Source organism: Clostridium sp. chh4-2 (assembly GCF_002899675.1).
In the GTDB taxonomy this organism is placed as follows: Bacteria; Bacillota; Clostridia; order Lachnospirales; family Lachnospiraceae; genus CHH4-2.
This window is the reverse complement of sequence record NZ_PKUU01000003.1, coordinates 288,357-345,244: the sequence shown is the minus strand read 5'-3', so window position 1 is coordinate 345,244 and position 56,888 is coordinate 288,357. Positions and strand designations below refer to the sequence as shown.

The 56,888-nt window shown below is 45.1% G+C and carries 46 protein-coding genes and 1 riboswitch (1 of these 47 only partly in view); of the genes, 10 read left to right on the top strand and 36 right to left on the bottom strand.

The window, feature by feature from the left end; translation table 11 throughout:
* Positions 1 to 761: 761 nt before the first annotated feature.
* The 5 genes from C0033_RS04965 to C0033_RS04945 form a co-directional block, all read right to left on the bottom strand.
* Positions 762 to 2,153, bottom strand: coding sequence for a sulfatase (locus C0033_RS04965; protein ID WP_103226758.1), 1,392 nt, complete (start codon positions 2,151 to 2,153; stop codon positions 762 to 764).
* Positions 2,153 to 3,331 (bottom strand): glycoside hydrolase family 88 protein, encoded by a 1,179-nt coding sequence (locus C0033_RS04960; RefSeq protein ID WP_103226757.1) that lies wholly within the window; start codon positions 3,329 to 3,331, stop codon positions 2,153 to 2,155. Before C0033_RS04960 ends, C0033_RS04965 begins: the two co-directional genes overlap by 1 nt.
* A 20-nt stretch (positions 3,332 to 3,351) precedes the next feature.
* Positions 3,352 to 4,179 carry a carbohydrate ABC transporter permease gene (locus tag C0033_RS04955; protein ID WP_103226756.1) on the bottom strand — a complete coding sequence of 276 codons (828 nt, stop codon included), beginning with the start codon at positions 4,177 to 4,179 and terminating at the stop codon, positions 3,352 to 3,354.
* Positions 4,180 to 4,200: 21 nt separating this feature from the next.
* Entirely contained in the window at positions 4,201 to 5,121 is a 921-nt protein-coding gene (locus C0033_RS04950) for a sugar ABC transporter permease (RefSeq protein ID WP_103226755.1), read from the bottom strand.
* 173 nt (positions 5,122 to 5,294) lie between these two features.
* Positions 5,295 to 6,662 carry a sugar ABC transporter substrate-binding protein gene (locus C0033_RS04945; protein WP_103226754.1) on the bottom strand — a complete coding sequence of 456 codons (1,368 nt, stop codon included), beginning with the start codon at positions 6,660 to 6,662 and terminating at the stop codon, positions 5,295 to 5,297.
* A gap of 248 nt (positions 6,663 to 6,910) precedes the next feature.
* On the opposite strand from C0033_RS04945, the gene C0033_RS04940 reads away from it, so the two are divergent.
* Together C0033_RS04940 and C0033_RS04935 are read left to right on the top strand one after the other, a co-directional pair.
* A complete protein-coding gene (locus tag C0033_RS04940) occupies positions 6,911 to 8,710 on the top strand; it encodes a histidine kinase (protein WP_103226781.1) in 1,800 nt (599 codons plus the stop codon).
* Positions 8,711 to 8,756: 46 nt separating this feature from the next.
* Positions 8,757 to 10,367 (top strand): AraC family transcriptional regulator, encoded by a 1,611-nt coding sequence (locus C0033_RS04935; RefSeq protein ID WP_103226753.1) that lies wholly within the window; start codon positions 8,757 to 8,759, stop codon positions 10,365 to 10,367.
* Between the two features lie 16 nt (positions 10,368 to 10,383).
* Here the strand turns inward: C0033_RS04935 and C0033_RS04930 are convergent, their stop codons facing one another.
* The 4 genes from C0033_RS04930 to C0033_RS04915 all read right to left on the bottom strand — a co-directional run bounded on the left by C0033_RS04930 (position 10,384) and on the right by C0033_RS04915 (position 16,441).
* Positions 10,384 to 11,835: a tetratricopeptide repeat protein gene (locus C0033_RS04930; RefSeq protein ID WP_146043733.1), complete on the bottom strand. Its 1,452-nt coding sequence runs from the start codon at positions 11,833 to 11,835 to the stop codon at positions 10,384 to 10,386.
* A 10-nt stretch (positions 11,836 to 11,845) separates the two neighbouring features.
* Positions 11,846 to 13,339 carry an IMP dehydrogenase gene (locus C0033_RS04925; RefSeq protein WP_103226751.1) on the bottom strand — a complete coding sequence of 498 codons (1,494 nt, stop codon included), beginning with the start codon at positions 13,337 to 13,339 and terminating at the stop codon, positions 11,846 to 11,848.
* 1,076 nt (positions 13,340 to 14,415) lie between these two features.
* The gene (locus C0033_RS04920; RefSeq protein ID WP_103226750.1) at positions 14,416 to 15,510 is read right to left on the bottom strand and encodes an aminoglycoside phosphotransferase family protein; all 1,095 of its coding nucleotides are present in this window, start codon (positions 15,508 to 15,510) and stop codon (positions 14,416 to 14,418) included.
* Position 15,511: 1 nt separating this feature from the next.
* Complete coding sequence (locus C0033_RS04915) at positions 15,512 to 16,441, bottom strand: sugar phosphate nucleotidyltransferase (RefSeq protein ID WP_103226749.1); 930 nt, start codon at positions 16,439 to 16,441, stop codon at positions 15,512 to 15,514.
* 187 nt (positions 16,442 to 16,628) lie between these two features.
* Between C0033_RS04915 and C0033_RS04910 the strand changes: the two genes are divergently transcribed.
* Positions 16,629 to 17,447, top strand: a complete 819-nt coding sequence (locus C0033_RS04910) for a PocR ligand-binding domain-containing protein (protein WP_103226748.1) — start codon at positions 16,629 to 16,631, stop codon at positions 17,445 to 17,447.
* Between the two features lie 750 nt (positions 17,448 to 18,197).
* On the opposite strand, the gene C0033_RS27375 is transcribed toward C0033_RS04910, so the two are convergent.
* From C0033_RS27375 to C0033_RS04865, 9 genes are all read right to left on the bottom strand, one after another.
* On the bottom strand, positions 18,198 to 19,058 hold the full coding sequence (locus C0033_RS27375; protein ID WP_242984415.1) for a hypothetical protein: 861 nt from the start codon (positions 19,056 to 19,058) through the stop codon (positions 18,198 to 18,200).
* 324 nt (positions 19,059 to 19,382) lie between these two features.
* The gene (locus C0033_RS04900; RefSeq protein ID WP_103226747.1) at positions 19,383 to 20,435 is read right to left on the bottom strand and encodes an SIS domain-containing protein; all 1,053 of its coding nucleotides are present in this window, start codon (positions 20,433 to 20,435) and stop codon (positions 19,383 to 19,385) included.
* A 29-nt stretch (positions 20,436 to 20,464) separates the two neighbouring features.
* Positions 20,465 to 21,319 carry a class II fructose-bisphosphate aldolase gene (locus C0033_RS04895; protein WP_103226746.1) on the bottom strand — a complete coding sequence of 285 codons (855 nt, stop codon included), beginning with the start codon at positions 21,317 to 21,319 and terminating at the stop codon, positions 20,465 to 20,467.
* A gap of 16 nt (positions 21,320 to 21,335) precedes the next feature.
* Entirely contained in the window at positions 21,336 to 22,175 is an 840-nt protein-coding gene (locus C0033_RS04890; protein ID WP_103226745.1) for a carbohydrate ABC transporter permease, read from the bottom strand.
* A 14-nt stretch (positions 22,176 to 22,189) separates the two neighbouring features.
* Entirely contained in the window at positions 22,190 to 23,113 is a 924-nt protein-coding gene (locus C0033_RS04885) for a sugar ABC transporter permease (RefSeq protein WP_103226744.1), read from the bottom strand.
* A gap of 38 nt (positions 23,114 to 23,151) precedes the next feature.
* Entirely contained in the window at positions 23,152 to 24,573 is a 1,422-nt protein-coding gene (locus C0033_RS04880) for a sulfatase-like hydrolase/transferase (RefSeq protein WP_103226743.1), read from the bottom strand.
* Between the two features lie 41 nt (positions 24,574 to 24,614).
* The gene (locus C0033_RS04875; RefSeq protein ID WP_103226742.1) at positions 24,615 to 25,967 is read right to left on the bottom strand and encodes an extracellular solute-binding protein; all 1,353 of its coding nucleotides are present in this window, start codon (positions 25,965 to 25,967) and stop codon (positions 24,615 to 24,617) included.
* Positions 25,968 to 26,282: 315 nt separating this feature from the next.
* A complete protein-coding gene (locus C0033_RS04870; RefSeq protein WP_103226741.1) occupies positions 26,283 to 27,293 on the bottom strand; it encodes a LacI family DNA-binding transcriptional regulator in 1,011 nt (336 codons plus the stop codon).
* 300 nt (positions 27,294 to 27,593) lie between these two features.
* A complete protein-coding gene (locus C0033_RS04865; protein WP_103226740.1) occupies positions 27,594 to 28,940 on the bottom strand; it encodes a fucose isomerase in 1,347 nt (448 codons plus the stop codon).
* Between the two features lie 258 nt (positions 28,941 to 29,198).
* Between C0033_RS04865 and C0033_RS04860 the strand changes: the two genes are divergently transcribed.
* Positions 29,199 to 30,221: an acyltransferase family protein gene (locus C0033_RS04860; RefSeq protein ID WP_180994572.1), complete on the top strand. Its 1,023-nt coding sequence runs from the start codon at positions 29,199 to 29,201 to the stop codon at positions 30,219 to 30,221.
* A 153-nt stretch (positions 30,222 to 30,374) separates the two neighbouring features.
* Here the strand turns inward: C0033_RS04860 and C0033_RS04855 are convergent, their stop codons facing one another.
* Positions 30,375 to 31,385, bottom strand: a complete 1,011-nt coding sequence (locus C0033_RS04855) for a hypothetical protein (RefSeq protein WP_103226738.1) — start codon at positions 31,383 to 31,385, stop codon at positions 30,375 to 30,377.
* A 263-nt stretch (positions 31,386 to 31,648) separates the two neighbouring features.
* Here C0033_RS04855 and C0033_RS04850 point away from each other — a divergent pair, with 263 nt between their 5' ends.
* The gene (locus tag C0033_RS04850) at positions 31,649 to 32,566 is read left to right on the top strand and encodes a hypothetical protein (protein ID WP_103226737.1); all 918 of its coding nucleotides are present in this window, start codon (positions 31,649 to 31,651) and stop codon (positions 32,564 to 32,566) included.
* 82 nt (positions 32,567 to 32,648) lie between these two features.
* Here C0033_RS04850 and nhaC read toward each other — a convergent pair whose 3' ends face one another.
* On the bottom strand, positions 32,649 to 34,124 hold the full coding sequence (gene nhaC / locus C0033_RS04845; RefSeq protein WP_103226736.1) for a Na+/H+ antiporter NhaC: 1,476 nt from the start codon (positions 34,122 to 34,124) through the stop codon (positions 32,649 to 32,651).
* A gap of 121 nt (positions 34,125 to 34,245) precedes the next feature.
* A riboswitch (cyclic di-AMP (ydaO/yuaA leader) is annotated at positions 34,246 to 34,411 on the bottom strand.
* Between the two features lie 261 nt (positions 34,412 to 34,672).
* Positions 34,673 to 35,503 carry a class I SAM-dependent methyltransferase gene (locus C0033_RS04840; RefSeq protein ID WP_103226735.1) on the bottom strand — a complete coding sequence of 277 codons (831 nt, stop codon included), beginning with the start codon at positions 35,501 to 35,503 and terminating at the stop codon, positions 34,673 to 34,675.
* A gap of 406 nt (positions 35,504 to 35,909) precedes the next feature.
* Here C0033_RS04840 and C0033_RS04835 point away from each other — a divergent pair, with 406 nt between their 5' ends.
* The 4 genes from C0033_RS04835 to C0033_RS04820 all read left to right on the top strand — a co-directional run bounded on the left by C0033_RS04835 (position 35,910) and on the right by C0033_RS04820 (position 37,372).
* Positions 35,910 to 36,119: a hypothetical protein gene (locus C0033_RS04835; RefSeq protein ID WP_103226734.1), complete on the top strand. Its 210-nt coding sequence runs from the start codon at positions 35,910 to 35,912 to the stop codon at positions 36,117 to 36,119.
* A 128-nt stretch (positions 36,120 to 36,247) separates the two neighbouring features.
* A complete protein-coding gene (locus C0033_RS04830) occupies positions 36,248 to 36,436 on the top strand; it encodes a spore coat associated protein CotJA (RefSeq protein WP_103226733.1) in 189 nt (62 codons plus the stop codon).
* Positions 36,429 to 36,758: a spore coat protein CotJB gene (locus C0033_RS04825; RefSeq protein WP_103226732.1), complete on the top strand. Its 330-nt coding sequence runs from the start codon at positions 36,429 to 36,431 to the stop codon at positions 36,756 to 36,758. Before C0033_RS04830 ends, C0033_RS04825 begins: the two co-directional genes overlap by 8 nt.
* A 2-nt stretch (positions 36,759 to 36,760) precedes the next feature.
* Complete coding sequence (locus tag C0033_RS04820) at positions 36,761 to 37,372, top strand: manganese catalase family protein (RefSeq protein WP_103226731.1); 612 nt, start codon at positions 36,761 to 36,763, stop codon at positions 37,370 to 37,372.
* A gap of 98 nt (positions 37,373 to 37,470) precedes the next feature.
* Here C0033_RS04820 and hcp read toward each other — a convergent pair whose 3' ends face one another.
* Complete coding sequence (gene hcp / locus C0033_RS04815; RefSeq protein WP_180994571.1) at positions 37,471 to 39,042, bottom strand: hydroxylamine reductase; 1,572 nt, start codon at positions 39,040 to 39,042, stop codon at positions 37,471 to 37,473.
* 92 nt (positions 39,043 to 39,134) lie between these two features.
* On the opposite strand from hcp, the gene C0033_RS04810 reads away from it, so the two are divergent.
* Positions 39,135 to 39,806, top strand: a complete 672-nt coding sequence (locus tag C0033_RS04810) for a Crp/Fnr family transcriptional regulator (protein ID WP_103226730.1) — start codon at positions 39,135 to 39,137, stop codon at positions 39,804 to 39,806.
* Between the two features lie 22 nt (positions 39,807 to 39,828).
* Here C0033_RS04810 and uidA read toward each other — a convergent pair whose 3' ends face one another.
* The 14 genes from uidA to C0033_RS04740 all read right to left on the bottom strand — a co-directional run.
* Positions 39,829 to 41,646: a beta-glucuronidase gene (gene uidA / locus C0033_RS04805; RefSeq protein WP_207656854.1), complete on the bottom strand. Its 1,818-nt coding sequence runs from the start codon at positions 41,644 to 41,646 to the stop codon at positions 39,829 to 39,831.
* 170 nt (positions 41,647 to 41,816) lie between these two features.
* Complete coding sequence (locus tag C0033_RS04800; protein ID WP_103226729.1) at positions 41,817 to 42,164, bottom strand: PqqD family protein; 348 nt, start codon at positions 42,162 to 42,164, stop codon at positions 41,817 to 41,819.
* Between the two features lie 6 nt (positions 42,165 to 42,170).
* Positions 42,171 to 44,087 carry an oligopeptide transporter, OPT family gene (locus C0033_RS04795; RefSeq protein ID WP_103226728.1) on the bottom strand — a complete coding sequence of 639 codons (1,917 nt, stop codon included), beginning with the start codon at positions 44,085 to 44,087 and terminating at the stop codon, positions 42,171 to 42,173.
* Positions 44,088 to 44,201: 114 nt separating this feature from the next.
* Positions 44,202 to 44,807 (bottom strand): sugar O-acetyltransferase, encoded by a 606-nt coding sequence (locus C0033_RS04790; RefSeq protein ID WP_103226727.1) that lies wholly within the window; start codon positions 44,805 to 44,807, stop codon positions 44,202 to 44,204.
* A gap of 32 nt (positions 44,808 to 44,839) precedes the next feature.
* Positions 44,840 to 45,595: a uridine phosphorylase gene (udp, locus tag C0033_RS04785; RefSeq protein WP_103226726.1), complete on the bottom strand. Its 756-nt coding sequence runs from the start codon at positions 45,593 to 45,595 to the stop codon at positions 44,840 to 44,842.
* A 44-nt stretch (positions 45,596 to 45,639) separates the two neighbouring features.
* Positions 45,640 to 49,029, bottom strand: a complete 3,390-nt coding sequence (locus tag C0033_RS04780) for an SbcC/MukB-like Walker B domain-containing protein (RefSeq protein WP_103226725.1) — start codon at positions 49,027 to 49,029, stop codon at positions 45,640 to 45,642.
* Positions 49,010 to 49,645 carry a DUF4194 domain-containing protein gene (locus C0033_RS04775; protein WP_103226724.1) on the bottom strand — a complete coding sequence of 212 codons (636 nt, stop codon included), beginning with the start codon at positions 49,643 to 49,645 and terminating at the stop codon, positions 49,010 to 49,012. Before C0033_RS04775 ends, C0033_RS04780 begins: the two co-directional genes overlap by 20 nt.
* A gap of 8 nt (positions 49,646 to 49,653) precedes the next feature.
* The gene (locus C0033_RS04770) at positions 49,654 to 51,006 is read right to left on the bottom strand and encodes a Wadjet anti-phage system protein JetA family protein (RefSeq protein WP_103226723.1); all 1,353 of its coding nucleotides are present in this window, start codon (positions 51,004 to 51,006) and stop codon (positions 49,654 to 49,656) included.
* A gap of 340 nt (positions 51,007 to 51,346) precedes the next feature.
* Positions 51,347 to 51,868: a LytTR family DNA-binding domain-containing protein gene (locus C0033_RS04765; RefSeq protein ID WP_103226722.1), complete on the bottom strand. Its 522-nt coding sequence runs from the start codon at positions 51,866 to 51,868 to the stop codon at positions 51,347 to 51,349.
* A 117-nt stretch (positions 51,869 to 51,985) separates the two neighbouring features.
* Positions 51,986 to 53,137, bottom strand: a complete 1,152-nt coding sequence (nagA, locus tag C0033_RS04760) for an N-acetylglucosamine-6-phosphate deacetylase (protein WP_103226721.1) — start codon at positions 53,135 to 53,137, stop codon at positions 51,986 to 51,988.
* A 24-nt stretch (positions 53,138 to 53,161) separates the two neighbouring features.
* Positions 53,162 to 53,956: a sulfite exporter TauE/SafE family protein gene (locus C0033_RS04755; protein WP_103226720.1), complete on the bottom strand. Its 795-nt coding sequence runs from the start codon at positions 53,954 to 53,956 to the stop codon at positions 53,162 to 53,164.
* Between the two features lie 183 nt (positions 53,957 to 54,139).
* Positions 54,140 to 54,808 carry a response regulator transcription factor gene (locus tag C0033_RS04750; RefSeq protein WP_103226719.1) on the bottom strand — a complete coding sequence of 223 codons (669 nt, stop codon included), beginning with the start codon at positions 54,806 to 54,808 and terminating at the stop codon, positions 54,140 to 54,142.
* Between the two features lie 51 nt (positions 54,809 to 54,859).
* The gene (locus tag C0033_RS04745) at positions 54,860 to 56,368 is read right to left on the bottom strand and encodes a sensor histidine kinase (RefSeq protein ID WP_103226718.1); all 1,509 of its coding nucleotides are present in this window, start codon (positions 56,366 to 56,368) and stop codon (positions 54,860 to 54,862) included.
* A gap of 508 nt (positions 56,369 to 56,876) precedes the next feature.
* Positions 56,877 to 56,888, bottom strand: the final stretch of a protein-coding gene (locus tag C0033_RS04740) for a CocE/NonD family hydrolase (protein WP_103226717.1). It continues 1,812 nt past the right edge of the window; only the last 12 of its 1,824 coding nucleotides appear in the window; its start codon lies beyond the right edge, outside the window — the gene reads right to left on this strand; its stop codon occupies positions 56,877 to 56,879.

Sequence of the window (56,888 nt, the reverse complement as noted above, 5' to 3'; positions counted from 1 at the left end):
AGTTTTTAAAGCGCCGCTGAGCAGCGAAGTCATAAAGAGTTCACTGCGAATGGCGCTGGCCTGCCTCGTTCTGTCCTTACGGGCCTTAGTAGTTCTTAGGGGCGAATCCCGAATCCCATCTGTCCGTATCTTGCTTCCCCGGCCCGGTTCCCTCCTCTGATCGTTTCCTTCCGGCTCCGCCTCCTGGTTCTGTGCTGGTTTTCGCTAGCCTGGTTAAAAACAATGTTATTGTATTGGTATTTATATAGAAGCCAATTTACATGGAACGCCACAGAATTTTCAGAAAAGCCTTCGGGTTTTTACTTTAAACGTCAAGGCATTTCACGAAAAGACCTCACCCTTTACATTAAAACGTGAAGTCATTTCTGAAAAAGCCTTCACGTTTGATGTAAAAAATACTCTCATATCCAAAATCTTTTTTATCCTCAGCTAGCCAAGTAACAGCCGGAAAGAAGGGGAAACCTGGGCGGGCGGCGGTAATAGAGAAAGACAGGGGATCGTGTGCAGCCCCTTAGTGATACTTGGTCGGCAAGAGCGGAAAAAGGCAGACAAATACTGAAATTCCGAATCAGTATTTGAGGCGCCCTTGAGCGATGAAGTCATAAAGAGTTCACCGCGAATGGCGCCGCGCTGCCTTTTTCCGCTCTTGGCGGCCTAGTATCACTTAGGGGCGTAACCCGAATCCCCTGTCTTTCTCTATTACCGCCGCCCGCCCAGGTTTCCCCTTCTTTCCGGCGTTTCTTAGTTAACTAAATAAAGATTTAACTCTCGCTGATAAGTAAAAATGGGTCTTGGGTTAGATTTAGGTAATTTTTTAATTTTTTTCTGAATTCCAGTATTAGTTTCTCCTCCGAATCCGGTTCGATCATCCGGGGATTCAGCTGGTATTTGTCGTTGGCGTCGTCGTAGAGATATTCTTTTGTTTCTTCTCCAGGCGCATATCCGTTGCTCACCACATAGGTGTAGCGGTGGGTCTTTATGCCGCGCCATCCGTAAGCTTTATGGGTGAGGCCGCATTTTTCAAAGGCTGCTACCATCTCGGCTCCGCCAGGATAGGAACATAGGAACATATCTTCGGGCGCATTTTCATCGGCGGCGAACATTCCTTTTTTGTGGCTGTAGCCCTGGCAGGTTTCCGGGACCGGAAGGTTAAGAAGGTCTAAAAGGGTTGGCATGTGGTCAGGGCTGGCGAAAAGTTCGCCGTTTTCCCCTGGTGTAATCCTGCCTTTTTGTCTCATCATGAGAGGAATATGAACGGATTCTTCATACCATATATTCTTGCTCATCAGGCCGTGGGACCCCAGCATCTCTCCATGGTCTGCGGAAAGCACCACTAAAGTATCCTCTTCCAGCCCCTGTTCCTTTAGATATTCCATGATCCGGCCGAACTGTTCGTCAATTCCGTTTACAGCGGCAAAATACTGCCTTGTAATGGTTTCCAGCTTCTCCGTTCTCATCTCTTCCGGCACGTTGTCCCGGTAATGGACAGGGAGGTCCTTAAACTTCTCATAATAACGGTCAGGCACCAGTTCATATGGGAGATGAGGCGGATTGTAGGACAAGAATAAAGCGAACGGCTCTTTACTGTGCTTTTTATCATTTATGTAGTCAATCGCCCGGTCTGTCTCGTACTCAGCCGACCATTTGCCCGGACGGATCTGTTTTGGGCTGTCGCTCCAGTAATGAGGATTCAGGTGCTCGTCGTCTGCCCCGTAGGAAAGCCAGTAGTCAAAGCCCTGGCGGCGCTCACCCGGCGGCGTATAGGCATCCCAGTTTTTCGCGCCGGATTCCGGATGAGGATCGAAATTCAGTTCCGACGCGTCCAGATGCCATTTTCCGATGTATCCGGTCTGGTAGCCATGGTCTTTCAGCACATTGGCAATACAGGTTTCCTGGGGCTTTAGCATGATCTTTTCTTCCAGGCCGATCTTGCAGTTGGTCCACATACCGACACTGAACGGGTATTTGCCCGTCATCAGAGACGCCCTGTGGGGAGAACACAACGGAAATGTGCTGTAAGCATTGGAAAAACGCATGCTCTCTTCGGCAAAACAATCGATATTCGGCGTTATTACCTGATCTTCCTTCACATATCCCATCGCTTCATAACGCCATTGGTCTGCAAAAATATATAATAAATTAGGCTGTTTCATTACCAGTACAGATTCCAGTCCTTCGTCATTCTGGTGAGAGCTTCCATATAGAAATAATCTCCCCAGGTGTTGCATTCATCCACGCCCCGGTTCTTACAGGTATTTTCCTTGGAATCCCTTGCATAGGTTCCGTGAAGCAGCAGACCATTGCTCTTCTTACTATCCGTATTGGCGCAGTGAACGATCAGGGCTTTCATCATCTTATCGGCAGCGTCCCGGTATTTCTTGCCGGTTTCTTCGTCCAAATATTTGCACATTTCCAGGATTCCGCAGACAGCGATGGCGGACGCGGAAGAATCCCTTGGCTCCTCGCTTCCCGTATCGAAATCAAAATCCCAATAAGGAACCAGATCTTCTGGTAGATGTTCAATAAAATAGTCTGTTACCTGGAAAAATAAGTCAATATATTCCGGTTTTTTCAGATAGCGGTAGCTGAGTGCGATTCCATAAATGCCCCACGCCTGGCCTCTGGCCCAGGCGGAATTGTTGCGGTTGCCCTGGTGAGTTACGCCATATGTAGGCTCTCCTGTCTCCATATCGATAAAATGAGTATGATAGGTGGAATGATCCGGGCGGAGCACGCAGCGCATAGCTGTCTTAATATGATTTTCCGCCTTATCCGCATAAGAGGGATCTCCCGTCACCTCACTGGCCCAGTAAAGGATGGGCAGGTTCAACAGGCAGTCGATAATCAGGCGGTATTCCTTGGCTTCTCCCACATTTCCCCAGGCCTGAAGGAATTTGCCCACTTCACGGTAGCGCTCTGCCAGATGGTCTGCGGCCAGTAATGCCGCTTTTTTACCTGTCTCGCTTCCTGTCAGCTTATAAGCCGCAACACAGGAAAGGCTGAATAAAAAGCCCATATCATGATGGTTCACATCGATTTTATTCTCAATTCTGTTTAAGAAACTGTCCACCTGCTTTAAAGCTGCCTCTTTGAAACACTCTTCATTGGTGTCTTCATAAGCGAGCCATAAAACTCCGGTCCAGAATCCCGTAGTCCACTCCACATTGTCGGTGGGCTGGAAAAAATTATCAAAGCTGTTGGAGGAAGGGAAAAAGTCCGTAAACTGTCCAAGATCCTCTCTTACAACTCCAATTGCGCCTTCCAAAGCCTTCTTCACATCATCGCGTTCCAGCCCCGGATACATTTTCAAACTTTCAAACGTCTGTGCCATACCAAATCTCCTTTTTGTCTTTAACCTTTGATGCCGCTGGCAGCAACTCCTTCAACGAAGAATTTCTGGCAGCTTAAAAATACAATCACAACAGGAATCAGAGAACAAACCGAAGCAGCCATAATCCAGGCATAATCAGCGCCGTACTGGGAGATGAACATGCGGATACCTAACTGGATGGTCTTTAATTCTTTTGTTTTCAGATAGATGAGAGGTCCCATAAAGTCATTCCATACCGTTGTAAATGTAAAGATAACCAAAGTAGCCATCGCCGGCTTGCCGAGAGGGAACACAATTCTTCTGAAAATACCAAATTCCGTCAGACCGTCAATTCTGGCAGCTTCACAGAGTTCATCCGGAATGCTGATATAAAACTGACGGATTAAGAACACACCGAATGCGGAGAACGCCTGCATCAGGATCAGTCCTAAGTGAGTGTCATTTAAGCCCATTTTAGATACAAGAATGAACTGAGGGATCATATATACCTGCCACGGAACCGCAATTGTGGTGACATACATTAAAAAGATCAAATCCCTGCCCTTAAACTTCGTTTTCGTAAACCCATATGCTGCAAAACAGCTGGTACAAAGCTGAATAGCCGTTGTACATATGGTTAGTTTAGCAGTATTTAAAAAGAATGTCAAAAGTGGAAGCTTCTTCCAGATGGTCTGATAGTTTTCCCAATGCATTTCATCCGGCCACCACTTCATCGGTATGGAAAATACGTCCTTATTTAACTTCAAGGAAGAGATTACCATCCAGTAAAATGGAACCAGCATGAGCAAAGATAAAAGGACCAGTGCTGCAACCAATATGTTTTTCATTGTTTTTTCTCTAGCTTTCATAATCGTTTCACCGCTCCTTTCCTACATCATGTCCTTGGACCATTTTTTCTCGCCTGAGAACTGGATCAAGGTAATTACCAAAACTACTGCGAACAGTATGATTGCGCCTGCACTTGCCGGCCCTAACTGCCAGCTCTTAAATGCTTTTTCATAGATATAGTTAACCAGCGTCTTTGTAGCGTTTCCCGGGCCGCCGCCGGTCATAACATATACCAGATCGAATACTTTGAAACACTGAATGGTGAGCATGATCAGAACGAAAAATGTGGTCGGCGTCAGCATGGGCACCGTGATATAGCGCAGCTTCTGCAGGCCATTTGCCCCGTCGATGCTGGCCGCTTCATATAATGATTTGGAAATGCCCTGAAGAGCTGCCAGATATACGATCATGTAATAACCCATATATTTCCATATACTTACAATGGCGATTGCAACCATCGCCCACTTTACATCCACCACCCATCTAGGCGGATTGCTGATTCCAATAAACTTCAGCGCTTCATTAATAGGTCCGAAATCCGGTTGGAACAGCATGTTCCACACGGCACCTACCGCCACAATCGAAGCGATATATGGGAAAAAGAACGACGTTCTGAAAAGCGCAATTCCTTTTATTTTCGAATTTAAGAGTACGGCTAAAAGCAATGACAGAACCAATGTAGGCAGAACCGTCATGGCCGCATATTCTATAGTATTAAAAAATGATTTGACAAACACATCATCTGAAAAAATCTGAGCAAAGTTGGCAAGCCCTACAAATTTCATAGGCGCTTGGGAACCATCCCACTGCATAACGCTTAAAACAAATGAAAAGCATACCGGAATAAATACAAATATGGAATACCCGATTAAGTTGGGCAGAACAAATGCATATCCGGTCAGGTTGTCACGAATGACTCTTTTTTGCCTGGAAGTCAGACCTTTTTTCTTCTTTTCGTTCATATTCTCCTCCATTTCTTCCGCGCAAACGGCTTACTGACACGCATGAAAAAATCCCCGTTTTTTCATATTTCCTTATAAAACCTGTTTAAAAATGCCCCGTTTGGGCAAAAAAAGAGCGCGCTCCAAAAAATCTGCATATTCAGAGGCGCTCTTTTTATCAGCCTAAACGTTAATTAGTTCCAGCCTTTGATTTTTGCGACACGTTCTGTCATTTCTTTAATTCCATCATCGACAGAATAAGCTTTGATCATAATCATTTCATGTACTTCGTCTAAGACAGTACGGATTTCTTCGATCTGAGGATCCAGTGGACGGTCAAATGCATAGTGGTTATAGGATAACGCCTCTACATTGCTGTCGCCTTCCGGGAAATGTTCTGCGGAAGCGATGGTCTTCATGGATTCTTCTGTCTGGATACCTGTAAATACGCCCTGCTGTGCAAGAATTTCTGCTGCTTCTTCAGAAGCTGCGAATTTAACGAAATCCCATGCCAGGTCAGCCTGGTCTGTATAAGCGCTGATTGCAACCGGTGTCAAAGCACCAACGGTGTATCCTGCTCCGGTATCGGAAGGATGAGGAATATTAGCTACGCCCCAGTTGAAATCTGTTTCGCCTTCTGCCTGAGACTGCATCATAGTTGCGATAAACCAGGTTCCCATAGGCATCATTGCGCACTGCTGGTTTTTAAATACAGATGAATAATGAATATTAGCTGTCTTTAAAGTGGAATAATCCTGGATATATCCGTTGTCCTGTAATGCAAGAGCTTCCTCATACCAAGGTTTTAAGAAGCTGTAATCTTTCTCAACAACTGTGTTCTTTCCGTCCTGTACGGCCCAGTTTGTAACAAGCGCCTGCCATGTGTGGTTGTGGCTTCCGTAAACCTTAGCGCTGCCTTCTCCTGATGTCAGCTTAGCTGCCAGCTCGTCATACTGTTCCCATGTCATATCATTGGAAGGATATTCAACGCCTGCTGCGTCAAATAAATCTTTGTTGTAGTAAAGCACATACCAGTCATTGCGGTATGGAAGCGCGTAGGAAACGCCGTTGTACTGAAGCTGTTCTGCTGCGCCTTTATAGATGGACAAATCAAAATTGTCATTTTTAATGAAGTCGTCAATCGGAAGCAGCTGGTTCTTGTCTGCCATCTGAAGCATGGAACCCATATCCTTTACCCAGATTACGTCCGGATCAGGCTGTGCTGCTGATAAGCTGATTCCGAGAGAGTTGTTGTACTCATCTGCGGAAGTGTCGATAATCTTAATCTTTACATTAGGATTTTTAGCTTCATAAGCTTCGATTACCGCTGAGAACTGAGGTGAAGATTCATTATCCCAAGTGGTTACGGATAATTCTACCTGCTCGCCGGATGCTGCTTTTTCCGTTTCTCCTGCTGTGGTCTCTGCTGCTTTTTCTGTTTCTCCTGCTTTTGTCTCTGTCTTGCTGTCAGCTGCCGGCTGAGTTTTTCCACCGCCGCATGCGGTTAATGAGGCAACCATCATTGCGCAGAGCGCTGCTGCTAATGCTTTCTTTGATTTCATGTTTAAAAACCTCCCTTATCATTTTGCTCTGTGTTTCACTTGATAGTTAAAGGATAACAGACTTGGTTTTTTACCTGAATAAACGATTTGAAGAATTCTGTTACTATTTATTTCCCTTATTTTTCCGCCCGGATAAAAAAATATACTTTTTACAGATTCTTATACTTTTTCCTGATTTCCAGACGATTTCATTGTTTTTTCTCCTCAATAACGGTATGATAAAAACAGATCACAGGAGGTCCTTTTCTATGGCAAAATTCCCCTTACACGCGGCGTCCGCAGCGCCGAAAACATTTCAGAGGAAACTGATTTTTTACAATATGCTGATCATTATCTGCATCGCCTGTGTGGTCAGTTTTTACAATTTTACTTCTTATAAGAATGACGTGATTAAAAATGAGACCAACAACTCCGTAAACCGGATTCAAACCTTATCCGACCGGGCGGCTCTGGCCTACGATGAGATGGTGAATATACTGTTAAACTGTGCGGAACGAAAATCTCTTTTTTTAACCACTTCACTGAATTATTCCCAGACGGGTTCTAATGAGCGGATGGCTCTTTATGCCGCCGATGTCCTCCGGGATTTCTGCGCCATCTCCGGTTACAGTGAATATATATACAAAATTACTTTATATAATAAGGATCAGCTTCTGATTCAGGCCGGCAGCTCCGCCGGTTCCGGCGACGATCTTGAGAATATCACGTCCGCACCCTGGTTTAATGATTATCTTACGAAAACTTCTTCTCAGTACAAGCTTACTTTAGAGGAATCCCCGTTCCCATTAGGGCGATATGCTAACCCGCAGATCATTCCTTTGGTACGTCCTCTTCAATATAATGAGCATGACGATCCAAAAGACGCCTGGGTATTTCTCGGAATTTCCCCAAAGCTGTTCAACTCCCTGCTGGAAATCCTGCCTGAGGACCGGATTCTCTATATCACCACCGGCGAAGGCGAGGTCATCTCTTCCTTAAACGGCGGCAGATTGGAAACCAGGGATCTGATCGGAGAGCTGACGGCTTCCGAAAGCTTCAGCGGAGTTTTGAGAAGAAAATTATCCGGCCAAGACTGCGTGATAACCTATCAAAAACAGCTGGTCAGCGGCCTTCTCCTGATGGAAATCATGCCGGTTGAGGATATGAATTTCGACCATACCGTAATTGCCAATACGATCGTGATCATTTTCTTTTTCTGTATCACCATCGGCTTAATTCTGTCCGTGTTATTTTCCCGTCAGTTAGGAGCGCCAATCAAGCGGCTGACCGGCCGGCTGAAACAGATTTCCCACGGAGATTTCAGCAGAGATATTTCCATTGAAACGGACGACGAGATCGGAATGATCGGCAAACAGATCAATCATATGTCAGGCCATATCTCCGAACTCCTGGATACCCGGGTTCAGAGTGAAAAGGAGAAAAAGGATTTGGAGATCAAGATGCTCCAGGCACAGATCAACCCGCACTTTTTATACAACACCTTGGATTCGATCAAATGGATTGCCACCATCCAAAAAAACAGCGGCATCGTACAGGTGGTAACCGCCCTTTCCTCACTCTTAAAAAATATGGCAAAGGGATTTAACGAAAAAGTCACCTTGAGACAAGAACTTGACTTTTTGAATAATTATGTAACAATAGAGAAGATACGTTATATCGAACTGTTCGACGTGGAAATAGATGTGGAATCAGAATCTCTTTATGACGCCAAGATCATCAAACTCACACTGCAGCCTTTAGTGGAAAATGCCATCTTCAGCGGTATCGAGCCCAGCGGCCGCAGCGGTTTAATCAAAATACATGCCTATACCAAAAACGGAATTCTCTATGTAAGTGTAACGGACAACGGCATCGGTATCTCTCCGGAGAATATCGAAAAACTGCTGACCGACACTTCCAGGGTTACCAAAAGCAATATGAGCGGAATCGGCCTGCCAAACGTAGACCGGCGGCTGAAGCTTGTTTACGGAGAGGATTTCGGCGTTAAAATCGACAGTGTACTGGATGAATATACCACCATTACTGTCTCGCTTCCTTTAGAAGTATAGATTATAGCGAATCGGCAAATTTTATAGAAAATTCAGGAGAATTCTTATGTATCGTATTGTTTTAGTAGACGACGAACCACTTATACTGGCAGGAATTGCATCGCTGATCACTTGGGAAGACCACGACTGCACCATAGTCGGAAAAGCCACCAACGGGCCTTCCGCATGCGACATCATCGCAGAGCAGAAGCCCGATATTGTGATCACGGACATCCGCATGCCCATCATGAACGGCTTGGAGCTGGTGGAAAAATGTAAAGCGGACGGCTATACCTTTGCCTTCATCGTGCTGACCAATCTGGAAGAATTTACTCTGGCCCGGAAAGCCCTGACTCTCGGAGCCACCGATTACCTGGTTAAAATCGACTTAAACGCAGACGCGCTGATCGAAGCGTTGGACAAGGCGAAGAAATCCTGCGATATCATGATCAAACATGAACAGCATCAGCTGCTGGACGACTTGATAAAAAGCAACTCCAAAGACGTGGTGCACCAGTATCTGAGCAGAATGCTTCTGTCCCCCGCCTCATTTTCTCCCGAAAAGGAAGAACTGCCTCCGGAATTTAAAAACCACTATGAGCGCCCGTTCATCATTCTGTGCTCCATGCGTTCCGACAACATCAGCTTTGAACCGGGCGAGGACACCTATGATTTCCGCCAGATCCAAAAACAGATTCTGGAAATTATAGGAGGAATCACCGGACGCACGTTTGCGGATCAGACGCTTTTAAGCTACTCGGATACCGTTTATCTGCTGGCAGCCGATCTGCGCCCGGGAGACGATTTTCACAAGATCGTGGACAGCTTCTGCAGCAAGTGCAACACCGCTTTAAAAACCTATTTCGAGCTCACGGCCGTCTATGGGATCAGCGAACAGGCAGAAGATGTAGACGGCCTTCCTGACGCCCTTACGCACGCCCTGACCGCGCTGGATTACTACTATTACGATTCCTCCTCACCGGTTGTCTATTATTCCGGCCAGTCCTTTCACAAAAGCAACGCCCGAACCTTTAACATTAATTTTCTGAAAAAGGACTTATCCGCCTCCATCGCACAAAACGACAGCGAAAAAATGGCGTCCATCTTCAGCCAGATCATCGATCTGTTTCAAGACGGAAAGCCGGTTAAAGAGCATGCCACCAGCGCCTGCATCAACATCTATACATACCTGTACTCCCTCTTTGAAAATGAGGACAACAGCTATCAGGATATCTTTCCTTACACGATCAATATTGCGGAGCACTTAAATCATTTTAACAGCCTTTCGGACATTTTGGAATGGCTGCAGAGCTTCTGCGCAAAGCTGTGCAAGCTGCTGGACGACCGGAAAAATACCCGTTCCGACAAGCTGGTGGAGCAGGCCAAGCGCTACGTTCAGTCCCATTATACGGAAAAGCTGTCGTTAACCGATATCGCGGACGCTTTAAACATCAGCTACGGCCATTTGAGCAACACCTTCAAAAAATATACGGGCACCACCCTGTCGGATTATATCGCTTCCGTGAAAATCGACCATGCAAAAGAGCTGATCGATACCCATCAATATCTGATGTACGAGATTTCCGACATGCTGGGTTTTGATAACCCTTATTATTTCAGCAAAGTATTTAAAAAAATCACGGGGATTTCTCCCCGTGAATACGAAAACCGCAGCTAAAATGATTATACTTGAATTACCGTTTTTTCCGGATCTGCGCCGTTTCCTTATGCTCGGGCGGGTCCGGATATAAAACCGGGAGGCCGGTTCCATTTTCTCCCAGTATCCCGCTCTTTGTGCAGAAAGTATCGGTCACTGTTCCATTCTCATCCGTGTACTTCCAGGACAACAGGACTGCCTTATCATTATCCACACTGATATAAGCATGTGAAAATGCCCGGTACCCCTCCGCGTCATACACCGCAAAATCCACGGTAATCAACCCTTGGCCCCGATACCAGATCACAGCGTCGTACTTGGCCTGTAAATTTCCTTCCAATACCTCTGAAAGCATCTGTTCCCATACCCTCTCCGAGTCCTTATACCCCATAAAAAATTCTTTGGAAATCTCGATTCCGCCACATTCCTGATAAGTTCCTCCCTCATAACAGATGGGATAATCTTTCCATGTATGTCCCAGCATGCCGTCGCTTGTCTCCAGCCCCTCATAATCTTCCGTACCGAACCACAGTCTGCCGTCTCTCATAAATATCTCGCCGTATCCGTCATAGACCTGATGCAGCCCGCCGTTTTCCAAACGATAGGTAAAACACTGTTTCATGCTTCCCATCATCATATTACCGTCCAGAACCGCATGCTGCTCCTGTCCTGCATCCACCACATCCAGGTACCAGTAATCAATAGCGAATCCCATCTGGTCTATGCCTGTATCCACAACAGACGCTCCCGTCCCGTCAATATACCACAATTCAACTTCCGTCATATAGAAATCGTCTTCATTGATCCCGGTCAATGCCACCGCCTCATGGATTCCGTCCTGATTGAGGTCGCAATAGATAAATTCAATGATCTCATGGGCTGCCGCAGCCTCCAGTTTCGCCCTCAGCTCCTCTTCCGAAATGTCCGGAATTGAGGCCTCTGTCTCAGAATCCGGCCTGTTCTCATCCGTTTTCACCCTTTCCGGCTCCCCGGATGTCTCTTCTTCTGCGTCTTCCGCTTTATCCTCCGGCTTTTCCTTCCAATCCGGAGAGATCTTTATGATCCACTCTTTTACCTCATCCGCCTTTTTTTCCTGCCCCTGGTCTTCATAAGAACTCATCAAACGCTCCAACACCAGTTCGCTTTTCTCCAATTGACGGTCATTGTCCTCATATTCCAACCTGATAACCATAAAAGCAGTATCCAGAACCTGATCAGCCTTAGCCTTCTCGTCCAATTCCACATAGGCATCCGCCAAAGACAGATAAACATCCATCTTCTTAGGTTCAATGCGGATTGCCGCTGTAAATGCGATTACCGCTTCTTCATACTCCATCTCTTCCAGATACCTGATACCGGCCTTCCTATGATGTTCAAAACGCGTTTCCCGGACAACTCCGGCCAGTAAGAATCCGCAGAAGACGGCTGCAGCCATCGCAATCAGTATTCCTGCCGCACGCGCGACCATACCTCTTTTGCTTATCTTCAAATTCTCTCCTTTAACGGTTATCCTTTAAGATAACGTCGTGGGCTCCGCCTTCCACAATGCTGGTAGAAGAAACCAGAGTTATCTTTGCATTTTTCTGAAGTTCCGGAATCGTAAGGCATCCGCAGTTGCACATGGTTGAGCGGACCTTGCTCAAAGAAAGATTCACATTGTCTTTCAGGCTACCGGCATAGGGAACTAAGGAATCGACGCCTTCTTCAAAAGAAAGCTTGGCATCGCCGCCCAAGTCATACCTCTGCCAGTTTCTTGCCCTGGCGCTTCCTTCGCCCCAGTATTCTTTCATATAGCTTCCGTTTACATTGACCTTTTTCGTAGGGCTTTCATCAAAACGAGCGAAATATCTTCCCAGCATCAGGAAATCAGCTCCCATTGCCAGAGCCAGCGTGATATGATAGTCGTGCACAATTCCACCGTCTGAACAGATGGGCACATAAATACCGGTTTCATTAAAATACTCTTCTCTGGCCTTTGCAACCTCAATTAACGCGGTGGCCTGTCCGCGCCCGATTCCCTTTTGTTCTCTCGTAATGCAGATGGCTCCGCCGCCGATTCCCACCTTTACAAAATCAGCTCCTGATTCTGCAAGGAACCGGAAACCGTCTCCGTCTACCACATTTCCCGCACCGACTTTCACCTTATCCCCGTAATTCCCGCGCACATACTCCAGAACGATCTTCTGCCATTCTGAGAATCCTTCTGAACTATCAATGCAAAGAACATCCGCTCCGGCTTCAATAAGGGCAGGAATACGCTCTTTATAATCTCTCGTATTGATTCCCGCTCCAACCATATAGCGTTTCGAACTGTCAATCAGTTCATTTTCATTCTTTTTATGAGAATTATAGTCTTTACGGAAAACCAGTGAAACCAGCTTCTGATCCTTGTCAATAATCGGCAGACAGTTGAGTTTATGCTCCCAGATCACGTCATTGGCCTCTTTAAGGGTCGTGCTGTCATCGGCACAAACCAGATCCTCGAATTTGGTCATGAAATCCTTCACCTTTGTGTCTTCCGTCATTCTGCTGACCCTGTAATCCCTGCTGGTCACAATTCCCACCAGCTTTCCTGACGGCGTCCCGTCTTCCGTGACCGCTACGGTAGAATGGCCTGTCTTATTCTTCAACTCCAGAATATCCGCCAATGTGCACTCCGGCGAAATGTTGGAATCGCTGATAACAAATCCCGCCCTGTAATTTTTAACCCGCGCCACCATCTGCGCCTGGCTTTCAATGCTCTGTGATCCGTATATAAATGATAATCCGCCTTCCTTTGCCAAAGCAACCGCCATATTATCATCGGAAACAGACTGCATGATCGCAGAAGTCATGGGAATATTCAGCGTCAGGGCCGGAGCGCTGCCTTTTTCAAATTTCACTAAAGGCGTTTTCAAGCTCACATTTGCTGGTATCGCCTGTGTCGATGAATACCCCGGTATTAACAGGTATTCTCCAAAGGTTCTGGAAGGTTCGTTCATATAAATTGCCATGTCATCATTCTCCTTTATTTTTATACTTTATTTTAATATTTTATTAGCATTCTCCAATAATTTACTAGGACCGCCATACAGCACTGGTAATTTACGTTCCTCAATTTCTTAAAAATGATTCTATATATACTCCCTTTTCTTCAGCACACTTTTTATAGTATTCTTACCTTTTTTAAGTCAATGCAATCCTTAAATTTATTCTGTTATTTTCATCTCTTAAAAGTTCAGCATATCCCTTTTTTTCAAGAATAGCAACTACCTTTTTCGTATTCTGGCTTAAAATCCCCATAATCTGCGTCACATCTTTTAAATTCAGCATGTAATCATTAAACAGAGTGATTGCAGTAAGTGGAGGACTTCTCTCCCAATTAGTTCTATATCGATTGTAAGGAACTAATTATCTAATGTCAATCACCTTTCATTTACATCGAACGTGAAGGCATTTTCGAAAAAGCCTTCACGTTTTACATTAAATCATTAAGGCATTTCCAAAAAAGCCTTCACGTTTTACATTAAATCATCAAGGCATTTCCAAAAAAGCCTTCACGTTCGATGTAAAATTACTTCCCTCCACAAAATCTTTTCCTCTTCAGCTAGCCAAGCACCAGCCGGAAAGAAGGGAGCACCCCGGGCGGCCGGCAGAAAGGAAAAGAGAGAGGGGATCGTTTGCAGACCCTTAGTGATACTTGGCCGGCAAGGCCGGAAAAAGGCAGACAAATACTGAATTCCGAAGAGGCTGCTGAAAAAGTGTTTTGCTTAAAATTCATTCCCCATTTTATGTCAAAAATCCAGGTTTTTTAATTATGTTTTCACCACTTCACATCAAATTATTGTGTATAAAATGGGATGACATTTTTGAATTTACAAAATCTGGGACTTTTTCAGCAGCCTCATTCCGAATCAGTATTTGAGGCGCCCCTTGAACAGTGAAGTCATCAGGAGTTCACTGTGAATGGGCGCCGCGCTGCCTTTTTCCGGCCTTGCCGGCCGTAGTATCACTTAGGGTCGAAACTCGAATCCCCTCTCTCTTTTCCTTTCTGCCGGCCGCCCGGGTGCTCCCTTCTTTCCGGCGTTTCTTAGCCAACTAAACAAAGATTTCCCACAATCTTCTCTAATTGTCCCCACATCTTTTCCATATCCGCCACCAAAGCGAACTGGCTTCTTGCCCGGTCCAGATTATGATTCTCCCTGTGAATCCTGAAATAATGATCCCCTTCCAGGTAATCCGTCAGAAAACGCATTCCGCATTCCAATGTCATCAGTTTTGCTCCCCACGGAAGCATCTGCACCTCTTTTTCCGTCAAATTTCCGTTGCAGCCCTCCAAAAATCCTTTTGTATAGATTTCAAACAGAGGCAGTGAAATGGACACTTTAGACAGATCCGTTTCATCCTCTGCACCGGTATTCGCTCCAAACCGGATCGCATCTCCAAAGTCAAACATGGAGAGTCCCGGCATTATCGTATCCAGATCGATCACGCAGATCGCCTTTCTGGTCACATCATCGATCATGATGTTATTAAGTTTCGTATCATTGTGGGTAACTCTGAGAGGGAGTTCCTTCCTCCTCAGCATATCCATAGCGATACCCATCTCTTTTTCCCGGTCCATTAAAAAGCGGATTTCCGCCTCTACCTGCCCGGCTCTGCCGCAGATATCCTTTTTCACAGCTTCCCGGAATGCCTCAAACCGGACCGGAGTGTTGTGGAAATTGGGAATCGTCTCTGTCAGTTCCTCTGCCGGATACTCCGCCAGCAGTCCCTGGAAACGTCCAAATGCCTTGCCGCTTTCATAAAAATCCTCCGGCTTCTCCACTGCATCGTAGCAGGATGCGCCCTGTATGAAGAAATAAGCCCTCCAGTACTCCTTACAGCTGTCCTGATAATAAACCTTCCCATCCCTAGCAGGAACCAGGTTTAAAGTTTCCCTGTCCGGATCTCCGTTTTCCTTGACGATCATATCACGCAAAAAGGTGGTTACCCCTTCAATATTCTTCATCAGCCCCGGCACATCCTTAAAGATCTGATGATTGATTTTCTGTAATATATACTCATGCGTTTCCCCATTATCATCCGTTACCAGCCTGTAAGTTTCATTGATATGTCCGCTTCCATAACGTTCACAAGAAACTAAATCTCCTTCAAATTGAAATGCCTGAAATACCTCCTGCATCTTATCTCTCCTCCCATAAAGTTTCCGGATAGCAGCCTTTCGCCTTTAATTCCTTAACCGCATCCACAACCACTTTTTTATCTTCTTTATAAGTTACTCCATACCAATTATCTTTCGAATGCAGCACTTTCACTTCTGCTCTTCCCTCTTTCAGCAGCTCATCCACCACAAATGGAAGGAAATATTCACATTTCAACGGATTTACCGGCAGCTGCTGATCCAAGAATGCGCTGAACCGTTTGGAGATCTCATCCAATATGCTTCTTGTAAATCCCCACATATTCATAGAGACTACCGTGTTTTCCGGAAGCTCAGTCCATGTCTCTCCGTCATCCTCAGTAAATGCAGCTCCATTTCCCCGCTTCTCGATTCTGGTGCGCTCTTTAATATCTTCCAGTTTTTGATCTGCACCCACCTGGCATACCCCGCGGGCCACATGACCGAAATCAGTCAACGTTTTATAGAGTTCATATCCAACCATGGTATATTCGTATTTTTCTCCATCCTTCATGGTCATCAGCTGGTCATAGATCGCCCGGAACGCTTCTTTTCCATAATAATCATCCGCATTAATCACCGCAAACGGGCCGTCGATCACATCCTTGCAGCAGAGGATTGCGTGGGCAGTTCCCCATGGTTTCTGACGTTCCGACGGAACCTGATAGCCCTTTGGAAGTTTGTCAAGCTCCTGATATACATATTCCACTTCCATCTGCTTCTCAATCCGTCTGCCGATCAGTTCTTTAAAATCCTTTTCAATTGCTTCTTTTATAATAAATACAACTTTTTCAAATCCCGCTTCTTTAGCGTCATAAATCGAAAAGTCAATAATCAAATTTCCATATTCATCCACCGGATCAATCTGTTTTAATCCGCCATAACGGCTCCCCATGCCTGCCGCCATAATCGCCAATACCGGTTTCTTCTCCATCCCTATCTCCTCCTGATTTTGGTTTTTTTACCTGAGACGTGAAGGCATTTTTAAAAATGCCTTCACGATTGATTATAAAAAAAAGCCTTGGAATTATCTATGGAATATCGTATACTTATTAGTAATATCGGATATTTAATTTATTTTTACCCATACATTTTTCAGAAAGGAACCCGGTGATGATACAATGATAACTCCCTCCTTGGAACTCCTGGAAATCCTAAAGAATTTATATACCATTTCAGGCTTCCGCATCTCCGTTTACAGCACGGATTTTCAGGAAATCTGCGCCTATCCCCAGGAAAAATCTCCATTTTGCAGGCTGATCCAAAACTGCCCCGGAGGCCTGGACCACTGCCGTCATTACGATGAAGCGGCGTTTCAAAAGGCGGCCAAAACCGGTGAAGTCTATCTGTACCGGTGCTATTTCGGGCTGTATGAGGCGGTTGCCCCCCTTTACCACATGGGAACCCTGACCGGATATCTGATGATGGGACAAACCCTGGACACCCAGAAAATAAGCAGGAATTTTGTAATCTCACAAGCCCTTCACTATACGTCGGATGAAGCGGCACTAAAAAAAGCGGTGGGAACAATTCCCATCCGCTCGAAAAACCAGATTCTGTCCTGTATTTCCATTATGGATATCTGCGCTGCCTATATCACGTTAAAAGAGCATTTAAAAATGCCTCATACCAATCTTCCGGAAAAAGTGTCCGATTATCTGCACCGCAATTATGCTTCTAAGATTTCCATTGATGACCTTTGCAGCCATTTTTACTGCAGCCGCGCCACCCTGACCCGTTCCTTCCGGAATGCATACCACAAATCCGTTCACGAATATCTGACGGAAATCCGCCTGAATCATAGCCTTGAACTATTAAAAAATCCTGCTTTATCCATCGATGAGACAGCCGTTTCCTGCGGATTTTATGATCAGAATTATTTTACAAAAGTGTTTAAAAAATACTATGGACGCACTCCGGGGCAGTGGAGAACAATGTGAATCCGCCCGCCTTTTAACCAGCCGTTAAAAACTGGGCGGTGAGACTGCGAATATAATTTTTGCGGGCCTTTCCAGATGATTGACCCATTTATAAACATATGCGGAACATGCAAAAGAAAAGGCGGATATCTGATTATCTTCCATAATCGATATCCGTCTTCCCTTCACTCAATCCATTTGGTACCTAATGAATTTCGTATATGATTAAAATTTTCCTCTCACCGGATCTTTTATTGATGATTCATCCGGTATGTTTTCTCAAATCAATTTTAAGATATTCCATCAGATTTTTATTCATTACTTATTTCCATCTATCTTTTTGTTACAATTTTTTATTTTTACTTCTTAAAATACTTTTCATCTATATGAATCATTTGAAATTGACATTTCAAATCATTTTTTAAACTACTACTTCTTTCTCGAACTAAAATTCTTGTATCATACTAAATACTTTCTATTAAATAACTTACTGATCTGATTTCCTATCTTAAATCTTTTTAAGTCCACCCCTCCTTTTGAATCACAATTTTTAATCTCGTCTGATTGGAAATTTTAACACGTCATCCCAAGGGCCCATCCTCCTGTTTCTTAATTATTGTCGTTTTCCTTTCTTTTGTTATCTGTATCATACATCAAGATTGTATTTTTGTCAATACAATCTTGAAATTTATTATATTTTATCTCTTTATGGCATGTATAAATTATCATTATGTATTTATTTGTTTATATTTTTAGTTTTTATCAGATAATTTATTTTTTTATAACAGTTTTGCCGATTCCGAATTTTTCAAAATAGGCATTCTCAAGCGGAATCCACTCATTCAAAAAACGCTCCAGCATAAATTCCCCGTTTCTCTTTAAAATCCGTTCCTTCTGCTCCTCATCACTGACAGTCAAAAAATACTTCAGATCATAGATTTCACCAAAATAAGGATGCTGGCTGTAAACGCCTTCTATTATATTGAGCCTGGATGCGGTTACATCAATTGTTTCCGCCAGTTTCCCACTACAGCAGTCATATCTCCTGTAGCTGAAATTCTTTCCTGCCAGAACAGGAATCAGCACCTGGTCATAAAACCGTTCATAATCCACATTTCCACCGATTTCGGCAAACCGTTCTTCGGTTCTCTGATGAGGCTGTAAAAAGAAATCATCCATATGAAACAAGCTGCACTCATAGACCTCCCGGATCAGCTCTCCCAACGTGCTCTTTCCGCTTCCGCTCTTCCCGTCTATGGCTCCCAAAACCGGTTTTGTCCCCTCAACCGCCAAAAGCCGGTCAATATCACAAAACACCCGGCAGTAATCCGCATATTCCTTTTTCACTATGCGGTAAGAGGGATCGAAGACGTCCAACGTTTCCGCCGGATCTCCCGTTTCTCCATCCGCAGCGCAAACGCTCAGCAGTTTCAGCTTCTGTTGAAACTTTTCCATGGACCCAGCCGCTTTTTGAGCAGTCAGGACAGACATCCTGTCTAATGTTTCCGCCGAAAGTCCCCGGTCGAGAACGCTGAGATCCATTATCACAATCCCGCCGCCAAATTCATCCTGATATAACCGTTTTATCTTGTCCTCCATCTCTGTCCCGGGCTGTTCCTTCGGGTATTTCATCCGTATTTCTTTCATTTTTCCACATTACCTCTGCATATTTTCATTCCATAATCATAGCAGGAACCGTTCGAATCCGCAAGTCTCCATGCAGCCCTTCCCGGCCCCATCAGCAGTATCGGTTATCCTTTCAAACAGCACAAAAATACCAGGAAAGCATTCTTCTTCCGCCCGGCCCGGCGGATACCTTCCTGGTATTCTTGTGTTAAAATTGTATAAAAGTAAGTAAATGGTACCAACTTGTGTCAGTAGGTAATTTGATTATAGTTTTGAGCTACCCAACAGTCAAGCAATGTTTACTCAAACGTTTGCCGATCAATCCCTATCCTATTTAATCACAATTGCCTGGGAAAGATGTCTTGGTGAATCCGCATCAATGCCCTTTTTCTCTGCGATGTAATAACCTAAAAACTGGCCGATAAATCCGATGATAGCAGCATTCTGCTCATCGTTGTAGCCATATGGAAGATCCAGGCAGTAATCCGCTTCGGAAAGCTCTGTACCCGCTTTGCTTCCAATCGCAACCGTAGTCGCCCCATAACTCTTCATCTCTGCCATCAGTTTTGCATCTCCGTCTCCGGTATGTTCGCTTCCGAGGAATATGATAAGAGTATTCTCGTCTACCAGGCTCATCGGTCCGTGACGGTATTCCAGACTGTAGTAGCCTTCTGAATTGGTAAGCCCCATCTCTTTCATCTTGTTCATGCATTCATTGGCAACGCCATAATAAATGCCCTGGCCAAGGGTGATATAGAGATTTAAATTCTCATGCTCCGACACGATCTTCTTAGCCAGATCATCCATCTTCGCTAAAGCGTCACGGGCGTGGTCCGCATAACCGGACATCGCTTCGATCTGGTCTTTCTTGCCGCCTACATACATGGCCATAACCACGGATAAGTAAACCATGCTGGTGAAGGAACGGGTCATGATAACGCTGTCTTCCGCCGTATCCGGGGAAAGAATTACGAAATCATTGTATTTTTCACTGTCTTTATCACAGGTGATGGCCAGTGATTTCACGTTTGGATAGCTTCTCACTTTGTCGATGGCCATACGCACTTCCGTGGTATAGCTCTTTCTTGTAATCGGAAGAACCAGAACTTTTCTGTCCTTTACATAAGTCTCCGGGAAATAATAAAGTTCGGAACAGCACATCGCCTTTGCAGGAATGGCGTTGTAGGTGGAAAATGCATGGGCGGCCGCCTGTGCCAGATACAGGGATGTGCCGCAGCCGGTAAAGATCAGCTCATCGTATTTTTCTGCAAATGCCTGGTCAAGCACTTTGTAAATGTCGTCCAAGGTCGCATTGATTGCCGCAAATGATTCCGGCTGCTGATAAATCTCATGATATGTAATTTCACTGTTTTTCTTTGACATAACTTGATTCCTCTCCATCTTTTATTGAATCAGGCTTTACCTTCTGATCCTGCTAATTTTATGATTTTTCTTACATCTTCCTGCAGCTTTTCATTGGCATACTGGGATAATTTCCAGGAATGGCCCTGGTGATCCAGATTTTTCAGGCCATCTTCATAATGTTCTACGTATTTATATCTGATTTCCGTGCCGAAGTTTATCTTGGATACGCCCAGTTTAATGGCCTCTTTGATGATGTCCTCTCTCATTCCCGTACATCCGTGAAGAACCAGCGGAATATCCGTGAACTTTCTCACCGCTTCCATCACTTCCAGATGGATATCCGGCTCGCCTTTGTAATATCCGTGCGCATTGCCGATGCCGATTGCAAGAGAATCAGGATTGCACAGGCTTAAAAAGCGTCTCACGTCTTCCGGATCAACGATATTCTTATTTTCCATAACCGTACCCAGATTGTCGAGGCGGAGCAGCTCGCCGATCTCAGCTTCTACCGGCACGCCGAAGCATTTTGCAACCTTGATTACTTCATTGGTCATAGCCGCATTTTCCTCGATGGACTTCGTGGAACCGTCGATCATAAGAGAAGTAAATCCCAGCTTTAAAGCTTCCATACAGATATCAAATCCATCTCCGTGATCCAGATGAATGGAAACGGGAACCGATACTTTGTTTGCGCACCATTTACATACTTCTACAAACCAGTCATGGCCTGAATATGCTCCGGTCGCCACATAATGAGCTAAGATTACCGGTGATTTTAAATCCTCCGCCGCTTTGCAGATCGCCCAGATAATATCGTAATTGCCGCCCTGCGTGTTAAATGCAGGTACTGCAAAGCCTTCCTTTGATGCCCGTATTAAAGTTTCCTTGTTTGTCACTAACATAATTTTTCTCCCTTTCTCACCCTTTTACTGCACCTGCAACAAGTCCTTTAACCATATATTTCTGGAAAAAGAAGAACAGGATTACCATAGGTATCGTACCTACGATCGAAATTGTATTAATCAAAGACCAGTCGTAAGACAACTCGCCCAAGTACCGGAGTGCAACACCGGAGGACAGGGTTCTTAATGAATCGGTCTGGATCAATGTGGACGCATGTAAATAATCATCCCAGGACAGCAGGAATGCATAGATGCCAACTGCCAGCATGCCGGGTTTAATCAGAGGTGCGACTACTTTAAACAGTGTCTGGAATCTTCCCGCCCCGTCAATCATGGCGGCTTCTTCCAATTCTCTCGGTATTCCGTCATAGAAACTGGACATCAGCATGATCGTAAACGGCAACATGGACGCTGTAATCGCCATGATTAAGCCGGGATGTGTGTTGATCAGTTTCATATCGCCCAGAATCTTATACAGGGAGATCAAACGGCTGATGATAGGGAACATCTGAGCAGATGTGAATGCTGCGATGATCCATTTGTTCCATTTAAAGTTAAATCTGGACAGCGCATATCCGGAGATAATCGCCATCAAAGTTGTGATTGCAGCCGCAGAACCGGCTACAATGAAGTTGTTCTTATAGTAAATGAAAAATTCATTATTGGACATAAATAAGTTGACATAACTTTGTACTGTCGGCGCTAACGGAATAAATGTGGGCGGGAACTTGTAAGCCTCCATGTTTGTCTTAAAGGAGGTGAGCAATACCCAGAGGAGCGGAAACAGCAAAAACAGTAAAATTATAAACAATACCACATATTTAACAATATTGGCAATCATCCGGTTACGTTTCATAGTTCTCCCCCTCCCTACATATCGTCATTCTTGAAAATACGGTTGTATATGAATACCACAACCACCATCATCAGCATCCAGACAGTCGTAACAGCAGCACCTGATCCGAAGTTATTGGATACAAACGCTTCTCTATAGCTCAAAATAGCCATTGTCGTCGTGGAGTTGTTCGGTCCGCCTCCTGTCATCGTCCAGAACAGAGGGAACTGCTTGAAGTTCTCAATTATGGACATGGACACGGTAACCTTGATTACGCTCTTCATATAAGGAAGCACAATCTTAAAAAATCTCTGCACTCCGTTGGCTCCGTCGATCTTGGCCGCCTCCAGCATATCTTCCGGCACATTGGCTAAGCCTGCCAGCAAAAGCAGCGTGGCTAACGGAATCTGTTTCCACAAAGCGGCGCAGGATACGCCGAACATGGCCGTTGCCGGGTTATTTAAGATCGCAAAATCAGTGACTCTTCCTCCGGTAATCAGTCCCACCAGATACTTTACAAGGCCGTACTGAGGCTGGAACATCCAGATCCACACAAGACCTGAAATAATAGTAGGAACTACCCAGGGCACCATCATAATGCTTCGGATAAACCGGGAGCATTTTACATTGCTGTTTAAGATTAAAGCCAGTGCCATGCCCAGAATAAACTGAGCGATAACCACGCCGAATACGAAAACAAGGGTATTGATCATGGATGGAACCAGTTTTCCGTTGGTAAATAATTTTATATAGTTTGCAAAATTATTCCAGGTTCCTGGCTGCCCTGATATAATGTTTTTTACCTTGTAATCGAAGAAACTTCGATAAATAGAATCCACTACCGGCACCAGAATAAACATTGTCGTCGTTAAAATTGCTGGTATTAACAGCACAAAAGCAAATATTTTATCCCCTGTCTGTTTCTTAAAATAAGAAACTCTTATCGCTTTCTCCTTCAAAACAAATCCTCCTTCACCACTGCCAAACCGCCCCGGGGTTATTTATTTTCATTATAAACACGGTGTCCGGGCCCTAAGAGCCCTGCCATGTCTTTCTGGCCCCCGCCTAAAACGGGCTCTTTGGCGCCATCAATCCTCGGGTCCACATATTTTAAGAACCACAGATCCATCCGGCGCTTCAATTCCTGAATCTGCTGGCCATACTCCGCATCTTCATAGCAGTTATGGTCTTCTCCCGGGTCCTTTTTCAGATCATAAAATTCATGAGGTCCGTATGGAAACCGGTGAACATATTTATAGTCTTTCGTCCTGATCATTCTTACAGGACCGTATTCGTCAAATACCACTACTTCTTTATCTGTCTTTTCCTGTTCTTCCTGCATGAGAGCAGAAAGGAAACTCTTGCCCGGCAGTTTTTCTGCATCCGGATTCTCATAACCCAGGTATTCCAGCAGAGTCGGCATGATGTCATATGCGCTGCACATTTCCCTGCAAACCGCACCTTCCGGAATCCTGCCCTTGTGACTGATGATAAGCGGCACTTTTACGGAGGAGTCATACATATTAAGCGGGAAGGTGCCGTTGCCCTTGCCCCAGACTCCATGATGTCCGCAGTTAAATCCATTGTCGCTTGTAAATATGATGAGTGTGTCTTCTTCCAGATGTTCGTCTTCCAATTTCTTTAAAATGCGGCCTACATTGGCATCCATGGCCGTTACCGCAGCAAAATACCCGATTAAATTTTCTCTTGGATTTTTATATCCGGGCAGCACATCGGTCTTTGCCCAGGGATGAGGCGTTTCCCTCTGGGGACAGCTGTTGAACTCGCAGTCTTCATAGAGATCCGTATACTCCTTAGGATGGCAGTTTGCCCATGGTGAATGAGGCGCTGTGTAGTGAACGCTCAGATAAAACGGGCGGCCGCTCTCTTTTTGACGGTCGATATATCCGATAGCTTCGTCTGTAATCACGTCTGTTATGTATCCCGGCTCCTCGATCATCTTTCCGTCTCTGATCATCGGAGCGTTATAATAGGGACCGCCTCCCTTCTGGTGTGTATACCAGAAGGAAAATCCCTTCTGCGGATGAAGTCCGTCGCCTAAATGCCATTTTCCGCTCAATCCGCAGTCATATCCATTATCGGACAGAATATCCGTATATCCTCTGTGTTCTTTCAGATATTCGATGGCGCTCTGTCCTGCGCCTCCGTTTCCTCCGCACAGGTAGTCGTGAATTCCGTGCTGGGAAGGAATCTTTCCTGTTAACAGGGAGGCCCTGGCAGGGGAACACACCGGAGATACACAAAAGAAATTGTCAAATCTCACTCCATGATCCGCCAGGCGGTCCAGATTCGGTGTATGTATTTCAGAATTGCCATAACATCCTAAGGACCAGATTCCCTGATCATCCGTTAAAATAAACACGATATTGGGTTCTTTTTTTATGTATTCGCCTGCCATAACTGCCTCCGTTTTAATATTTAATTGTTAATAGTTTTCATTTAAGGAATCATTGACTGTACTGCTGATTTAAAGCTTTCAATTGCAGCAGGAACGTCTTCTTTACCAACGGTCACTGCCTGGGCCAGTGCACAGAGTTCCAGGTTAAAGTCTGATAATGCAGGGAACATGAGTACAGGGCTTGCTTTTTCAACAGAGTTTCCAGCGCCTGCAAGGATTGGGCTGTTCTTAACAGAATCCATATTTTCCATCGCTTTCTTTGCAGGAAGTGCCGGTGCGATATTGGCGATATAGCTGTCTAAAACTTCTGGTGTAATTACGTACTGGATAAAGTTTTTAACTGCTTCAATTTGTGCAGGTCCGTTATCAATGGCTACGAAACAATGGGACTGTAATGTGGAAGTTCCGTCTCCGCTTCCTCCGGCCATCGGTTCTGCTGCTGCTGCGAAGTTAACTGCTTCAGGGTTAATGGATTTTACGCCGTTGAATCCCCATGAGTTATCATAATACATAGCCAGCTGTCCAAGTGCGAATAAGTTTCTCAAATCCTTTGGTTTGGAGTTCTGTGGGTTGTAGCCCTTCTCATCCAGAAGTTTTAACATGTTAAGCGCATCTGTAAAGCCCTGGTTGTCAACGTTAAACTGGCCGTTTTCATCAAATACATATCCGCCGAAGTTAGCTGCAAAAGCCTGGATTGCGGAACCGATTACGATTACGGAAGCGGTTGGCTGTCCAAATGCATATACTTTATTGCCGTCAGCTGTCTTTAACTGGGATAATTTCTCTGCCATTGTCAGCATCTCGTCATATGTTTTCGGAGGGCTGTTGGGATCCAATCCTGCCTGCTCAAATAAATCTTTATTGTAGAACAAAAGGGATGGAGATACATATAATGGAGCTCCGTAAACTTTTCCGTCGATGGAATGAGCTTCCAGGATGTTTGGATAATAATCATTTAAAAATTCAGGATCCAGTACTTCGTCCATAGGAGCTGCCAGACCTGCTTCTACCAGTGCGGGAAGCCAGATCATCTCACTGAATACGCAATCCACTTTGTCGCCGCCGCCGGCCATGTTGATTACCTGGTTCAAAACTTCACCGTAAGGAGCGGTTACCCATTCGATCGTTACGTTAGGATACTTAGCTTCATAACCGTTCTTCACATCTTCCCAGAATGCGTCATATCCTTTTTCAAGCAGCGCATAATTTGCAATCTTAATCGTTACCGGCTCAGCGGATGCCGCTGTGGTGTCGGCTGCCTTATTGTCTCCTGAAGCTTCTTTCGCTGTGGTAGCCTCCGGCGCTTTCGTAGGTTCTGTTTTAGCTCCGCCTGAACATCCTGCGCTCACTGCCATGACGCCTGCCATTACCAATGCTAATAGTCTTTTTCTCATATTACTTCTCCTTTTCTTTCATTTAAATATTGTTAGTTCATTGTTCCCCATGAATAACTGCCTTCGCTGCATTCCCATAATGATTTTTTTCAATATAAGGAGCAGCTAGTAAAAACACCCTGGTTTCATCTTTTAATTTCCTCCCTTTTAATTTTGTATGTAAAACGCCAAAACCTCAGCGTTTCATCCATTTTTTTCTCTATGTACACTCGTGTGTATATAGTGTTAAAGGAAGAATCCTGTTAACAGGATTCTTCGCCCACAGTGGATACACCATCGATTTCCACCGTATTATGGCTTCATATTCTATTAAAATCAAGTGCTTTCACGTTCTATCAGTCTGGTTTCAAATTCTGCATTATCAGGTTTCTTACCGTTTACCATGTCTAAAATCATGGAAACCGCTGTTTTGCTTATCTCTTCTCTCTGCATCTCCATAGTGGTAAGCCTGGGTGAGCAAAAACGGCTGAGACTGGTATTATCAAAACCAATCACCCCAATATCTTCCGGAACCCGGTATCCCAAATCGATCGCCGCATGCATGGCGATACAGGCAACCATATCGTTCCTTCCATATATGCCGTCTACCGGCGGCCCTTCTTTCAGCCGCTTCATAACAGCTTGGGTCAGTTCTTCTTCATTATGGCATCCTGCCACGGTGCTCCATTCATCAATCGGAAATCCGCTGGCTCTTATCTCATCCACAAATCCGCTTAAACGCAGATCGTCGACAGAGCTTCGATTACCCTTTCGGCTGATTCGGTCGATATAGATAATGTTCCTCTTTCCCTTGCTCACCAAATGCTTTACGCAGGATCTGGCTCCTGTATACAGCCCGGAAGCTAAAACTGCCACATTATCCGGAAGGTTTTCCCTTCTGCGGTGTTTAAACAGCACTACCGGAATTCCTGCATTGCTGAAATGAAAAATATATTCCGTAGGAAAACTGGTTGAACTGATAATAATTCCGTCATATTGACGGCTGATAACCTGTGACACAAATTCAGGAGTATTCCTGTTGGCACATAATGAAATGAGATATCCTGCTTCGTATGCGTATTTATCCATCTCGCTCACGATTCTGCTGAAATATTCATTGGTGATCTGATCCGCAATGAACAGGATCTGATTGCTTCTCTTTCCTTTAAGAGCCCTGGCCACATTATTCGGCCGGTAATTCAATTCAGCGATAGCTGCCTCCACTCTGGCGCGCTTTTCCTTTGCCACATAGCGGTTATTGTTCATCACGTAAGATACTACCGTCTCGCTGACGCCTGCCCGGCGTGCTACATCTGCTCTTGTTATCCGTTCACCGTTTTGGTTCATTTTGTACAATTCACCTCGTTATCAACTCGTGTGTATATATAATATTATACATATATTGCAGCTAATGTCAAGATGGATTTTTGATTTTTTTCATTATTAGTACCAGTTCATCCTTCGGATACCTGCGCCGGCTCCGGCAGTTTCCATGGACGTTCCTATGACTTTGCAGGGTATTAGCGATTCTTAATGCGCAGAATTTTTCGTTCAAGGAAAATGTCCACCTGTTTGAGTGAAACGAGTTTGGACATGTTCCTTGGCTTTTAGAAAAAGGCTGAACTGTTACCGTTATCATGCCAAAATTTATAATTCTATGACTTCAATGTCAAGCAGCGCACAAATTTCTTTCAATTCTGCTCTCACATCCGCCCACACCAGGCTGTAATGATGAGGAACTCCTTCCTCGATAATGCGCTCGATCACTTCGCGGACCGGAGCCTTTACTTTTATATTAGCCATAATTCCCTTGGTATAGCGGTCCATATCCACGGATTCCCCGCCCATCAAAAACAGCTTATACTGGCCGCCCATGTTGCAGAATCTTGCGATGGTTACGGTTCCCGGCTTCAATGCTCCGTAAAAAGCAGTTCCCTGGCCTGCCAACGGATGATTGCGGATCAGCACATCGTAGTTGGGGTTGCACAGAGACGGTGCAGCATTGCCGCAGTGCCAGAACGTCATCAAATTCTTATCTTCGTCGATATTGATCATGTCCGTGATAAAGCTGGGCTGTCCGGTCAAATAATATTCTGCGATCTGGGCGATCTCCGCGTCCACATCGCCTTCACATCCGATATTGATCCCATCGTCAGCCAGACGTCCCAAAACCGCACATGGCGTCGTATGTAAATTGCCCATCTCAGGCCAGCATTTTAAAGTTCCGAAATCATAGCCCTGTGCTGCCATCACTTCTTTAACCGCCAAATATAACTTGGAATGGTTCTCCAAATGGCCTTCCGGAAGCTGTGATGTATCAAAACGCTCCGACATCTCTTTCATATCCGCTTCATATAAATCTTTGTCCAAAGCATCCATCTTATCGAACACGACTTTTAAGTCGGTTTCTTCAATCTTAATTCCAAATGTCCGGCGGATCAGGGATTCGTCAAAGGAACAATTATAAAATGCAGTCGGACGGTATCCCAAAAGGCCCAGATTGGTATGCTTCATGCATTTCACAACATGGTAGGCCATCAGAATGCTCTTCACCTTCTTCGCCGCTCTCTCGTCCTCTTTACTTCCATAAACGGTGTGGCACTTCACTCCCACTTTTCTCAAAGCCGCGGAATTCATGGTCATGGAACACAATGCGTTGGAATACAGGCGGTCGTCTTTTTCAAACGGAACCTCGTATGGAGCCCATAAAAGGATTGGAATGTTCAGCATCTCCGTCAGGTAGGATGCCACATCGTCGCCGGTGAATGCCCCGTAAACCATAACGATCACATCCGCCTCAGCAGCCTTAAACTGTGATACAATCGCTTCGTTCTCCTTGAGTCCGCTTCCCATCACATCCGCGCGGATGATGTTTAACTCGGGAAGATTTGCTTCCAGCCAGTCACCGTATTCTTTATTTCTCTGAGACGGTACCTCCTGGGGCCATCTTCCGGAAAAAGTGGTGAGAAAGCCTACATTTAACTGTTTTTTCATTACTCCGACCTCCTGTTTTCGTCATTTTTTATAAGTTTCAAAATGTAAACACGTGTGTATATATAACATTATACTATTGTCCAATTTCATTTGTCAATCTTTTCCTAATATTTTCTTAACGTTGTTGTGACAGATCAGCCTTTACATTTTCCTTACGCCGATTGACAGAACGCATATGGAGAAGTATGATGGAACATGCGAAAACAACTGCTGGTTCAGCATCGGTTTAAACATTGGAGTTTTAAGGAGATTTTTTATATGGGGGAATTAAAACAGGCAGGACGCAGCGCCTATTTTGACAATTTCAGATTCATTTTGATTTTTTTGGTGGTGGCGGGACATTTTCTGCTGCCCTTGGATAAAACACGTTTTTCCAATAATATCTTTTATTTAATCTATACATTCCACATGCCCTGCTTTATCTTTGTATCGGGGTATTTTTCCACTCATGTGGTTCAAAACGGAAAATTCCGGGCCGACAAGCTGATACAGATCGTATGGCTCTATATCCTATTCAAGATTCTGACTCATTTTACGGAAGGGCTGATTGACGGCCATATCGGATTGTATATCGATTTTTTCGAGGAAAGCGGCGCTCCCTGGTATCTTCTGGCTTTGGCGCTTTGGTATCTGACCATCCCGTTTATACGGGAGCTGGACACGCGCGTGGTAATGGCCGGTTCCGTTATCATCAGCCTGCTGTCCGGTTATGAACACTCGGTTAACTCCATCCTGGCACTGGACCGTACACTTGCTTTTGCACCGTTTTTTTATGCCGGCTATTATATGAACGGAAGGAAATTTAACATCAATTTTCACAACAGACACAGGGTTCTTCTGCTCATTCCCGCTTTTATTACGGCTGCATTTCTCTTCCTGTGCACGTATGATCTGCTGATGCCTTACTCACATATCGTCTACGGCATCAATTATTTCCGGCTGGGGTCGGAATTATATCCTTATGGTGGTCTGATCCGCTTTGCCTGGTATATCATCACGGTGCTCTTATCGCTTGGGCTTATGGCAGTTGTGCCAAAAAAGAGGACCATTTTCACCGCAATCGGGAGCAGGACTCTGCAGATTTACATCCTGCACCGGCTTATCAGAGATCTGATGCAGTATTATGGATTTTTTGATCTGGTGAACGTGCACTCGAAGCTATGGATTATAGGGCTTTTAGTTCTGTCCTTACTTTTGACTATTGTGCTTGGCAATCCGTGGATTACCGGGGTATTTGAGGTTATTCGTAAATTTCCAACGCGGTTTATTTCAAAATCATAATATCATAATATACGGTTTATTAATAAAGATCCTGTTTCCGGATTTCGAAAAAAGATCAGCAGTTAGGAACGGCTGCCGCCTTTCCTGCCTGCTGATCTTTTTAATTATAAACCTTTTTATCACTGAATAATTCCTATTGTTCTGAAAAAACGACTATTGAACCGCTCCTGCTTCCACATATCCTTCTGTCGACGGCAGTGTAAAATATACCGGCTGCCCAATATTAGTATAATTCATCTGCATATTCATGTCAGCATCCATAACTTTATCTAAAACGCCAAAGCTCATACTCATGTTGATATTTTCTGAAACAATATAACCTTCCGGGTTGATGACGGCTGTAGCGTTCATATTCTTCAAGCTAATGGAATTAACCTCCATTCCCATCTGATCATACATGTTCTGTAAATAATCCCCCATCCCGCTGATATCAGAGGTATAAGAAACAACCTTATTGCCATTTCCATCGTCTGAAACAGAAACATTCTGCATAAAACCGGCCTTACCTCCTGTTTCTAAAGCATTTTCAATAGTCTGGGTCATGGAGTCTAAATCCATAGCTACCTTCTGTTTCTGTCCCATCATATCAATATAACAATAACCGTCTGTGTAGAACATGGTGCTATCCATGCTGAGTCCTGTCATAATCGTACGCGCGTTTACGAGATATTTCATGGAACCCTGATTTAAATCTTTAAATTTCATATCCAGGGTCATACTGGCGGGAACCGTCTGTCCATCCATGGTCATATTCGCATTCACAATACTGGTTGCAGCCATGCTGGACAGCTGTGAGTTCTTCTTGCTGGCTTCCAGATATAACTGGGCACCATCTAAAACAGTACCGCCGCCATCCGTTCCGGGCCTCATATCCTTCTGCTGGACAACCCCGTTTACGGTCCAGGCGCCGTCTTCATTGACCGTATAGCCGTCAGGTGTTGTGGTGTTGGTTAAAAGATAGCCATTCTCATTAAAGTAATAGCTTTCTGCTACACCATCGTTATTGCCGTCAATCCACTGCCAGCCGGACTGTGGATAAGAGCCGTCATCATTCTGCCACCACCAGCCGTCTGCCTCCTGTTTCCAAGTGCCGGCAAATGCTGTAGTGCTCATAGACAAAGTCAGTGCGAGCATTGCCACAAAAAATTTGTAACGTTTTTTCATGATTACTTCTCCTTTCGAAGCGAAGTTGTTAATGGATAAATATTGATAGTTAATACTATTGTATCATCCCCCTTTTTGTTTGTCTAATCATTTAGGGATTAAAGTAAAGGGTGAAGGCATTTTGGAAAATGCCTTCACGATCTATGTAAAAAACATGAAGAAATTTTCCAACCCCCTCCATTTTTCGCTTCGGAAAAAAGTTAATTTTTTGTATTTTTATATATGCTATTATCAAATTATCAAATTAACTAGGAGGAGATGCTATGAAGAGAGTAAAGTTATTTTTAACAGCAGTAATTCTATCAGTTTTAATGGCAATTCCTGCATGGGCGGGAGAATGGAAACTGGATACGACCGGTTGGTGGTATCAAAATGATGACGGTGGTTACCCGTCAAGCCAGTGGCAGGAAATTGACGGAAAGCAGTATTACTTTGGACCGGACGGCTATATGCTGTCCAACACAATTACACCGGACGGTTACCTTGTCGGCACGGATGGAGCATGGATTCCCAATTGGAGAGTACAGCTGAATACCGGCTCCAGCGATATAGAAGATGAAGAAGAAGATCCGGAGTATGATGCAGATATTCCAATGCCGATATATAAGGATTACTCCATCTTTAACCCGGACCGGTCGGATGCCAAACACATTACCATGGCCTGCAATACAGGATGCCGGATGTATTTCACCACAGGTACGAATCCCGATAATCCTACGGAAGACGATACCCTATACGAGAACAAACGCAATACTACATTCAACATTTGGTACGGCAATCCCGTTCTTAAACCAGGGCAGACGCTTAAAGTTGTTGCTATACGGACGGAAGACGGAGCAAGGAGCGGGGTTACCACACTGCGCTACGAAGATGCGCATCCGGGGAACAAGAGACGGTCGGGAAATATTGCCGCTTCTTCCAATCCTGACACCAGCAGCAATAACAGTTACAGCAACAGCACCGGAAACAGCGGCAGCTCATCACAAACCGGGCCGAAACCTTGTCCTGTTTGTTTTGGACGCGGCAGCGTGACTTGCACCTATTGTCACGGAACCGGAAGAGGCCAGAATGCCACTTTCGGCATTAACGGCGACATTTGGCAGGGAGTCTGCCCGGGATGCGGCGGTTCCGGAAGCAAAACTTGCGCAGGATGCGGAGGAATTGGAACAATTGGGTATTAATTAAGAAACATCAGAGAGAAGGGACTGCCCGGGCAATCGGGTGGTCCCTTTTTTGACTGCTGTCCGGCTGAGGATAAAAAATTCACATCACCGTTTCCGCCTCCACAGTTTCTATATCAATCTCATCTTCTTCCATCGTCTTTTTCTTCCAAATACGCCAATCCGATTTCCTGTCATTACCCGGAATGGATTTGAATATGAAGATTCCGGCCACTGCGCATAGAATACTGATAGCCACATTTACATAAGCAAACACCACATAAGGAGCAAAGCTCATCGTCGTAAATCCAAACAAACTCATATAATAGATGCAGCTGGTATTCCATGGAACCAACGGCAGAATAATGGTGTTAGCCTCTTCAATCGTTCGTGAAAGAACGCTTCTATGGATTCCCCGCTTATCATAAATTTCTTTAAACATGGTCCCCATAAGCACTACGGACACATAGAAATTGGTGACCAGCATCACGGTTATAATGCCGCAGACAAGAGTCACTAAGATCGCGGACGTATCTGATTTAACCGCCTTTGTAATTTTCTCCACAATCACATTAAGGTAACCGGCTTCGCTCAGGATTCCTCCCATAGCCAGGGCCAGAACTGCCGTACAGATCGTAGCCATCATCGAAGAAATGCCTCCTTTGCTCAGCATGGTATCCACAATGGCAACGCCCGTATCCACCTTCACGCCGCTGTAAATAACGGCTAAAACTTCCGTAAGGCTGGTTCCCTGAACGACTACGGCTAAGAGCAGGCCGGAAAATCCGGAAAGCAGAATGGCCAGAATCGCCGGAACTTTTTTCAGACAGAGAATGACAATGAGGACCATAGGAACCAGAAGGACTATATTAAAATGGAAAAGTCCTGCCAGTGTGTCTCTTACCGACTGCAAAACGCTCTGATCCAGAGCAACGTCCGCATATCTTCCACCGAGAAGATAAAAAATCAAAAGGCTGATGAGTACGGAAGGTCCCGTCGTATAAAACATGGAACGCACATGATCGTAGATGTTGATATCGCTGGCGCTGGCCGCCAGGATTGTAGAATCGGACAGAGGGGAAAGTTTATCTCCCAGAATGGAACCGGAAATAGCTGCGCCCGCGGTCAATGGAATCGGTATTCCCATGCTGACGCCAATGCTCACACAAGCCACGCCCATGGTTCCTGCCGTTCCTAAAGAAGTGCCGATACACAGTGATAAAAGGGAGCACATGACAAATGTCAGCGGCAGCAGCATTCTCGGCGTGATAACTCCCAGACCGTAATAGATAATCATGGGAACCGTTCCGCATTTGATCCATGCAGCGATCAGAATGCCGACAAATACCAGGATCATCACACAGTCGATAGCCCGTTTTACACCTGTCATCATGCTGGTTTCCAGATCCTCATAACGGTACCCGGCCGCCATGGAAATCAACAATATCAGGAAAATATTTACGATTAAAAGGGGAATTGTGGCAACACCTGCCGCGATACCTGCCGTTAACACAGACGCGATAACTGCTAATACGAACAATGACAAAAATAAACCTGGGCTTTTCTTTTTCTCTTTCATTATAATCTCTCCTTCACTGAATAGATTTACGGAAACAAAAACACCCGGAATTAGATATCCGGGTGGCGAAGGCAGCTATCGGTTGTTTTCTGCAAGAAAAACAGAGTACGTTAAAAACGCACAAACCTTCCTTCGCCTACGAGATTAGCTGACGGGTTCGGAGAAGAAGGTCCCCTATCGTCGATCTGATAATTTAAACTCAAATCTCTGAATTCACCCCAATTAATTGGTTCTCCCGCTGTCATATCCTGGTTTACAGGGAATATAGCATTCGGCATTATATAGTTTCCGTATTTAATAGATATGATGTTATTGGTTAAATTATACCAAAGTATTGAGGGTAAATCAAGAAAGCGGTACAAAACTTAATTAAAAATTAAGTTCTTTCTTGATCTCGCTTTTATTCTTTGTGCATTTTGCACAATTTTCGTGTAATCAGCATAATTCTGCATGGTTTGTCCCGGCATTTTTGCTTAATAAAATCCAGCTGTCTACCCGCCCAAAAAGTAAATAGCGGCCCGATTAAAACTGCCATTTATACTATTTTGTTACTTTCTAAGAAGTATAGCGATAGTAGGGCTTTCCTCACAAAACTTACGTCCTGCAACATCACTATATATTCCGCATATCTCAAAACCAGCTTCTCTTGCTTCTTTTGCAAGCGTCTCTTTTGTGAAATAGGTATTCCATAAATAATAGGCGGCAATCTCTTTATCTGAAATAATGATGTATTGATCTAATGTGACGTTATCAGAAAATTTACAAAATTTATTTACTTCAACATATTCTTTTTCACGCCAAAATCCCCCAAGTTTGTGTAACTCCCAAGTCTGCTGTTCCTGAAAGTTATTATATTCAGCCATTGAGAAAACATCCAGCAGCAGCTTTCCGCCTGACTTTAGATGTTTATATATGTTTTGTAAAATAATTCTCCGGTTTTCAGTTGATAATGCACCATAGTCACAGTAAATCATTGTAGATAAATCAAATGTTTTATCTATATCCAGCGCTAAATAATTTTGACATATATAGTGGATATTGAGACTGGCTCTTTGGGCCGAATGTCTGGCGTAACCGATAGAGCGTCTTGAGAAATCAACCCCTGTTACCAGATAGCCTCCGGTTGTAAATCTTTCTGCATACAATCCGGGACCGCAGCCAACGTCCAGCAAAGACGGATACTTTTGAGAAGGCAAAATCTGTTTTATCCATGAAACAGATTTTTCGATAAAGTCCAGTTTTCTACTTGCTCCATTAAAATCCGGGTCCAGATGAGCTTTAAGCATTTGTTTTGATATATAATCATCATCCCAAAATGCAGCTTCGCTTTCTTTATAGAGCTTGGGCAGTTCAAAAATTTTACTAATTCCATCATACATCGTTATATTCTCCTTTAATTTTGATCAAATATAAAAACCGTAGATTTTACTCTACGGCTAATCCTCGTCAGATGAGGAAAAGCTAAGAGTAAAATAAAATCAAACATCAGGTACACAAATCAGGCTGATCGTATCAGCCGCTTTGATCCCTATTGAATTGATTTTATCTACTCTTTTCCAGTCATATCCACACCACTGATTGTGTGGCATCTGATACGCCGGACTTCCATCACCTTTTCTGATAAATTTTATGCTTTAACTCTACAGCAGTCAAACAATTTTGTCAACCTTGATAAAGGATTTGGATAGCGTCCGATATAATTCATTGTAAAAAGTTTTCTCTTATAGTAAAATAGGAATTAGAAGGAAGTGTTGTTTTTTACCAATCGGAACGGGGGAAAGTGAGATGACTATGATCGGATTTTTAGTTTTGTTTGCTTTGCCTCTCAGCTGTGCTGCTTCCTGGGCATCTTTTTTCATTTTCTATAAAAATCAGCTGTCCTGTAAATGGAATACAGGATTAACCGTGGCTCTTTGTCTGATTCCTATGACAATTATTGTCTTTATTTATTGGCATAAAAATTTACAAAGCCTGTTATTTTTCTTAGGTAAATAGTACCAGCTTCTACTTTTCTGTTTTTTTAGGCCGGATTCCCGGCATTTTTTAATCCCGTTTTTCACATGGCAATATTTTAGTAAAGTAAATCCTCCTTTTGCTCAAATAATAGTAAGGAAACTTATTGAATGCAGAAAGGAGTGATTTTAATGGATTTTGCTGAAAAGATTTCAAAAACACCAACTCACCTTGCAATCGCCACAGTGCCCATGCAGCCGTGGGAACAGCCTTATTCACCGGAAAAGGCTTTAGCGGAGGGAACGATTTTCCCATGCTTGAATCTTCCATTTTTTATAGGAGGTGAAGCACATGTCTGACCGTATGCAGCTATTAAAACAGATTAATGAAACCAGTTTTGTGGTAGATGACTTAACGCTTTATCTGGATACCCATCCTCTTGACACGGATGCGCTGGATTATTTTACCCAGATGTCAACGAAGCGGAAGGAACTTTTAAAAACCTATGCAGAAGATTTTGAACCACTGACCCGGGAATTTGTCTGTCCTGATACCAACAATCAGAGCGAAAGCTATACAAAATATCCGGGCCAGCGCCATTGGACCTGGAGTGACGGCCCTGTTCCCTGGGATGCCAGCGCGAATACGAATTCCCCTGCAAATGTAAAAGGAGGTGTCTGATTATGTGGTGTTACGAAAAACGGCTTCAATTCCCGGTTAAAATAACAAAAACATGCCCTAAGACAGCCCAGCTGGTTATCAGCCAGTTCGGCGGACCTGACGGAGAATTAGCCGCATCCATGCGGTATCTTTCCCAGCGTTACAGCATGCCTTGTAAGGAAGTGGGCGGGCTGCTTACGGACATCGGAACTGAGGAGCTTGGTCATTTGGAAATGGTCTGCTCCATCATCTATCAGCTTACTAAGAACCTGACGGCAGAACAGGCTAAAACCGCCGGATTCGACGCTTATTATATCGACCATACTACCGCACTCTGGCCTCAGGCTGCAGGCGGAATACCTTTTAACGCCTGTGAATTCCAGTCTAAGGGTGACGCTATCACGGATCTGACAGAGGACCTGGCCGCTGAGCAAAAGGCCAGAACCACTTATGATAATTTACTTCGTGTGATCACCGATCCTGACGTCAGAGAACCGCTTAAATTTTTAAGAGCAAGAGAAGTGGTTCATTTCCAGCGTTTCGGGGAGGCACTGGAGAAGATAAAAGGGGATTTAGATTCCAAGAACTTCTATTATTTTAATCCGGAATTCGATAAACAATTCGTGAAGAAATAGATTTTAGATAAATAAGGGGATTTTTAACATCAACCTTTAACATCAACCCTCAAGGCATTTTCAAAAATGCCTTGAGGGTTGATGTAAAAAAAAGTGAACTACACCGCCAACTCGCTCACCGGCGCAATCTGAAACTCATCCACCAGATATTTTAACACTCCGGGCGCCAAAAACGCAGGAAGCGTAGGCCCAAGATAAGTATTTTTAATTCCCAGATACAACAAACTCAAAAGAATACATACCGCTTTCTGCTCATACCAGGACAGCACAATGGTTAGCGGAAGTTCATTCACCGAACATCCGAATGCATCAGCCAACGCAGATGCCACTTTAATTGCGCTGTAAGCATCATTACACTGTCCCATATCCATCAGCCGCGGCAGTCCTTCTATCTGGCCCAGATCCAGGTCATTGAAACGGAATTTGCCGCAGGCCAGGGTGAGGATTATGGAATCGTCCGGCGTATTCTTCACAAAATCCGTGTAGAAATTACGGCCTGTTCTGGCCCCGTCACATCCGCCTACCAGGTAAAAATGTTTGATCTGTCCATTTTTCACCGCATCCACCACCTGATCTGCCGCCGCTAAAACGGCTCCGTGTCCGAAACCGGTGATCAGTTTTGTTCCGCCGTTAATCCCGGCAAATTCCATGTCTTCCGGAAATCCGCCCAGTTCCAGGGCTTTTTCAATCACAGCTGAAAAATCTCTGTCTTTTCCGATATGAACCATCTCCGGGTAGGAGACCAGCTCTGTGGTAAATACCCGGTCCGCGTAGCTTTCTTTTACAGGCATCAGGCAGTTGGTGGTAAACAGAATCGGAGCCGGAAGACCGTCAAATTCCTTCTGCTGGTTCTGCCAGGCAGTTCCGTAATTGCCCTTTAAATGGCTGTACTGCTTTAAGAGGGGATATGCATGGGCCGGAAGCATTTCGCCGTGGGTATAGATGTTGATGCCCTTTCCTTCCGTCTGTTCCAAAAGGCATTTCAGGTCGTACAGGTCATGGCCGGTAATCACGATAAACGGGCCTTTTTCCACTTTCATGGACACTTTTACCGGGGCGGGTGTTCCGAAACTTTCCGTGTTGGCCCGGTCTAACAGTTCCATGCATTTTAAATTCACCTCTCCTGTTTCCATGGCTATATTTAAGTATTCCTCTTCGGTCCAGTCTTCACCGATCACAAATAAACCCTTATAGAAAAAGTCATTGACAGCCTCATCGCTGTATCCCAGCACCATGGCATGATAGGCGTAGGCTGCGATTCCACGCATTCCGAATAGAATCAAAGATTTCAGAGAGCGGATCTCCTCCTCCGCTTCCCAGAGTTTCTTCATATCGTAATCGTCGTTGTGGCCGCAGGGAGATCCGCAGGTGAGGCAGTTTGGAGCCAGATGCATCTTTTCTGCTCTCACGGCCTTAATCAATTCTTCAATGGTATCATCATTAAAATTCACATTAGTAACCGTGGTGAAAAGCCCTTCAATCAACAGCTTAGTCGTTTCCTCCGTCGGGGTCTGGTTGGAGCAGGTCCGGGCTAAACCGATTAGCGCTCCTGTCAGTTCATCCTGGAGATTGGCTGTTTTGGCCGTTTTTCCGCATACTCCTGCCGTTCCGGTACAGCCGCTGCAGCCGGCGGTCTGTTCACATTGAAAACAAAACATATTCTTATCCATTTCTGTTTATTCTCCTCTTCTTGACTTAATGAGGTCATTGTAATACAATTTTAATAACATATCTGTTGTATTTCCAACAAAAGGAGAACTTTATGAATGATACCATGACAATACTGAAAAAATCCGTACTCTTTTACGGGATTGAAGGCGGAGAAATAGAAGCTATGTTAAATTGTTTAAGTGCGGTAAAACGAACCTATGAAAAAGGGGAATTCATCTGGAGAAACGGGGATCACATCAGTTCCATGGGACTTGTTCTCATGGGATCGGTTCATGTGATCGAAGAGGATTTCTGGGGCAACCGGACCATTCTGGCCGAGTGCCCAAAGGGGCAGATGTTTGGAGACGCCTATGCCTGTACCCCTTCTGTGGAGCTGGGAGTCAGCGTGGTGGCTGCGGAACGAGCGGAAATTTTATTTCTGGATGTACAGAAAGTGATTACGGTCTGCACTTCGGCCTGTGAATTTCACACCCGCCTGATCCGCAACCTGCTGTCCGTGCTGGCGGATAAAAACCTGATGCTGACCCAGAAAATCAAGCACATGGCCAAACGGTCCACAAGGGAAAAGCTGCTGTCCTATCTGTCGGAAGAATCCCTGAAACAGAAAAATGCCCGCTTTGAAATTCCCTTTAACCGGCAGCAGCTGGCCGACTATCTCTGCGTGGACCGCAGTGCCATGTCCAATGAACTCTGTAAACTGAAAAAAGAAGGGGTGCTGGATTTTCAGAAAAACTGGTTCCATCTGATGTCCCAACCCGATTAACCGGATATCCGGCAGTCTTTTGTCATTTCTTATAGTCAAGCGGCAGGCTTTCCCAACGCTTTTTCAGATAATAAGCCGCCGCTTTGGGCTGACGCTCTCTGGTGAATATCCCTTTCTTATTGCCGTCCGCTCTCATAATGCCTTCTCCGGTCTGAAAATCGGCAAAATTCCAAACCTGCTCTCCTTTCACGAACTCATAGGAGTCAAATACGCTGTGGTTCATCTCCAAGTATTCGATCTGGTATTCCTGCCCCCACATCACAGACGGAAGCTTATCGGGCAAGGAAAGTGCATCCGCCCCGTATTCCGTGAAAATGAACGGTTTATTCAGCTCCTTGGCCTTCCAGGCATCCATTTCCCTGCTAAATGCTTCCTTTGCCTCACAGATCTCATATCCTCCCTTCAAATACCAGCCGTAATAGCGGTTCAGGGCGATCATATCCGCAAACTGATAGCATTTACAGGTATCAGGCAGGGAATTCATGAGCATGGCAAATGTCCTCGGCCTCTTCTGAACATCCAGTTCATAAGCCCTCTTAAACACGTCTTCAAAATACGCCACCGCCGCTTCACTGGTGGTTTCCGGCTCATTTAACAGGCTCCATGCGATTACGCAGGGATGGTTCTTGTCTCTTGCAATCATTTCTTCAATGGCTGTCAGATGGGTGCGCAAAAGCTGGGAAGTGGTGGATTTCTCAAAAAATCCGGTTTTCTTTCCCGTATTGGCTTCAAAGAAATTCATCTGGCTTTCAAACATACCCACAGCGGCCACTTCATCGATTACGAGAAAGCCTTCCCGGTCCGCCATCTGGTAAATTTCCTCGCTGTATGGATAATGGGCTGTCCGGAACGAATTGGCTCCAATCCATTTCATGCACTCAAAATCCCGCTTTATCATCGGAAGATTGTATCCACGCCCCGCCACCGGGCTGTCCTCATGTTTTCCAAACCCTTTCAGATATACAGGGCTTCCATTGATCAAAATCTCCGTCCCTTTGATCTCCACGGTTCTGATTCCGATCTCATCCTGATAGCAGTCAATCAGCTTATCTTCATCCCGGATTTCGATCACAATCCTATATAAATAGGCGTTCCTGACCTGCCACAGATGAGCCCGTTCCACCTTTAATGTGCTCTTTTTTCCTTCCGATGAGGACACTTCTTCTCCTTTTTCATCATATAGCCGGACCGTAACCGGATGGCTGCCCATGGTTTCCACCGTATAATCCACCCAGGCTGTGTCCCCTTCCAGCCGGAAATTAACAGAATAATCAATGATATATTCTTTCGGCAAAGCCAGAAGCTTTACCGGACGCTGAAGCCCGGCGTAATTGAAAAAATCGAAATACGGCTTTGCCATCTTCTTTCCGTTTGCCAAAGTGACGGTTTTTCCTACCGGAAGGTTGGTTTCCGTCAGCTCATTATTCACTTTAACCACGATTTTGTTGGCCTTGCCCAGATTAACGGTTCCCGTTATCTCGGCCAGAAACGGCATAAAGCCGCCTTCATGGAAAGCCGATTCCTTTCCATTTACATATACAAAAGCCCTGTGGGCCGCGCCGCCAATTCTGAGAAATATCCCTTTTCCCTCCCACTCGTTCGGAACCGTGACTTCTGTCTCATACCAGAAGTCACCGCAGTATTCTCTCGAATCCTTATCCGTAAAAAGGTCCTGAAAGCTGGATGGAACAGGCATTGGCACCGCCTTAGGAATTCCATTTTTCCATTCCTCCGCCTCACCCTCTGCATCCGGGTCAAAGGAGAATTTCCACATTCCGTCCATGTCAATCATGCGGCGGGTTTCGGTAATTCTGGGATATAACATTGAATGTTTAATCATATATAACCTCCTGAACTGTAACATACTATAATCCGCCTGAAAATGCCTCTGCATAACAGCTTCATTTACCAGCCGGACCATGCTTCTTTATATTGTGTACAGTTATTCAGGAATCTAACAAAAAAGGATTCCAGCGCCGCAAAATGCGGTACCAAAATCCTTTTTCAGAATCATTTATTCAGCTTTACAAAATGATAGCTTTCCAGCACTTGAAAAAACTTTGCAAGCCTTGGATACAGAGGTTCGGCTTTCTCTCCGAACTCTTCTTTCACCAAAACTCCCAGGGCCGTGATGTCTGTCTTTCCGTCAATCAGCGGCCAGACAAAGCTGCCCAGTTCATCCAGGTGGATGTGGGAAATGCGGGGCTTTTTAAATAACGTCTGCGCAATCGTATTAAAGATTCCCTTGTTCTCCACATCCAAAGTAACAATACCCAATTCATCCGTACTCCATGTCAGGAACTCACTCTTTTCAGGAATGAATTCCAGGTAGTTACGGTCGTCATTTTTCTTCTTCATATACGCTTACTCGCTCTTAGCCTTCCTCCAGACGGAGAATTTAAGCAGGCATAAGATCATGAGAATGATTACAATAATACATCCGATGTTGCCTGCAGATGCCGGAACCTTAGAAGAAAGGTCAAATGAATCCGCAACGCCGAATACAGTGAGGATTGCAAGCAGAATACCTACAAGTCCCTCTCCTGCGATCATACCGGAGCAATAGAGAACGCCGTCTGTAATTCCTCTCTGTTTTTCTGCCTCTGCTTTCGCATCTTTCGTCTTCTTGCCGTCCAGAACCAATCTTACCACACCGCCGATCATAATACATGCATTCAGCTGTACAGGAAGATACAGACCTACTGCAAACGGAAGTACCGGGATGCGCAGGATTTCCATAACGACTGCGATGAATACGCCGATAAATACAAGAGTCCACGGCAGGTTATTGTCCATAACGCCTTCTACAATCATCTTCATCAGCATTGCCTGAGGAGCGCCCAGTTCCGGTGTGCCAAATCCCCATGCTGCATTCAGCAGGTATAATACGCCGCCGATGGCAAGAGCTGCGGATGTAACACCGATCAATTCACCCATCTGCTGCTTCATAGGCGTAGCGCCCAGCAGATAGCCGGTCTTCAAATCCTGTGAAGTATCGCCTGCAATTGCAGCGATGATACAGATGATGGAACCGATGGCGATTGCGCCCTGCATTCCGCTGATTCCAACATTTCCGGTTGCTTTCAAAATGATGGTAGCCAGCAAAAGAGTGGCAATTGCCATACCGGATACCGGGTTGTTGCTGCTTCCGATCAAGCCAACCATTCTGGAAGAAACAGTCGCAAAGAAGAAACCAAATACAACAACAATGATCGCACCGATTAAGTTAACAGGAACTGCCGGAACAAGCCAGATAGCCAGAATCATGATCAGGATTCCGCCCAGAATAAATCTCATATCCAGGTCTTTTTCTGTTCTCAGCGCGCTGGCCGTTCTGGTTCCCTTTAAATCCTTCATGGAATCTCTGAATGTACGGATAATGAGAGGAAGTGATTTGATCAGGCTGATGATACCGCCGCATGCAACCGCACCGGCTCCAATATAACGGATATAGGTTCCCCAGATTCCGCTTGCTCCGTTGGCCGCAAAGATCTCGCCGATCGTATCAGTTCCAGGATACAGAACCGTGTTTGAACCGAACAGAACGATGGCAGGAATAAGAACCAGCCATCCAACGATACCGCCGGCAAACATGTAAGAAGAAATTCTTGGTCCTACGATATAACCGACACCGATCAGGGCCGGATACGCCTGAGTACCGATTTCTCCCGCAAATCCTTTTACTCTGAAGTTGATTTCACTTGGCACCGCTTTAACTCCATCCACGATAAATTTGAAAAGAGCAGCGATTCCCATTCCGGCGAATACGGTTGACGCATTGGCGCCGCCTTCTTCACCTGCTAAAAGAACTTCCGCACATGCGGTACCTTCCGGATAAGGAAGGGTATTATGTTCTTTCACGATTAAAGCATTTCTAAGCGGAACCATGAACAATACGCCCAAAATACCGCCTAAGAAGGCAATTAATGTGATCTCCAGCATGTTAGGAGCTTCCATCTTTCCTTCTTTTGCCCACAAAAATAAAGCCGGCAATGTGAAGATCGCTCCGGCAGCCAATGACTCGCCTGCTGATCCGATCGTCTGAACGATATTGCTTTCCAAAATTGAATTTCTGCGCAGAATTACACGGATGACACCCATGGAAATTACAGCAGCCGGAATGGACGCTGAGATAGTCATTCCTACCTTCAGCCCTAAATACGCATTGGCTGCACCAAATACTACTGCTAAAAGAATACCCATGACAATCGACAGGACTGTCAGTTCAGGATCAACTTTTTCCGCAGGAATATATGGTTTGAACTGTTTTTGTTCGTTCATCTTATGAACCCCCTTTTTTTTGTACCTACCTATTATAGCGACTTTTTACAAAAATCACAACTGTTTCTGAAAATTCGACAATGGAAGGAAATGGGGGCGCTCATAAGAAAATAGCTATTCCACACCAATCATCCTGTCTTTAAAATAATATTTCCTATCCGACTCCCCAATCTCCCTCAGCACTCTGCAAGGATTTCCAACTGCGACCACATTGGCCGGAATATCTTTCGTAACCACGCTTCCCGCTCCGATGACGGTATTATCCCCAATTGTAACGCCCGGAACGATTATTGCTCCGGCTCCGATCCAGCAGTTTCTTCCGATATGAACCGGGAAATTGTACTGATATCCTTTTTCCCGCAGTTCTGGCATAACCGGGTGGCCTGCTGCCGCAATTGTCACATTCGGGCCGATCATCGTGTAATCGCCCACATAAATATGCGTATCGTCCACAAGCGTTAAATTGAAATTTGCATAAATATTCTTCCCAAAATGAACATGCCTACCTCCCCAATTAGCGTGAAGAGGCGGTTCAATATAACAGTTTGGGCCAATTTCAGCAAACATTTCTTTCAGCATGGTTCCGCGTTTTTCCATCTCCGAAGGCCGCGTCTGGTTAAAATCATACAACCGTTCCAAACATTCTGTCTGATCCTTTATAAGCTGTTCATTATCCGTCTGATATAAATCGCCGTTGTGCAGTTTATCGTAAATATCCACTTTTTATCTCCTCTGGCTGTCTATCATATATTCTACAAAAGCTTTATGGCTTCCACCGCAACATCAATGGCGCTCTGTGTATCATGGCATTGGATATCGGGCAGTCCCATCTCTCTTCTGGTTTGGTTGCCGATCACCAGCATCACAGACCCCACACGGACTCTGCGCACCGCCCCAACGATGAACAGGGTGGCGGATTCCATTTCCGAAGTCAGGGCGCCGCAGCGTTTCCAGGCCTCCCATTTGTTCAGCAGTTCATAGCTTACCGGCATATTCTCCGGTTCGTGCTGGCCATAAAAGGAATCCTTACACTGGACTACGCCCACATGGGAGCGTTTTCCAAGTCGGTCGGCTCCTTTTTTCAGAGCTTCCACCACTTCATAATCGGCCACGGCCGGATATTCGATGGGCGCATATTCCTTGCTGGTTCCGTCCAAACGGATGGCTCCTGTGGCGATCACCACGTCCCCGGCCAACACGTCCGGCTGCATTCCCCCTGAGGTTCCCACGCGGATGAAGGTATGGGCTCCGCAGTGGATCAGCTCTTCCATAGCGATAGCCGCCGAAGGGCCGCCGATTCCCGTAGAAGTAACGCTCACCCTCTTCTCTCCAAGACGTCCGGTATAGGTAACGTATTCCCTGTTGGAGGCCATCAGTTTGGCATCCTCCAGACACTCGGCGATCTTTTCACACCGCCCCGGGTCTCCGGGCAGTATCACGTATTCCCCCACATCCCCCGGTTTCAGCTGAATATGGTATTCACAATCTTTTGAGTACACTGTTGACATCTGCACCTCTCCTCTCTTTCCGCCGCTTTGAGTTGGCGGATCTATTATTTAATCAATAAGCTCTCCTGTTCGTCTTCTCCATCCAAATCCCTCAGCAATTCCCCGAACTCTTTTCTCTCAAATTCCTGAATCGAGATTGATTTCTTGTTCGGATTAGCAAATACAAAAGTTTTATCCACATTTTCCAAATAATTTTGAATCTTATCATTGGTAGCGCTTATGATGGCCTGGAATCCCAGCCCTCTAATCAGCTCAATACAGCTGGCCACCTTTTCCGCATCCATCTTGGAAAATGCCTCGTCTAAGACCACCAGACGGATGGTTGGATTGCGCAGCATCTTAGGCGACATGTTGATCCGGTAAGCCTGGGCAAAGCTGGCTAATAAGGCCACATAAAGAGGGTTCTGGCCCTCGCCGCCGGAATTTTTCTTAATCATTTTGCTCAGCTGGATCTTAATGGTTTCCTCGCCCTGGCTGCGGACAATCTGCTGCATATCAAAGGAAAGATAGGTTCTGTAATCCGCGTATTTGTCCATGTTCTGCTTCGCCTCTTCCAGCTGGTCGTGATCCGCATTCTCAGGCGGAATGAAAACATTGATCAGTTCATTGATCATATCCCCGTAATTGTTTTCATGGTTAATGGTAAAGAAATTCAGTTGGTCTTCAAAGGAATCCGTCAGCATAGCAGGATTTACTTCCAGCGAATCATCCATAAACATGTCATAGAAACGGCCGTCCGGTCCTTTGTTTTTGCCGATTACGAATTGATATTTATCCTTTCCGAAATCCAGCTTATTGATGATGCGGTTCAGTTCGTCTTTGCGGATCAGCGCTTCTTTAATGGCGCTGCGGATCTTGAACATGAAGTCGTCCCTGAAATGCTCCACTGCTGATCTAGCCTGCTCCCTGGCGATCTGCCGGTATTCCTCCAGATTATCGCACTGCAGCCTTCCTAACAGCTTGTCATACGGTTCATTGTCTTCAATTGTAGCGGAAAAGCTGCGGTTTGGATATTGTTTCAGATAACGGAACCGGCTCTCCTGAAGCTCTGAATAAATCCCGGCCCGTTCCTCGTCTGCCTTTAAAGCCGCATCCTGGAATCTCTGGCACAGCCTGTCATACCGCGGCTCCGCCTGGCTCTGTAAAAATTCGTCCGCCTTCCTCTCATACCGTCCGTCTTCTGTAAAGTTTCTCTCTTTTTCCACCAGCAATTCATTTAATTCAATCTGTTTTCTGCGGTTTTCCTCCATCTGCTCATTGAGACGCCAGATCACCTGTTTTACCTGTTCGGCCAGATCCTCTTTTGCCTTCTTTTCTTCCAGAACCCCGCGGCGCTCTGTCTCCCAGAGATCCACCTTCTTTTCTTTCAGCTCTTCCAGCTGTTTTACAAGACGTTTCTTTTCCTTTTCCCTGGACTTTAATTTCTCCATATCACTCAGCCAGCTTATATAATCCTCGGCCGGAAGTCCCAGCTCTTCCAGGTTCAGTATCTCCTGGCATTCCCTCTGAATCTTCAGTTCCGGAGCCAGTTCTTCCTTCAGTTCCTCCAATTCCTGTTCCAGCTGCCGGATTCTCTTAGCCATACTCATGGCTCCGATGTATGCGCTTCTGGTGTAATTGTCCGGATTAATATACTGCAGGCGGTAGCTGTGGTACAGCACGCAGTCCGCCGTAATACCGATCTGACACTTTCTCAGTTCATCGGTGTTCTCGCATTTAACCACTTTTCCAAGAAGGAAATTGATGTAGGATTGGACGTAATCATTTCTTGTGATCACTTCTTCGGACAGGGAGCCTGTGAAAACGGCGTGCTCCTTTTGCGATACCTTTTCCGTATCCAAAACTGCCACACGGTAATATTCCTTACGGTCTAATTCCTGATAGATGTCCATGGCTTTTCTGGCATATTTCGGTTCCACGATCAGGGCTAGTTTGTTGTTGCCCATATAGCCTTCCACCGCATTACGCCACTTATCATCACGGATATCCAAAAGATCCGCCAGAATCTTCACCTCCACGGATTTTCCGGTTTCTTCCAGAAGGCGCCTCTGTATATACAAACATGCACGCTCCAATTCTTTCGGATATGCTTTTTTGCCCTGTTTTAACTTCTTTAAATCCTCCTGGGCCGCTTTTTCCTGTTTTCTTAAACTGCGGATCGCGGCGGACGCTTCCTGTTCCTGTTCCTTCACCTCTGCCCGCGTTTCCTGGATGGATTTCTTCAACCTTACAATCTCATCCGCCTGAATGCTTCCATCCGCAAATTTTTCAATATCCCAGATGGTGCTGTTGTCCGTAATGTCCTGGTCAATCCAGGCGTTTAATCCCTCCGCCGTCTTTTCCCACTTTACCCGGCTCTTTAACAGGGCCTCGATCAGTTCGTTTAACGATCTCAGTTCTGATTTTTTCTCATCATAGCCGGTGGAAGAAATCTGTTTCAAAAGCTGTTCACTTTTGACACCCAATTCCTGAACCGTCCGCTCCAGCTCGTCTCTCATCTCTCTCTGTTTGTCTAAATCTTCTGTTGACAGCATGATCCGGTCGTGAAGCTCTTTGATCTTCTGGCGGACGGAAAGGATATCCATCTTGTCGGACAGGTACTGATTCTCCCGTTTTTCCTCTTCCTTCGCCTCCATTTTCTGATATATTTCATGAAGCTGTTCCAGATTTTCGATCTCCCTGCAGGTATCGTCGATCTTCTTCTGCATCCTTCCATACATCATCACGCTTTCCTGCATGTCTTCTATATGGATATCCTGCTCGGTGCAGATGTATTCCTTAACAAAATCTTCCAGTTTAATGTTCATGCGGAACGGAATTGCCCGCTTAAACAGCAGGGGGAATTTCTCCATATCCAGACCGCCCAGATACACGTCGTAAAGCTGTCTGCGGAACCGTTCATTATGGGAGCCGTAATAATATTCTTCTTTATTAAAGTTCTGCTGCAGATATCCCTTTATCTCTTCTATGGACATACAGCGCGAACCCGACCTGTACTGATGGTCCGGCAGCGGGCCTTTATGCCAGAAGAACAGGCGGCTGATCTCATTGGACGCCACTTCCACGTCGAATACGACGCCGACGCACTGATATTCCTCTGTGTCCGTCCGTTTCAGTTCTAATACGATCGTGCTGGAAAAGTTCTTATTTCTCAGATAGGAGAACTCATTATTTTCCCCGATGGTAATCATACCTCTCAAATATTCCAGCAGAGAGCGGTCCGAATCGTCCGCAGCCGCTTTATTAAAGAATCCCCTTCCGTCCGTATTGGCATACAGCACGATCTGAAGGGCATCCAAAACCGTTGATTTTCCGCTTCCCGAATGGCCGGTAAAGAAATTAATGGAGTCGCTGAATGACAGCGTCTTTTTGCTGATATAATGCCAGTTGTTCAAACACATCCTGGACAATGCCTCAAATCTCTGATTCGTCATCCTCTTCTTCTCCTTCTGTCTCTTCTACATTCTCCGCAAATGACTCCACAAGCGCCCTGACATCGTCCCCTAACAGCACCACGTTGATGCACGGGTATATGATCATCCTGGTCTTTCCGTCCAGCTCTTCCAGCACATCCAGTGGATCGATGATCTGATAACGTTTCAGTATGGTAATGGCCTTTCTGATCTCCGTCACAGACGGTTTATTCTTCAGCAGCCGGTAGCTGCCCAGCCGTTCGTTGATCTCTCCCAAAGTGGTATACACATTGACGCTGGTGGAGACGGAAGCCATCTGTTCCTCATAAATGATCTTTAAAATCAGGATATAAAGCGTTGCCAGCTTTGGAAGCTTGTCCCCCAGCAGATTCTCTCCCTGAATATAGATCACGCCCATCTGGCTGTTTTCATGCAGGTAAATGCCGCTTATGGAAAAATACTCCCGTATGAACTCCAGATGCTTGTTGCAGATCCTGAATTCCCTGTTGTTCTGAAATCTGGACGACTTTCTGTCAAATTTCCGTTCCAGGATAAATGTCTGGCGAAGCAGAAGCTGGATGGTCTCCGTCAGCTGCTGCTGTTCCTCCTGGGACAGTGTCTCATAGTACTCTATCATAATCTTCCTCATTTCCTTGTAAATGTCAGTTTCGGATACTTGTATCTGCCGTTATCGATCAGATCCCCGTCCTCTTCTTTTACCGCAAACGCGCTGTTTCTGCGGATCGCATAATCATATGCCAGAATCAGTTTTTCAAAATCCTGATCCGACTGCACCGTATCGTCCGTAATCTGCGCGGTTCCCGATGTCATGCGCTCAAAGATAAAATCTTCAATCTCTTTCTTGCTGTAACGGCTGCCCAAACGGTTCAGGCGCAGAATGTCTTCCCTGGTCAGCTCTTTACTCTCTTCCATATCTTCCAGCCCTTCCGTAAAATCAATTCTGGGCTTTCTCTTCTTATAAAGAGATTTTTCCGATATCACTTCTAAAGCGGACAGGTTCATCCTGCTGCTGATCCGGCTCAGAGAATCTGAGATATCCTCTTCATAGGCCATATGGTTCAATAGCTGGATCACAAGACCTTTCGTATCATCATCGTTATTCAGCAGATAGTTCAACCGGCCGACCGTGGCGCTCACATACTTCATATGCTCCCTGTCCATATTGGCGATCCTGCGCTCGATCTCGTCAAATCCCCGCTCAATATCATCTAAAGTTCTGACAAGCTGTAGTTCGTCCACGCTGCCCTGGCTGCGGCTTGCAGTCTGCTCCATCCAGTCGTAATCCTCCCGCATCTCATTGATCCAGCGTTTGATATCCGTCTTATACAGATAGAAATTGTCGGAGGTTTTCAGTATGTGGTATTTCTTTTTTACAATCTCTTCCACATATCCTTCTAAATGCTCCTTTAACAAATCCCCGTAAAACCGCTTTTCCAACAGGCTGGCAAAGAATTTATCCATGTTATGAAGCATGTCCTGGAGCGCTTTGTTCAATTTTCTGGTATTCACAAGAGCCGTATGCAGAAGGCTTACGCTGGCCCGCGGATCGTTTTTAAAGGAGAATAAAATGGCATAGATATTCTGGATATAGACCTCGGTCTCATTCTCTTCTTCATTAAACAGGTGTTCAAATGCCTCGATAAAGATCGCAGCGTAATCAGGAATTACAATATTGGTCACCAGCGTGTTATAATCGTCCAGTTTTCTGAGCCACCCTGCCCTGACCAGCCAGTTCAGTATTCTCGTGGCCGGAGGTTCCAACGCGTCGATCTCGTCCTCCTCTTCCTCCTGTTTGATAGTGATCTTTCTCTGGGCAAAGTAATCTGCCAAAACCTGTATGCAGACCTCCCTGCTCAGGAAATAGCTGTTATATTCATATTCTTCATTGAGCTTTAACAATGCTTCTATGTAAGTCTCCCTGTTGACCGACCGGAATAAACTCCAAAACCGGTCCGGGATTTCATTAATCAGTCTCATCGGTTCCCTTCATTCCTCCGCCTGTGCGGCATATTATCCACCAAAAGCCGCGCCGTCCTGACCGCGCTTCGTTCTGTGGCTTCTATTATAGCGCACATCGGGAATGTAGTAAAATGATTTTGCCGCTGAATCCGGCCTTACAAAGACAAAAGCACCCGAAAACCGGGCGCTTCATTTAGAAACTGCAGATAAAATAAGATGTGAATGATAAAATTTCATTTGATTAGTCGCTCTAATCGGTCAAGTTTTTTCTAAGCTGTTCTATTTTTTATAAAATAACATAAAATACAAATTATTACAATATTCGCGCATAATTAGAGGTTTACAGCGCATATTTAACCTATTTTACCCATCCTACAAACTTTTCCATGGATTTTTGTACCTGCCTTCGTCTGCTGGCGCTGACATTCAATTTATGTCCATTGTATAATATCACCTCTGTGGATGTTAATGTCCTCACATGAACAAGATTTACCAGATAACTTTGATGAATCCTCGTAAATTTCCATCCGGGTACCTTTTTCTCTTCCGCATCCAGCTTTGACTGGATAGTCTCCACACCGCTGACCGTGTATATATTGATCGAGTGAAGAGAGGACTCCATATATATAATATCATCAAAACGGAATAATGTGATCTTCTGGTTATTGGCCACCACATATTTCCGGTAAAGTTCCTCATAAATTCCATAAGCCCAAAATGCTATGTGAAAAGGCTCCTTCTTAAACGAATTAAGAAAGAGCCTCACATCTTTATCATATTTACTTTCTATCTGCCTTTGACCATCATCGATTCCGGTTTTGGAATTCGATTCTACCTGCTTAAAATGAGTCTGCCAAACATCACAAACTGCTGACCGCATAAGCGTCTCCTTTCCTCATATGGTTAAACCATCCCTAATGAAGTAACGCAAATACCAGTCTTTTATAACTGATAAAATCGTATTTATATGATCGGATAGATTTTCACATTATTCTTATCATTCCTGAAACTGCATTTTTCCTTTTGCAAATGTGGCCGCTACCTTATTGTTCTCATCCAAAACAACCAGATCCCCGTCTTTTCCTGGTTCAATCGATCCAATCCGGTCATACATTCCCATCAGCTTTGCAGGGTTTTCTGTCATCACCGGGATCAGTTCTTCCAAAGGACGTCCAGTGAAATCCAAAAGATTTTTAAGAGCCACATCCATAGTCAGGGTGCTTCCGGCGCGGCTGTTGCCCACCGCCAGCTTTGCATCTCCGTCCACAACGATTACATCATTGACACCCAGCTTATACTTTCCGTCAGGAAGTCCGGAAGCCATAATGGAATCTGTGATAGCCACAACCCGGTCCAGGCCTTTTGTTTTAATAATCAGCCGGACGGTTCCCGGATGAAGATGACGTCCGTCGCAGATCATCTCACAGTACAAGTCATCATCCTCCAGCACAGCTCCCCAGATCGCAGGAAAATGCTGATGGAGCAGTTTCATCGCATTACCGGTATGGGTTGCCGCCATGGCTCCGTTGGCAATGGCCGCTCTGGCCGTATCGTAATCTGCTCCTGAATGACCGATCGCAACCTGGATTCCCAATTTTTTGATCTCCGGGATCATATCCACGATTCCTTCCACTTCAGGGGAAACCGTAATATAGCGTATCTCGCCTTCCGCCGCCTTTTGATACTCTTTCAGCAGCTCCAGATTCGCCGCCTGCAGCAAATGCTCCGGCATAGCTCCTTTATAATCAGCACAGAGGAACGGGCCTTCCAGATGAATTCCAGCCAGATTTGCACCTTTATGCTCTATGGTCTTCCAACGCTTATATTCTTCGATGCAGGCAAGCGTCTGCTCCCTCGTATCCGTTAAAACAGAGCACAGCCAGCTGGTGACGCCTTTTGACGCAAAGAACCGGCAGATGCTTTCAAGGTCCTCAGCCGATGCCGCGTTGACATCCACATTGACCGCGCCGTGTGTGTGCACATCGAAAAATCCGGGCACTACCTTTCTTCCTGACAGATCAATTACCTCTGCCTCACCGGCGGCGATCCCATCTCCGATTTCCGATATAATTCCATCTTCTAAAAGAAGATCCTTTTGTTCAAATCCATGATTCAGATATAAAAAACCATTTGTAAGTAATGTCTTCATAGCCCCTCCAATCCTGCCAGCATTTTACATGAACTGGTAAATATTATACACATTTATCATCATAATAATGATCATAAGTACGATAAATAAACGGTTAACTGTCTTCTCTTCAATCTTTTTATTAACCATACGACCGACAACGCCGCCCATGATACCGCCGCCAACCATCAGAACCAGCAGAAGGAAACCGAATTCCGGCACAGTTCTTGTGACAAGGGTATTGATTAAACTGGTGATCTGTGAAAAGAGTATGATATACAGGGAGTTTTCCGCAGCCACTTTCGTGTCCATGGAAAAGAAATAAAACAGCACCACCAGATTGATCGGGCCGCCTCCGATTCCAAGGAAGGAAGAACAGATGCCCAAAACCAAGCCGATTAAAATACAGGCCGCCGCATTTTTCACATGAAGCGTATGTACTTTATCCTTATTGACCGTATACACCATGGTTCCGAATGTAATGACTAAAAGGCAGGCCGCCTGCACCGCGCCGACCTTGTTGGGATCGGTTGACATGGCCGCGATTGCCTGAAACATCATCTTTCCCACCACGCCGCCAATCGCCGCTCCGATTGCCAATGGGGTTCCTGTTTTCAAATCCACCTTTGATTCGCCGCTGAGTTTTGACTTACCTACGGAATAGCAGGTCATGGCCAGTACCGTACATCCGGACAGAAAACTGATGGAAGCTACGCTGAGCACTCCAAAGGTATCCAAAAGCGGTTTTATCAAAACGCCTCCGCCGATTCCGCAGATTGCACCCGCCACGGATGCTACAAAACTGACAGCTAAGAAAATTACATATAAATATCCACTCATTCCTTCTCCTCTTTCCTATATCCTTCTTTCCAATGCGCTTTCACGCCCGCCGCCTCAACACCGCTGACAGCAGCTTGTATTTCATTATAAACAAGATAATCTTATCACATATTGTTAATTTTTGCTCAAATATTTTACCCAAACGTTTGGTTAGCCGGCAGCCGTTTTTCCCCGTCCATGTGCTTACAAAAAAAGGTGTGAAATATTCAGTTCCTGAATGATGGATACGATCTCTTTTGTCCTGCTGCAGCCGAATTTTCTCAGCAGACTTTTTATCTGTGTTTTCACTGTTATCAATTCCACACAGCGCACCTGGGCGATCTCCTTCACCTTTTTCCCTTCCAAAAGAAGCTTTACCAGCTCCCGTTCCGCAGCTGTCAGCTGGGACACATTATTGATGAAAAACAAAAGGCTTCTCTCTGACCGCTGAAGCCTTGTATATTCCTTCATAACGGTTTCCTGAATGCGGTATTCCATCACCGGCTTGCCCGCATAGGCATTGCGGATATGGGTGAGAATCTCTTCGTCCGATCCGCCCTTTACAATATAATCAATGGCTCCGGTTCCCATAGCCGTTATTATCATCTGATTGGTCTCATGCGCCGTCAGAAATATGATTTGCTGTTCCTGATTTTCGTCTCTTATCCTCTCCGCAGCCACAATTCCTGCGTTAACTGTTTCCATCTCAATATCCATAAGAATGATGTCCGCATGTTTTTCTTTTGCAAGCTCCACTGCCTGCGAACCTGTGGAAGCCTCCCAAACTACCTCCATGTCTTCCTGCCCTGAAACCAATTCGCACAAATCCTCCCGAATCAGATCAAAGTCCTCCACAATTGCAATTCTGATCATATCCTTCTTCCTTACCTTCCTGTTTCTCCTTGTAAACCGTTGATTTTAGCTTTACGAGCCATTTCCCCTCGGCTCATAGCGGGGAATCATCACAAAGAAACTGGTTCCTTCCCCCACCTTGCTTTCCAATCTCAATATTCCCAAATGGCTTTTTACAATCTTTCTTACATAATAAAGACCCATTCCCCAGTTGAAATTTGTATTCTTGCTGGTATAAAACGGATCGAAAATCTTTCGCTGATCCTGCTTGGAAATCCCCATTCCATTATCATTTACTTCAAAACCGATGTAAAGCCGTTCACTGTGTATGATCAGCTTTAAACGCTCCTCTTCCTTGCCGCACGCCATAAATGCCTCATGGGCATTGGTAAGCAGGTTATAAAGAGCCTCGCTCAAATGCTGGACATCCGCCAGCACTGACTCTTCCGTAACATTTATGATATCCACCGTAGTTTCCGGATATTTTTTATGAAACAGCTTTAACGTGGCTTCCACCACTTTGTCCGCCTTTACCGGAGACAGAGAAATGGAATTGGATTTGATGCTCTTATAGAGTTCTTCCATCCTGCCCAGCATGCTTTCATTTACCTCTTCCAGCATATCCGCATATTCTGTCAGCTTCACTAAATCGGGCGTTTCCTGTGCCAGCTCCCTGCGCAGTTTTTTACACAATACCCGGTTGGAAAGCAGCTGGTTTTTTATGCTGTGGACAAAAACCGATACCCCCATGCTGGCCGTGTCGAATTTCCTCTGGATTCTAACTTCATCGGCGCTCTCCTCATGATCTATCATCGTATAATTTTTCAGATTCCAGAATCCCAAAACCACAAAAAACATGGTCATCAGGGTGAAGAGAAACCACCCGTTTATGCTCATCATGGGATTGGTATACAGCCTGCCGTTAAAGCGCATATATTCGCTGGAATACATCTGATAGACCTGAATCGGATCTTGGGTACAGTAAACGGCATATTGAGCCGTCACACTCAACAGGAACACGGTTATATAGCGAAACTGCTTCTTGGAATAGGGCATAGTGGTTCCCCGGTATTCCCAGATCAGCAAAAATACAGCTGCAATCAGATAGATATAAATCCAGCTCACCATGGCCTTCATCAAAAACAACTGTAGGGTAAACCGGCTTCTCACCAGTTTAAAGAAAATTTCGGGGTAATAGACGCCAAGGCTGATTACCGGCATGACAAATACCAGCCAGCTTCTCTTCTTATACCTGAGCACCCAGGGGATCATACTGTAATTAATCGCGATTAAAAGAAGGAACGCAGGAAACAGATACCGCCCAATGGCGATCATATATCCCAGCTGCCTCAAAGGAAAGATCAGATAAGACAGCTTTCTCTGAATCCTGGTATCGAAAAAGAGAAAAAGCTTTTGGGCCGGGGAAAGACCTCCGGTTTTAGCCAGATAGATGGTGATTCCTATAAACATGAAAATAAAGCTGAAACAAAGTCCCAGCATGTATAAGGTCTGCCTGTCTCTCTTTAAGAAAAACAGGGCGATGGATGAAATTGCTAAAAAGAGTAATACGATAAACAGCATGTCCTTCTAACCCCGCTTCTGTTATGCCACTATCAGAATCTTAGCATAATTTCCTCCACTTTACAAGAATGGCGGGGGGATGGAAATCTTTTGTTGGCTGGGGAAACGCAGGAAAGAAGGGGGAAGCTGGGCGGGCGGCGAAAGTAATTAGAAAAATGGGATTCGCCATTCGCCCCTAAGATGTACTAAGACCCGCAAGGGCAAAAAGAGGCGGGGCAGCGCCCATTCGCAGTGAACTCCTGATGACTTCACTGCTCAAGGGGCGCTTTACAAACTGATTCGGAATTCAGTTTGTACCCGCCTCTTTTTGCCCTTGCGGATCTAAGTACAACTAAGGGGTTCCATACGATCCCATTTTTCTAATTACTTTCGCCGCCCGCCCAGCTTCCCCCTTCTTTCCTGCTGTTGACTGGCTAGCTGAGGATAAAAAGATTTACATCACCCCTGAAGGCTTTTTCGAAAATGCCTTCACGATCCGTGTAAAAAAATTTTTGTGCATACCCTCAGATTATTTTTCGTA

Bases quoted from the DNA above. Each gene is read 5' to 3' on its own strand.
- C0033_RS04965 (WP_103226758.1), bottom strand. From the start codon at position 2,153: ATGAAACAGCCTAATTTATTATATATTTTTGCAGACCAATGGCGTTAT.
- C0033_RS04960 (WP_103226757.1), bottom strand. From the start codon at position 3,331: ATGGCACAGACGTTTGAAAGTTTGAAAATGTATCCGGGGCTGGAACGC.
- C0033_RS04955 (WP_103226756.1), bottom strand. From the start codon at position 4,179: ATGAAAGCTAGAGAAAAAACAATGAAAAACATATTGGTTGCAGCACTG.
- C0033_RS04950 (WP_103226755.1), bottom strand. From the start codon at position 5,121: ATGAACGAAAAGAAGAAAAAAGGTCTGACTTCCAGGCAAAAAAGAGTC.
- C0033_RS04945 (WP_103226754.1), bottom strand. From the start codon at position 6,662: ATGAAATCAAAGAAAGCATTAGCAGCAGCGCTCTGCGCAATGATGGTT.
- C0033_RS04940 (WP_103226781.1), top strand. From the start codon at position 6,911: ATGGCAAAATTCCCCTTACACGCGGCGTCCGCAGCGCCGAAAACATTT.
- C0033_RS04935 (WP_103226753.1), top strand. From the start codon at position 8,757: ATGTATCGTATTGTTTTAGTAGACGACGAACCACTTATACTGGCAGGA.
- C0033_RS04925 (WP_103226751.1), bottom strand. From the start codon at position 13,339: ATGGCAATTTATATGAACGAACCTTCCAGAACCTTTGGAGAATACCTG.
- C0033_RS04920 (WP_103226750.1), bottom strand. From the start codon at position 15,510: ATGCAGGAGGTATTTCAGGCATTTCAATTTGAAGGAGATTTAGTTTCT.
- C0033_RS04915 (WP_103226749.1), bottom strand. From the start codon at position 16,441: ATGGAGAAGAAACCGGTATTGGCGATTATGGCGGCAGGCATGGGGAGC.
- C0033_RS04910 (WP_103226748.1), top strand. From the start codon at position 16,629: ATGATAACTCCCTCCTTGGAACTCCTGGAAATCCTAAAGAATTTATAT.
- C0033_RS27375 (WP_242984415.1), bottom strand. From the start codon at position 19,058: ATGAAATACCCGAAGGAACAGCCCGGGACAGAGATGGAGGACAAGATA.
- C0033_RS04900 (WP_103226747.1), bottom strand. From the start codon at position 20,435: ATGTCAAAGAAAAACAGTGAAATTACATATCATGAGATTTATCAGCAG.
- C0033_RS04895 (WP_103226746.1), bottom strand. From the start codon at position 21,319: ATGTTAGTGACAAACAAGGAAACTTTAATACGGGCATCAAAGGAAGGC.
- C0033_RS04890 (WP_103226745.1), bottom strand. From the start codon at position 22,175: ATGAAACGTAACCGGATGATTGCCAATATTGTTAAATATGTGGTATTG.
- C0033_RS04880 (WP_103226743.1), bottom strand. From the start codon at position 24,573: ATGGCAGGCGAATACATAAAAAAAGAACCCAATATCGTGTTTATTTTA.
- C0033_RS04875 (WP_103226742.1), bottom strand. From the start codon at position 25,967: ATGAGAAAAAGACTATTAGCATTGGTAATGGCAGGCGTCATGGCAGTG.
- C0033_RS04870 (WP_103226741.1), bottom strand. From the start codon at position 27,293: ATGAACCAAAACGGTGAACGGATAACAAGAGCAGATGTAGCACGCCGG.
- C0033_RS04865 (WP_103226740.1), bottom strand. From the start codon at position 28,940: ATGAAAAAACAGTTAAATGTAGGCTTTCTCACCACTTTTTCCGGAAGA.
- C0033_RS04860 (WP_180994572.1), top strand. From the start codon at position 29,199: ATGGGGGAATTAAAACAGGCAGGACGCAGCGCCTATTTTGACAATTTC.
- C0033_RS04855 (WP_103226738.1), bottom strand. From the start codon at position 31,385: ATGAAAAAACGTTACAAATTTTTTGTGGCAATGCTCGCACTGACTTTG.
- C0033_RS04850 (WP_103226737.1), top strand. From the start codon at position 31,649: ATGAAGAGAGTAAAGTTATTTTTAACAGCAGTAATTCTATCAGTTTTA.
- nhaC (WP_103226736.1), bottom strand. From the start codon at position 34,124: ATGAAAGAGAAAAAGAAAAGCCCAGGTTTATTTTTGTCATTGTTCGTA.
- C0033_RS04840 (WP_103226735.1), bottom strand. From the start codon at position 35,503: ATGTATGATGGAATTAGTAAAATTTTTGAACTGCCCAAGCTCTATAAA.
- C0033_RS04835 (WP_103226734.1), top strand. From the start codon at position 35,910: ATGACTATGATCGGATTTTTAGTTTTGTTTGCTTTGCCTCTCAGCTGT.
- C0033_RS04830 (WP_103226733.1), top strand. From the start codon at position 36,248: ATGCAGAAAGGAGTGATTTTAATGGATTTTGCTGAAAAGATTTCAAAA.
- C0033_RS04825 (WP_103226732.1), top strand. From the start codon at position 36,429: ATGTCTGACCGTATGCAGCTATTAAAACAGATTAATGAAACCAGTTTT.
- C0033_RS04820 (WP_103226731.1), top strand. From the start codon at position 36,761: ATGTGGTGTTACGAAAAACGGCTTCAATTCCCGGTTAAAATAACAAAA.
- hcp (WP_180994571.1), bottom strand. From the start codon at position 39,042: ATGGATAAGAATATGTTTTGTTTTCAATGTGAACAGACCGCCGGCTGC.
- C0033_RS04810 (WP_103226730.1), top strand. From the start codon at position 39,135: ATGAATGATACCATGACAATACTGAAAAAATCCGTACTCTTTTACGGG.
- uidA (WP_207656854.1), bottom strand. From the start codon at position 41,646: ATGATTAAACATTCAATGTTATATCCCAGAATTACCGAAACCCGCCGC.
- C0033_RS04800 (WP_103226729.1), bottom strand. From the start codon at position 42,164: ATGAAGAAGAAAAATGACGACCGTAACTACCTGGAATTCATTCCTGAA.
- C0033_RS04795 (WP_103226728.1), bottom strand. From the start codon at position 44,087: ATGAACGAACAAAAACAGTTCAAACCATATATTCCTGCGGAAAAAGTT.
- udp (WP_103226726.1), bottom strand. From the start codon at position 45,595: ATGTCAACAGTGTACTCAAAAGATTGTGAATACCATATTCAGCTGAAA.
- C0033_RS04780 (WP_103226725.1), bottom strand. From the start codon at position 49,029: ATGACGAATCAGAGATTTGAGGCATTGTCCAGGATGTGTTTGAACAAC.
- C0033_RS04775 (WP_103226724.1), bottom strand. From the start codon at position 49,645: ATGATAGAGTACTATGAGACACTGTCCCAGGAGGAACAGCAGCAGCTG.
- C0033_RS04770 (WP_103226723.1), bottom strand. From the start codon at position 51,006: ATGAGACTGATTAATGAAATCCCGGACCGGTTTTGGAGTTTATTCCGG.
- C0033_RS04765 (WP_103226722.1), bottom strand. From the start codon at position 51,868: ATGCGGTCAGCAGTTTGTGATGTTTGGCAGACTCATTTTAAGCAGGTA.
- nagA (WP_103226721.1), bottom strand. From the start codon at position 53,137: ATGAAGACATTACTTACAAATGGTTTTTTATATCTGAATCATGGATTT.
- C0033_RS04755 (WP_103226720.1), bottom strand. From the start codon at position 53,956: ATGAGTGGATATTTATATGTAATTTTCTTAGCTGTCAGTTTTGTAGCA.
- C0033_RS04750 (WP_103226719.1), bottom strand. From the start codon at position 54,808: ATGATCAGAATTGCAATTGTGGAGGACTTTGATCTGATTCGGGAGGAT.
- C0033_RS04745 (WP_103226718.1), bottom strand. From the start codon at position 56,368: ATGCTGTTTATCGTATTACTCTTTTTAGCAATTTCATCCATCGCCCTG.